This window comes from Pirellulales bacterium (genome assembly GCA_036267355.1).
Classification (GTDB): domain Bacteria; phylum Planctomycetota; class Planctomycetia; order Pirellulales; family DATAWG01; genus DATAWG01.
The window spans coordinates 1-56,470 of the sequence record DATAWG010000023.1 but is presented as its reverse complement, the minus strand read 5'-3'; the positions used below and the strand labels follow the sequence as shown (position 1 = coordinate 56,470).

Here is a 56,470-nt window from a genome sequence, read left to right as displayed (position 1 = left end):
CTCGCGCATCCGTGTTTCCAGCACGTCGAGGCGTTCCTCACGCTGGCTGCCGCCGATGATTTCGCCCACCTTGGGAACGAGAATATCCATTGCGCGGACCGTCCGGCCATCGTCGTTCAGCCGCATGTAAAACGATTTGATTTCGCGCGGGTAGTCGTAGAGGATCACCGGGGCGTGAAATTCCTGCTCGGTGAGATAGCGCTCGTGCTCGGCTTGCAGGTCCTTGCCCCAAGCGATCGGGAATTCGAATTGCCGCCCCGACTTCTGCAGAATGCCGACCGCGTCGGTATACGAAAGCCGCACGAAATCGGTTGTGCAAATCGAGTCGAGCACATCGATCACGGTATTGTCGATCCGGTCGCGGAAGAATTCCATTTCGGGCATGCATCGATCGAGCGCGTCGCGAAAGATGCGCTTCAAGAACGCTTCGGCAAGCTGCATGTTGTCTTCAAGCTCGAAAAATGCCATTTCCGGCTCGACCATCCAAAACTCGGCCAGATGCCGCGAGGTGTTCGAGTTTTCCGCGCGGAAGGTCGGCCCGAAGGTGTACACCTTGCCAAGCCCACAGGCGAACGTTTCGGCGTTGAGCTGGCCGCTCACGGTGAGATAGGCCGGGCGGTGGAAGAAATCGTGGCTGAAATCGACCGGTGCGTTCTGCCGGGCCAGTTTATTGAGATCGAGCGTGGTGACCTTGAACATCTCGCCGGCGCCTTCGCAATCGCTGGCCGTGATGATCGGGGTATGCACATAAAGGAAACCGCGATCTTGGAAAAATTCGTGGATCGAGCGGCTCACTTGGTTGCGCAATCGGGCAATGGCGCCGAAAGTGTTGGTGCGGGGGCGAAGGTGAGCGATCGTGCGCAGAAATTCCCAGGAGTGGTTTTTCTTCTGCAGCGGATAGGCCTCTGGATCCGACCAGCCGTGCACCACGATGCGCGCCGCGTGGACTTCCGTCGGCTGCCCCTTGGCGGGCGATTGCCGCACTTGGCCTTCGACCGTGATGCTGCAACCTGCCGCGAGGCGGCGGATTTCGCTTTCGTAGTTTTCCAACTTGCCGTCGGCGACGATTTGAATATTCGCTTGCGACGAGCCGTCGTTCAGCTCGAGAAAGCTGAATCCGCCTTTGGAGTCGCGGCGGGTGCGAATCCAGCCTTGCAGCCGCACATCGCGGCCGATCGCCGCCGTCTCGCGCGCCGCGCTTACGCTCATTCGTTCCATCGTGAGATCGATTTGCCTCCGTGCTGGGATCTATGCCGTCGGCTGGGTCGGGCGATTCAAGATTTGGATCGACACGCGGTCGATCCGCCGCCGCGTCGCTTCGAGCACCTTGATGCGCACATCCTGCCAGATCAGTTCTTCGCCGACGTTGGGAATTCGACCCAGTTCGTGGAATACAAAGCCGCCGATCGTGTCGAAATGCTCGTCTTCGGGAAGCGAGAGACCGAGCCGCTCGTTCAATTCGTGAATTCGCACCCGGGCAAGCGCCTCGGCCGCATGTTCGCCGAGTCGCGTGATGCCGTCGCTATCGGCAACGTCGTGCTCATCGGAAATTTCGCCGACAATTTCTTCGAGCGCGTCTTCGATCGTCACGATTCCCGACACGCCGCCGAATTCATCCAGCACCACGGCAATGTGATTGCGGCTACGCTGAAATTCTTGCAAGAGCTCGTCGACCGGTTTCGTCTCGGGAACAAAAAACGGCTTGCGGAGCAATTCTTGCCAGGGCTGCCGCGCGTGCGTGTCGGGCTTCGCCAGTTCGACCAGCAAGTCTTTCGAGTGCAAGATGCCGACAATATCGTCGGGACTGCTGTTGTAGGCGGGGATACGCGTGTGGCCGGCGGTGATCGCCAGTTGGATCACGTCGTCCCAGGGGAGATCGACGTGCATCGAAACCATGTCGGTTCGGGGGGTCATGATCCGGGCCACGGTGACGTCGCCCAGCTCGATCACGCCTTCGATCATTTCGCGGGCATCTTCTTCCAAGAGCCCTTCGCGTTCCCCTTCGCTGACGATGGTGAGAATTTCCTCTTCCAGCGATTCTTCAGTCACCCGCTCCACCTTTCGGCCCGACAGGCGGCGAAACAACTTGCAAAGCAGTTCCGCGCCCCAAACCGACGGCGCCAGCAGCACCGCCGCGGCCTTCCATAGCGACCAACTATGCAGCACGAACGAGTCGGCCCACAGCCGGGCCACGCTCGTCGGCAACCATACCAACGCAAACCACAAGACGACGACTCCGCCGACGATCGCTTCCACGGATTCCAGCCACTCCGCTCCTGTCGAAGCGGCCGCAAGCGACCGCGTCCAGGCCACGCCCGACACGATCACGGCCAGCGTGGCGAGCACTTGCAAACTTTCGGCGCCGAGGGTGGCCCGGTCTCGCTGCTCGACGATCTGGCTGAACAGCGGCCGCGTGTGCTCCTGGCGGCAAAGTTCGTCCAGCCGGGCCCGGCTGAAGCGGCGCAAGCAGCGAACGCCGACGGCCGCATAAGACGCGATCGCCAAACAAACGAGCGTGCCCAGAAACCACAGTATCACGAGTAATTATCTCCGCGGATGTCGGGGCAGCGGGCGTGACAGAAGGGAGACGGGCACCTCGCATAATCCGCTTGTTTCGGGCCTTTTCGTCCGGCCTGAAGCCCGTCCCCATTCTTTCACAAGCCCAGCGAGGTGCGCCATCAGGTTCATTCGCTCCATAGGCCGACGCGACCGGCCTGTTCCATCGGCGGCTCGTCGTGTTTCACCTGGATGCCGAGGGCCGCGAGATAATGCTTTTCGCGGCTCCGCATCTCGCCTTGCGCGGCAGCATCCCGATCGTCGTATCCGATCAAATGCAAAGTTCCGTGAACGACGTAGAGCAACAGTTCGTCGTCGGCCGGCCAGCCGAATCGGGCTGCCGAGCGAAGGGCCGTTTCCGCGCTGGCGACGACATCCCCTTCGAGGCCGGCAGAGTCGTCCAACAAGAAACTGAGCACGTCGGTCGCTTCGTCGTGGTCGAGAAATCGCCGGTTGAGATCGTGAATGGCTCGGTCATCGACCAGAGCGATATTGATCGCGGCGCTTTCAAGGCCCTCTTCTTCCAGCAGGGCCGCAACGGCAGCTCGCATCCGCTCGAGGTCGGCATCGACGTGCGACTGCCGGTTGTTGATTTCGATGGCAAACATCGGAGGCTCGATCGAATTAGGCTGTTTGCTGGTCGGGGTATTTCACGCGGCCATGGTAGACGGCGATCAACGACTTAATCAAGCTTTCTTCGATCTCCTGCAACTCTTGCAACGTCAGGCCGCACTCGTCGAACTGGCGATCGAGCAATCGCTTCATGGCGATCTCGTGCACCAGCGCTTCGATGCGCGACGGCGCCGGCTCGACCAATGCCCGACTGGCGCTTTCCACCGCATCGGCCACCATCAGCACGGCCGCTTCTTTCGTAGCCGGTTTCGGACCGGGATAGCGATACGAACTTTCGTCGACCTCGGCAGCGTTCGGATCGTTTTCGCTCTGGCGATTGGCTCGGCGGAAGAAATATTCCACGAGCGTCGTGCCATGATGCTGGAGAATGAAATCGATGATCGGTCGCGGCAAGTGATGTTGCCGCGCCAGGTCGGCCCCGTCTTTGATGTGCGCGATGATGATCAACGTGCTCATGGCGGGCAGCAGGTCTTGATGGCGGTCGGCCTCTAGCCCCTGATTTTCGACGAAATAGCCCGGCTTGAGCATTTTGCCGATGTCGTGGAAATAAGCTCCGACGCGAACGAGCAGCCCGTGCGCCCCGATGCTTTCCGCGGCGGCTTCGGCAATCGAGGCCACGTTGATCGAATGGTTGTACGTGCCGGGGGCTCGGCGAACCAATTCCTGCAATAGCGGATGGGCGATATCGCCGATTTCGAGCAGGCTGATATCGGTCAACACGCCGAACGTCTTTTCGATGAACGGCAACAGCCCGGTCATGAGGAATCCGGCCGCGACGCAGCACAAGCCGATCCGGCCCGCCTCGCGCAGCAGAATGTAGTTCCAAGGTTGCCCGTCGAGCAGATGAACCCCGATCGAAGTCAATACTCCCACCACTCCGCAACAGAGCCCGACGTAGATCAACTTGCTGCGCGTGCGAATTCGGCCGAGGAGAAATATGGCCGTCGCCGAAGCGCTAAGGAGCGTGACATATTCGGGCAATCCTTGTCCCAGCCCGAGCACGACCACGAGCGACATCGCCGCGCTCAACAGCAATGCGAGCTCCTGGTGATAGGCAATCGCCACGGTCATCGCGAAGAGCAACAGCGGAACAAGCTCGGCGCGCCATGCGTCGCCGGCATCGAGCCACGCCTCGTTCGAGGTCATCCAGGCCTCGTCGCCCGCCATCTTGCAAAGAGCGACGGTGACGACGCACAATCCCAGCAGCGTTGCGAAGCGACGAAAATCGGAAAGCACCGCGCGGCTGCGGGCGAAGATATACACTCCGCACAGCCCGAACAACGCCGCGAACATTCCCAAGAGGGCCGCGGCGCGATAAAGCTTCTCGCCGCCCGTGAGTTGGGCGATTTCGGCCTGATATTCCCGGCGGAGCAAGCGCATGGTCAAGTTATCGAGCGGCACGCCGCCTTTGGCCAGCAGGTCGCCGCGCCCCTCCGGCGGGCGGACGGGATCAATGCCGTTCGAATAGGTCTTGTAATAATCGGGAACGTTTTTTTCGGCGTCGTGGATTTTCGTTTGCGTCGCCTCGTCGTCGTACTTCAGCGTGGCCTGATCCTTGACGCTCGTAAGTTTTGGCTTAAGCCAGAAAAAGACGAGCTGCGCGATTTCGGGCGAGCCGAGTTCGGTCTTCAAGCGGTTGTGGAGTTGGGCGATCGCTTCGCCGAAGAGAACTTCGGACACGGGCACAAAGATCGGAAAAGATCGATCGCCGACCGGATGCACCTCGATTTGCGTCTGGTTTCCTTCCACCTCTCCGGCGGTCTGGTGCAACTGCGACAAAAACCCCTTCTGCTCCAGTTCGGCGAACGCGCGGTCGATTTCCTTTTCAAACGACGTGCGAAGTTCTTTCGTCTCGACAGCGGCATGGAATTTCTGAAAATCGCGTTCCATATCGGCGTGACTGAGGGCGACGTTTGTCGCACCGGGGGGCGGATAAAATTCGTCCCACATTTTTGGCCGCAACGCCTTCAAGTTTGCCGCCGCGCCGACTTCGGCCACGGCATTTTTTAGCGCGGCTCGCAGTTGCACGAGCGGCGCCGGATCCTGCGTATAGACATACACCACCTGGGCGGCGGCCTTGGTTTTGGCTTCGTTCGTCTTCTCGTGATCGAGGCGTTGGAACGTCACCCTGGCATCGATATCGCGGCCCGGCGTATAACCGAGCCGATAGGGGAACGGCGGAGCCCAGCCGCCGAGCATGCACCACATCACCAGCGCCGCGGCGAAGCAGAGCGCGATCCGCCACAGCACCTCCGCCCGCTGCAGCGACTCGACGAATCGATCGAACATGCCGGGCGGCAGTTCGAGCGCGGCCACGCGCTGCGATCGGTTTCGTTTCTGTCCGTTGGCCATTGGTGCTAGGGGCTAGGGGCGAAGCGCGAGGAGCGAGGAGGCAAGCGAAGCCGCGTATTGCGGTGCGCGACGCGCGAAGCCGCAAGCGCGCATCCGTCACAAAGCAGGAGGGATGCTCGCTTGCGGTTTCGCGCGTCGTATTGTCCGTTGCTTCGCATCGTTTTTCCGCCGTGCTTGGCTTGCCCTATCTACGCCGTCGCGGCTCGTCTTCATACGCGCGCACGATATCTTGCACCAAACGGTGGCGAACGATGTCCGCCCCCGTAAGCTGCACGTGGCAAAAGCCCTCGATCTCTTGCAATCGGCCGATTCCGTCAATCAACCCGCTGCGGGCGTGGCTCGGGAGATCAACCTGCGTCGTATCGCCGGAAACCACGATCTTCGAGCCCATGCCCATCCGCGTCAGAAACATTTTCATCTGGGCCACGGTCGTGTTTTGAGCTTCATCGAGAATGATGAACGCATCGTTCAGCGTCCGGCCGCGCATGTAGGCCAGCGGGATCATCTCGATCACATCTTGTTCGGTATAGCGCTTCACCTGCTCGAAATCCATCATCTCGCGCAAAGCGTCGAGCAATGGCCGAAGATACGGATTGATCTTGGCCTGCAAATCGCCGGGCAAGTAGCCCAGGCTTTCGCCCGCCTCGACCGCCGGCCGCACGAGTACGATTTTGCGGATCTTCTCCTGCTTCAGCGCGGCGACCGCCATCGCCACGGCCAAATAGGTCTTGCCGGTGCCTGCCGGGCCCGTGCAAAACACCAGATCGTAGTCCAAAATGGCTTGGACATACTGCGCTTGCCCGGCGGTTCGCGGCCGCACCGTTCGCCCTGCCTGGAGCACTTCGATGGGCCGTTGATCGGCCAAAGCGATGCCGTTGCCGGTAATGTGCGCGAGCACCTCGGCCACGTCGGCCGCGTGAACGGCTCCCTTGCGTTCGGCTAGCCCCTTCAATTGCTCCAACACGGCGGTGGCCTTCCGCACCGACGATTCTTCCCCTTCGACATGGATGCGCTCATCCCGTGCCGAGATATCCACTCCAAACGCGGAGCGAATCTTGCGGAGAAACTGGTCGCGCGGACCGAAGATCGACAGGAGCGTCTTCGAGTCGAGAACGGAGATTGTCGTTTCTGTCATCTATTAGGGCGCCGCTCTCTTGAGCAGCGCCGACCGGCTCCAAAAATTGCTTACCACCCCTTAACTATAGCGGAAGTGGAAGCGCCAAGGCCAGTAAAATGCGATGCAAAATACGCAACTGCTTATCCCAAAAGATGTTGTGTCGTGTTGAGCTACGGCGGGGCGCATCGCCTAAGAAGCCGCAACTCGATAAAATCGCCCAGTCCAGCCGTTACACTAAGCCCGTGGCCCAGCAGAGCCATGCCACGGGGGCGGCGAAGAGGATCGAGTCCAATAGGTCCAGCAGGCCGCCGAAGCCGGGCATCCAGGGGCTCGAATCCTTGCGGCCTGAATCGCGTTTGATCAGCGATTCGGCCAAATCGCCCAACAGGCCGGCGATGCCGACGATGATGCCGTAGGCGAGCCACTGCCAGCGACCGAGCGGTTCGCGGACCGAGCCGAGTGCGACATCCGGGCCGCCAATCGCTCCCGGCAAAAGCCGGAGCACGAGCCAACCGGCGACCGCGGCGAACACGACCGCCCCGACAAACCCCTCCCACGTTTTGCCGGGGCTGAGCAGCGGCGTCATCTTATGCCGTCCGAAAAGCCGGCCAACCGTGTACGCTCCCGTGTCTCCCATCTTCACCACCGCAATCAGCGAGGCGACGGCGGTCAGACCGACGTGGTTGCCGCGGTCGCCGGGGCCGCCGCGCAAGATGCGAAGCTGCATGGCGCAACTCAACAGCAGGCCAACATAAACAAGGGCAAGGATTGCCAGCGACAGCCGAGCCAGCGATTGGCCGGGCCGCTCGTAACGCCGCATTTCGCCGACGAACCCAATCAGCACTGCTACCAAAAACGCCGCCATCGGCCAGCCAAGCCGCGCGACGGGCGACGCCGTTTGCCCGGCCCGACAGAAAAGCGGCACGGCATTGATGCCGACGATGGCAAGGTTCCCGAAGTACACGAGGCACGCACTCGGCCGTTCATCGGCCGGCCGGGTCGCGAACATCCACAGCATTTCGCCACTGGCCACGATGCTCAGTAGCACCACCAGCGGAAAGAGCCAGCCGCCCGGCGGAAGGCCAGCGACGCCGGTCCCATCGAGCCAACACAGGCCGACGAGTGCCGCGATAAACATCGTGCCGAGGAGCAATCGCCAACGAAGCATGGGGAAGGGCGAGGGACAAGGGACGAGGGACGAGGGGCTAGGGACAAGGGACCAGTGGCTCGGCCAGGCAAAACTGACGGGTCGACGTTTCGTGAGCGGCAAGGCGCTCACTGCCGGGAGCCGGCCGCGGCACACATTCTACGAACTCCTCCGGCCGAAAATAAGGGTTGCTCGTCGCATCGAAACCTTCACCTACGCCGTCAATCCGCCAAAGCGGCGCTGGCGGGCGGCATAGGCCTCGATCGCCCGATGCAAATCGGCTTCCTCGAACTCGGGCCAGCAACGGTCGGTCACCCAGATCTCGGCGTAGCTGATCTGCCAAAGAAGAAAATTGCTGACCCGCATTTCACCGGCCGTGCGGATCAATAGGTCGGGGTCGGGCATCCCCGCCGTGTAGAGCCGATCTTGAATTGTCGCTTCTGAAAATGTGGCCGGCTCGAGTTGCCCGGATTCCACATCGGCCACCACGCGGCGGACCATATCGAGCAATTCGGCCCGCCCGCCGTAGTTGATTGCCAGGCAAAGCCGGGTGCCGGAATTCGACGCCGTCATGGCGATGGTTTGATCCATTTCCGCCAGCGTGGCCGGCGGAATCCCTTCGCGGCGGCCGATCATGCGAACCGAAATGTTTTGCTCCATGATCGTCGAACGTTCTTCGATCATGTATTGCTCGAGCAAGTGCATGAGGAAATCGAGTTCCTCCTGCGGGCGCTTCCAGTTTTCGCTGGAGAGGCAATACAGCGTCAGTTGCTCGATACCGAGGCGGGTGCATTCCTCGGTGGTGCGGCGGACCGTGGCCACGCCGCGGCGATGCCCTTCGATGCGCGGCAAACCCTGCCGCTGCGCCCAGCGGCCGTTGCCGTCCATGATGACCGCGATGTGCCGCGGCAATCGGGCTTCGCTGGCGGTCATAGAGGGACGAGGGGCGAGGTGCGCGGGGCGAGGGTGAGCAAGTTTTCCTCGCCCGCTAAGGCCTGAAGCATTTGCGAGCCCGACGCGCGAAACCGCAAGCGAGCTAGCACGCCGTTATGGATCGAATCGCGCTTGCGGTTTCGCGATTTTCTCCCGTTGCCGCGTGCCATGGCTTTACTCGCCCCTCGCCCCTCGTCGCTCGCCCCTGCTCGCCGGTCCCTCGCCCCTAAACATCGTCTGCTCGCGGTCGGGCCCGACCGACACGACATCGATCGGTTGGCCGACCAATTCGCTGAGCCGGTCGAGGTACAACCTTGCTCCCGTCGGCAAATCTTCCATTCGCCGCACGCCCGTGATTTCCTTTTCCCAGCCCGGGATGGTTTCATACACGGGCACGGCATGCCGCAAATCATCGACATGGCTTGGGAACTGGGTCACCCGCCGGCCATTCAATTCGTAAGCCGTGCAAATCTTCAGTTCCGGCAGATCGGCCAGCACATCCAGCAGCATGATCGCCAGCGAATCGACGCCGCTGAGCCGGGCCGTATAGCGGGCCGCGACGGCATCAAACCAACCGCAGCGCCGCGGGCGGCGAGTAACGGTGCCATATTCGTTGCCCCGCTCGCGAATATGCTGGCCAATTTCGTTGTTCTGCTCGGTGGGAAATGGCCCGCCGCCGACGCGCGTCGAATACGCTTTTAACACGCCGATCGTGCGCGTGATCCATCGTCCCGGCACACCCGACCCGCTCGACACGCCGACGCCCGAGCTATTGCTGCTGGTGACGAAAGGAAACGTGCCGTGGTCGATGTCCAACAGCGCTCCTTGGGCCCCTTCGAACAAGAGCCGCTTGCCGGTTTCGACGGCGTCCAAGAGCAACGCGGTCGTATCGGCGACGTAGGGCCGAAGCCGCTCGGCATAGGCCGTGTATTCGGCGAAAATCGCGTCGGCATCTAATGGAAGTTCGGGAGCCTGCCCGTTCAAGAACGACAGAACATGATTTTTGGCTTTCACGATATGCGCCAGCCGCGAGCGAAAATCGTCGCGATACAGATCGCCGAGCCGGATGGCAAACGATCGGCCGACTTTGTCGCGATAGCAAGGGCCGATGCCGCGCTGCGTGGTGCCGATTGCTTCGCCGCCGGCGAGGCTGGCATCCATCGCGCGATCTTCGGCGATGTGCCACGGGAAGATCACATGGGCCCGATCGCTAATCACCAGATTCTGGCCGCAAGCGATGCCGCGGGCCGTCAATTGATCGATCTCGCCGAGCAGGCTTTTTGGATGGATGACGACTCCGCCGGTAACGACGCAGAGCACGCCGGGCGAGAGAATGCCGCTGGGGATGAGCGAGAGCTTATACGTTTGCCCGCCGGCGACGACCGTATGGCCGGCGTTGGCGCCGCCTTGATAGCGGACGACCATATCATGTTGTTCGGTGAGCAGATCGACGAGTTTTCCCTTGGCCTCGTCGCCCCACTGCAAACCGATAACGCAAGTACCCGGCAAGAGAGAAACCTCGAAAAATTCGGCGGAAACAGTCGTTTTCGAACACCCGAATGTACGTTGCAGCGCAGGGGGTGGTCAAGCCGCTATGGCTCAGGAATGCCTAGAGCCCGGCATATCTTCTTTGCGAGCGGATTGCTGATTTCCCTGTGCCGGGGCACGGCCGTTCGATGAGAATTGACCGGGTTGCCCACCACGAATGCTTCGCGCCTTCTCGCACCAGCGAATAGCCGTTATCCGCCATGTGGGCAAGCAAATCGCGCCGTTTCACAATTCGATGCTCACTTCTTCGTAAGCATCCTTGGCGGCCGAAATTGCCTCGGCTCGGTTCATTTCGAGTGCTTCGCTGAGCGCGATCCTTAAATCGGCCAACAGCCCGCTGCGCGTACGGGATTGCGCATTAATGCCCTGTCATCTCTTCGATCCAACCGATCCACCATTTTCCGTCTCGCTGGACAACTGCGTGTACGCGGTTTTCATGTAGTTCTCCGAAAAGGGATTTGATAACTAGTTTATCCGGAAGGAAATTGCCGGCAATATTCGTAGACGGCCATCGCCGTGGCGGTGGCGACGTTGTAGGCATACGGCAGGCCGTAGACGGGAATTTCCACGACGTCGTCGAGCGGGCGCAGCTCTTCTTCCGTCAGGCCGAGACGCTCGTTGCCGATCACCAGGGCCGTCTTGCGCTCGAAGCGGTAGGTGTGCAAATTTTGCGAGCCCGTCGCTTGCTCCAAACCGACCAACCGGTAGCCGGTCGCTTTTAGCTCCCGCAGCACCGGCGGCAGCGTGCGGTGGACTTCGATCGCCACGGTGTCGGCCCCATCGCGGGCAATCTTGTCGACAATCTTCGCATGGCCGCAGCAAATCAATCGCCGGGCTCCCGCGCAGCCGGCGATGCGAACGATGTGCGAAAGATTGATATTGCTGCGCAACGGCGCGCAAGCGAGCAGCAATTCGCGCGGCCGGGCCAATGGCGTCGGCGGCTTGTGGCGCTGGTGGGTGAATTCAGGCATCGGTGAATCGTAATCGTTCGCGACCGCCGCGCCCGCCAGCGGACCAAATCGGCGACCAACTTCCCTAAGGAGCCTGGCGGGCGCGGGACCGAAAGAACTCGGCGGTTTCCGGCTTGCGCGACTCTCCGCGCGCGACCCACAGCGTCAGTTCAACCCAGCCATCCTCGTCGGCTGCAATTTCGATGTCGTTCATCGCCAGGAATATAATTGCGGCAGCCGCGCCGGTTCGTTTGTTGCCATCAATGAATGGATGGTTCTGCACGATGTGAAAAAGGTAGGCCGCGGCCATCTCGAAGAAGTCCGCATGCAAGAGCTGCCCGCCAAACGAGGCCCTGCGGCATCGCGACCGCCGAATGCAAGAGTCCCTCATCTCGCAGGCCGTGGATGCCGCCGTACGACTCGATCAGAAATGCACCCGCAGAATCCGGCCGAAATCCAGGAAGCAGGGCGCCGCCATGAACGGCTACTCCGCAAGGCGTTGCATCGCTCGACCGAATCGGGCATGGACCATTTCGAGTGCCTTTTGAAATTTCTTTTCTTCTTTGGCATCGCGAACCGGCGTGAGCACGAGGCATTGGCCGTCGCTCATGATCTCGAACGGCGTGTCGGGCGTGATGTGCAGTAATTCCAGAATCGGCTTGTCGATCACCAGCGCATAGCTGTTGCCATGCTTCGTGAGCGTTTTCATCATTTCTGAGCCTCCGCCGGTAATACAAAGTGCTAATTAAGTGTTACCCCGTTCTGCAGCGTTGTCAAGAACCGCTCGCCACGCATCGCAGCGGAAGCGGGCAGAGAAAACTTTCGGGTGATGATAGCTTGTCTAGCTCGTGGGAGGTATATTGCTTGTCCGATGGTGGCGTCGCGGTGCCGACACGGACAGCGGGATTTTTCTGCGGCTTCAGCGGTTACTGCAAGTCCTCTCAAATCAAGGTGAAGAAATGTCGCAGCCGAGCGCGGATAGCAGCAAACGCGTTGCCGCGGGAATCTGTGGAATTCTGATCGGTGCCTTGGGGATCCATAAGTTCATCATCGGACTGACCAAACCAGGCCTCATTATGTTGCTGGTGTCGGTGCTGACCTGCGGCATCGGCGCGATTCCGATGGGCATTATCGGTTTGGTCGAGGGCATCATCTATCTGACCAAGAGCGACGCCGATTTCTATCAGACCTATATTGTGGACAAAAAGGGATGGTTCTAGGCGCGGTTTCCGGCGCGGGGCTGCCCCGACGACGGCGCTGCCGTCATTTGCGGCCGAACTCCCTCTTCCGTCCTTGCTTGCGCTGCGGGCTTCCCGGCGAATGCTCGCGGCGGAATCTGCTCTTCTAGCTTGACCGGCGAGGGCTAATAATTGGAGCGAGCGTGCAGATCGGCCGATGGCAGCGGACTACCGTCCGCGACTTGCCGTCGATGTCGATCGCGCCTCGATTCTCTGGCCCCTGTCCCCCGACCCCTGGCCCCTCGTCTTGCCGCAGCCTTCGCTACCCGCCGACTTCAGCGCGGCCGACTTGGCCAGCATCGAGCGAACGACACAAGAAGTCGGCCGTTGGCTGCTTGCGCACCTCGACACCCGCCGGCTCACATTTCTGCAGCGCGGCTGGTGGGACGAGCGGCTCATGGAATGGGCCATGCGCGACGAAGCGGTCAAAGTGCAAATGTTTCGCTTCATCGACGTGCTGCCGATGCTCGCCGACAGCAAGAGTGTCGCGCGGCATTTGCAAGAGTATCTCGGGCCGGTGCGCGATCGATTGCCGAGCGCGGCTCGCGTCGGCTTGGATGTCGCCCGCGGCTTCGGCCCCGCCCAGCACATGCTGGCGAATGCCGCCCGGACGGGCGCCGCGGCGAACGCACGCCGTTTCATCGCCGGTAGCTCGGCTAAAGAAGTGCTCGAAGCGGCATATGCCGAACGGCTCGGCAAACGGGCCTTCACGCTCGATATCCTCGGCGAGGCGGTCACCAGCGAAGTCGAGGCCGAGCGGTATCTCGGGGCCTATGTCGAACTGATCGAAGCGATCGCTCCGACCGTAAACGTCTGGCCGGAGGTGACGCGATTGGATCGCGACGATCGTGGGCCGATCCCGCGCGTCAATGTGTCGGTGAAACTCTCGGCGCTGGATAGCCAATTCGACCCCATCGATCCGGACGGAACCACGCAGCGAGTCGCCGCCCGCTTGCGGACGCTCTTGCGGACCGCGCGGCGGCATCGGGCACATGTGCATGTCGATATGGAATCGTACGCGGCCAAAGATCTCACGTTGGCGATTTTTCAATCGGTGCTGGCGGAGGACGAGTTTCGCGATTGGCCCGACGTCGGGATCGTCATCCAATGTTATTTGCGAGATTCCGAGCGCGATTTGCAGCGGCTCGCCGATTGGGCCGTCGAGCGGGGAACGCCGGTTTGGGTGCGGCTCGTGAAAGGGGCTTATTGGGACTACGAGACGGTGCATGCGATTTCCAGCGGCTGGCCCGTGCCGGTGTTTCGCAATAAATTCGAAACCGACGCGAATTTCGAGCGAGCATCGCGGCGCGTTCTGCAACGCGCCGACCTGCTGCGCCCGGCGCTGGGCAGCCACAACGTCCGTTCGCTGGCCCACGGCATCGCGACGGCCCAATTCCTCGGCCTGCCGCCGAGCGCCTACGAAATCCAGATGCTTTACGGCATGGCCGATCCGGAAAAACAGGCCATCGTCGATCTCGGCCAACGGATGCGAATTTACATGCCCTATGGCGAGTTGATTCCCGGCATGGCGTATTTGGTGCGCCGGCTGCTGGAAAACACGTCGAATGAATCGTTCGTCCGTGCCAGCCTGTCGCAACATGTTGCCGTGGAAAAGTTGCTGATGAATCCGGAAGAGAGGGGCGAGGGGCGAGGGGCGAGGGGCGAGGAAAGTGGTCAAGGGTCGGGGATCAGGGGCCAGGAGGGAACTATGGCGAATCAAAGTGGGGGCGAGCGGCGAGGGGCGAGGGGCGAGGACATCAAAGAAAGTTCGATCGGCGTCGGAAAGCATCCCGAAACCTCACCGCCTGACAGCCTCACCGCCTCAAGCCTCAAGCCTCAAGCCTGTTTCCGCAACGAACCGCTGGCGGATTTCGCGATTGCCGAAAACCGGTTGCGGATGCGCGAAGCGCTGAATCATGTCCGCGCCGAGATGGGGCAATCCTATCCGCTGTGGATCGACGGCCAGACGGTGGCGACCAGCGGCTCGCTGAAATCGATCGATCCCTCGGATTTCGCCCAAACCGTCGGCATCGTGGCGGCGGCGGAATCGCGGCATGCGGCCGATGCGGTCGCCGCGGCTCGGCGCGCACTGCCGGCTTGGATCGCGCTCGGCGCTCAAGGCCGGGCCGAGTATTTGCTGGGAGCGGCCGAAGCGCTGCGCAGCCGGCGATTCGAATTGGCCGCCTGGGAAGTGGCCGAATGCGGCAAAACATGGCGCGAAGCCGATGGCGACGTTTGCGAAGCGATCGACTATTGCGAGTATTATGCCCAAGCGGCCGTCGCCCTGGACACCGGGCGAAAAGTGCACGTGCCGGGCGAAGAAAATCGCACCGAGTATTTGCCCCGCGGCGTCGCGGCCGTGATCGCCCCGTGGAATTTTCCGCTGGCGATTCTCACCGGCATGACCACCGCCGCCTTGGCTACCGGCAACACGGTGGTGATGAAACCCGCCGAGCAATCCTCAGTGATTGCCGCAAAGCTGATGGATGTTTTTAACGACGTGCGCTTGCCGCCGGGCGTGCTCAACTATCTGCCGGGCCAAGGCGAAGTCGTCGGCGCCGCGCTCGTGGATCATCCCGACGTCGCCCTGATCGCATTTACCGGCTCGCGGACCGTCGGCCTGGCGATCAACCGCCGCGCGGCCGAAATTTCCGCCAGCGCCACAGGCATCCGGCAAGTTAAACGTGTGATCATCGAGATGGGCGGCAAGAATGCGATCATCGTCGACGACGATGCCGATCTCGACGAAGCCGTGACCGGCGCCGTCACGAGCGCCTTCGGCTACCAGGGACAAAAATGCTCGGCCTGCTCGCGGTGCATCGTCGTGGGCTCGGCGTATGAGGCCTTCTTGAATCGGCTCACCGAATCGGCGCGCAGCTTGAAGATCGGCCCGGCCGACGATCCGTCGTCGCGAATGGGGCCGGTGATCGATGCCGAGGCGTTCGAGCGAATCCGCGGCTACATCGATCTCGGCCGCCGCGAGGCCCGCGAGGTGCTGGCGGTCGATATCGGCGTGTTGGCCGAGCGCGGTTATTTCATTGGCCCGCACATTTTCGCCGACGTGCAGCCGTCGAGCCGATTGGCGCAGGAGGAGATCTTCGGTCCGGTGTTGTCGGTGATCCGCGCCGCCGATTTGGGCGAAGCGTTGCGGATCGCCAACGACACCGACTACGCCCTGACGGCCGGCATCTACAGCCGCAGCCCGGCCCATTTGGACCGCGCTGCCCGCGAGCTTTTGGCGGGCAATGTGTATCTGAACCGCCCGATCACGGGCGCGCTGGTGAATCGCCAGCCGTTCGGCGGCTTCAAGCTCTCCGGCATCGGCGACAAAGCCGGCGGCCCCGACTACCTACTGCAATTCGTCGTCGAGCGCACCGTGACCGAAAACACCTTGCGCCGCGGCTTCGCCCCGCCGCCGGCGGAAGGAGACTAGAAGATTGTCCACCTGTTGTGACGCAAGTAGGACACAGAGCATTTACAACCGCTGCGCACGAACGAGATTCTCGCCATGAGCCTTTCCGTTGAAATCGAACAGGAAGACGACGGCCGCTGGCTCGCGGAGGTCTTAGAACTTGACGGCGTATTGGCGTACGGTGCAACGCGCGAGGAAGCGGTTGCTCGGGCTGAAGTGCTTGCGCTCCGCGTGTCGCCGACCGTCGGGAACACGGCGAAGCCGTACCAGAACTAGCCGGCGTTTTCTCGGAGGTCGCATGAGCCAATGGCGATCGACCAAGGCGGGCAAGGATTGGCTGTGCTCCTGCGAAATGGCTGGTCGATCAAGAGACAAGGCGGCTCTCATCGCACACTGGCATCTCCCGGACGACCGGACTTCGTCTTTGCTTTCCACGACGGTGAAGAATCGGGCCGCGAATGCTCGCGCGAGTTGCGAAGCGGACTGGGTTGTCGCCGGATGACTTATGAGCACGCGCCGAAGCGATTCGTGGCGCGGCCCGAAATCCGGCGCGCGACCCCGCCGGCATTTGGTGTACGCAGCGATCCAAAGCTCGACAGCCTCCCCTACAAGTTCTCCGGCTTGAATTTTCGGCGATAGCTCTTCGACGGGCCCGAGATCATGAACACGCCATCGCCGCGGTAGTGAACGGTTTTGGGGTACTTGGGCGACACAGCGACGTGCGCCTTGACCACCTCGAAAATGAACAGGCCGTGGCGGTCGACCGGCTTGGCGTCCGTGAGCTTGCATTCGAAATTGGCGTAGCACTCGGCGATCAGCGGGGCCGACACTTCGCTGGCCGCGGCGGCGGTGAGACCGAATTTCGCAAACTTATCGACTTCCGGGCCGTGGCAGTTGCCGATGCCGATCACGGCGTCGATCAGATCGGATGTCGGAAGATTGATCACGCACTCGCGGCTGCTGCGCACGAGCGAGTAGCTATGGTTCTGGTCCCAGATGTAGCAGCCCACGAGCGACGGCGAAAAGCCGAGCACCATGTGCCAGCCCAAGGTCATGATGTCGCGCTGGCCTTTGTACGCCGAACTTACGAGCACGATCGGCCCAGGCTCGAGAAACCGCCGCACCTTGTCGGTCGGGAAATTTTTCTTCGTGTAGCGTTTCATTGGTTCCGCCAGCACGCCCAAGCTAGATGGTTGCGGTTCTTGATTTACGTTTGCCTTAGCCCGCACCGCTTTTTTGCTGTGCGATGCCAATGGATTGTCCGGCGACGGCGGCGTATAGGACGTCGGCATCCAGGTCGGCGCCGTTGGGCCAGCCGATCGTTCCCAGTTCGGGATCGACCCGCACTTGCACGAGCGTCGCCGGCTATCGCCCGCGGTTCAACAGGCTGCGCTGGTTGAGATAATCGACGAACACTTCGCCCATGCTGCGGCTGGTGTCGACCAAGATGCGCTCGACCATGTTGTTGCGGCAGATTTCTTCGAAGCGGCCGTTGAATTTTTCCACCGCCTTCAAGTAGCCGCGCCGCAAATCCTCGGGCTGGGCCAACAGTTCCTCGGGGATTTCCAGGCCCTGGAACTTGATCATCCCATCGAGCTCGAACGCCAATTCGTCGTGGTGCATGATTTGAAACAGCACTACCTCGTGGCGATGATAGCGCATCCGCTGCAACACGGCCTCGAGGGCGTCGAGATCGGTGAAGAAATCGCTGAAGATCATCACGATCTCGCGGCGATGCATCCGGCCGACCAGTTCGGTCAGGCATTCGGACATGCGCGTTTTCTCGACCGGCTTCAGCTCGTCCAAATGGTCGGTCATGCGGACCACCTGGGCCATCGAATTGCTCGGCTGCAGGATGCCGCGCAGGCGATCGTCGAACGTGGCCAGCGACACTTTATCGCTCTGGCGGATGATCGAATAGCCGAGCGTCGTGGCCATTTGGGCGGCGTACAGCAGCTTTTGCTCGCGATCTTCGCCGTAGCGCATCGAAGCGCTGCAATCGATGATCAGATGGCAGACGAAATTCGTCTCCATCTCGTATTGCTTGATGAAGTATTTTTCGCGCGTGAAATAAACGCGCCAATCGATGTGCTTCGGATCGTCGCCGGGAACATATTCGCGATGGCTGGCGAATTCGACGGCAAAGCCCGACAGGGGCGATTTATGCGCCCCGGCGAGATTGCCCATCACCAAGCCGCGCGGCTCGATGTGCCGGTCCGCCATGCGGGCCAACACTTCGGGATCGAGATAACGGGAGAGAACGCTTTTTGCCATAGTGATGGGCGAGGGGCGAGGGGCGGGGGGCGAGGAAAAAACTCGGGGGGCCAGGATTCGGGGCGGGAGCGAGTGGCCTTGCTTCACTCGCCCCTCGCCCCTCGTCCCTAGCCCCTCTTGTTAGGCGGCGGGTTTCTCGTATTTCTTGTCGGCCGGGATCGCTTCCATGAGCATGTCGATCAATTGCTGGCTGCCGACGTTCGACGCCTGCGCGGCGTAGTTGCTGGCGATGCGATGCCGCAAGGCCGGCTTGGCGACCGCTTGCACGTCGCCGACCGTGGCATGGTAGCGGCCGTACAAAATGGCGCGAGCCTTCGCGCACGTGACGAGCGTCAGCACACCGCGCGGCCCGGCCCCCCAGCTCACCCAGCGGTTGACGAAATCGGGCGCCTCGGGCGTGTGCGGCCGCGATGCGCGAACCAGCGCCCAGGCATAGCCCAACACTTGATCGCTGACCGGCACGCGCGAAACCAGCTTCTGGATCTCGATGATATCGTCGCCGGAAAGAACGGGAGTGATCGTGCCCATCAGGCCGGTTGTCACGCGGCGGGCGACTTCCCATTCCTCGGCCGGGCTCGGGTAATCCACCTTGATATAGAGCAGGAAGCGATCCAACTGCGCTTCGGGCAGCGGATAGGTGCCTTCTTGCTCCAGCGGATTTTGCGTAGCGAGCACGAAGAACGGATTCGGCAGCTTGTGAACCTGCCCGCCGGCCGACACTTGCCGCTCTTGCATCGCTTCGAGCATGGCGGCTTGCGTTTTCGGCGGCGTGCGATTGATTTCGTCGGCCAAGAGCAGATTGGCAAACACCGGGCCGGCAAGGAATTTGTATTGCCGGGCGCCGGTTTGCAAATCTTCCTGAATCACTTCCGTGCCCGTTACGTCGCTCGGCATCAAGTCGGGCGTGAACTGGATTCGCTTGAACGATAGGTGCAACGCCTGCGCGAGCGAACTGACCAGTAGCGTCTTGGCCAACCCCGGCACGCCTTCCAACAGGGCATGGCCGCGAGCGAACACGGCGGTGAGCACCTGCTCGATCACTTCGCCCTGCCCGACGATCACTTTGCCGAGCTCGTCGCGAATACGGTTATAGGCTTGTTCGCAACGTTGCACGGCGGCAACATCGGCGGCGGAAGCGGTGGGAGGGGCGGCGGCAGTGGTGGACATGGCGGGCTCCAACTTGGGTCGTGTCGAGGTTTAATGACGAGGGTGTAAATGACTAATGTCTAATGACGAATGTCTAAAGAATGACGAATGACTGAATGACGAACTGTTGGCGGCGCGAACGGCGAGGGGATGCCGACAGCGCGAATGATGATGGTGCGCCCATTCGTCATTCGTGCTTCGTCATTCTTTAGACCTTCGTGCTTCGACATTCGTCATTTCCCGTCCTGGATGTTTTCGAAGTAGTTCTTCAAGCGGTCTTCATACACCTTCGGGGCCGGCTTGTGTGCCTTGGCGCGGATGGCGTTGCGGACTTCAGGCGGAAGCTTGGCCAGCCACGGGGCTTCTTTCGAGGCGGCGCGGTTGGAAAGCTCGGCTTCGTGTTTGGTGGCGTCGTCGGGAGTGCGGCTGTCGTTCGGTTGGAGTGCGGTTTGCTGGTTTTGCAAGGCGCTCGCGGGGGGCACGACATTGTTCGTCTTCTGCCCCGATTTCACTCCCGCGCCGCCGCCACCGACCGCCGACGCATTGCCGACGTGCGACTCGGCCTTGCGGCCATGGCCTTGTTCCTGGCCGGGCTCGTTCCCCTGCTCATTGCCCTGCCCTTGTTCGCTGCCCTGACCTGGTTCGTTGCCGGCAGCTTGGGCGGCTTCTGCATTAGCCTCCGGTCCAGCGATCTGTTGGGCGGTCGCTTCCGGAGCGTTGGGAACAATGCCCGTGCCGAGGGCTTGGGCCGGGTCGCCTTGGCCTTGGCCGTGTTCGCCCTGACCGTGTTCGCCGGCCTCTTGGCCATGATCGCCGGCCTCTTGGCCATGATCACCGGCCTCTTGGCCATGATCACCGGCTTCTTGACCGTGATCGCCGGCTTCTTGGCCGTGATCGCCTTGCTCGGGTTGGCCGGCGTCATGCGGTTGGCCCTGGTCTTGGGCCGCAGGTTGGTCGCCTTGGCCGAGTTGCGAGGCGGCTTCGAGGCCTTCTTTGATCGGCTGGTTGGCGACTTCGGTTTGGCCGGAAACTTGTTCGGCATTTTGGCCGATTTGGGTTTGGGCGTCGGCGAATTTCTGTTCGGCGCCCTTGAGCGCGGCAGCCGCTGATTGTTGAGCCGGCGTGGCCGGCGGAGCATTCTGCTGCTGGCCGGCCGGATGGTCGGCGGGGGCATCGCCGGCCGGTTGGCCGGCGGGGGGCGTTTGCGCGGCGGCATCGGCCGTGGCTTCGGCAAGCTTGGCGGCATCGGCGACGATTTCGTTTCGCGCATCTTGCTGCTTCTGGGCGTCGGCAGCAATTTGTTGGGCTAAATCCTTGGCGTTTTCGAGCCGTTGCTGCCGAGCGGCGAGGCTGGCATCTGCCTTCTGCAAAGCGTCGCCCACCTTAGCAGCGGCATCGGCCGGCTTGTCGCCAGCCGCTTGGCCCTGATCGCCCTGGGCTTGATCGCCCTGCGGCTGATCGGCTTGGCCTTGGTCGCCCTGCGGCTTATCGCCTTGAGCTTTGTCGCCTTGAGCTTTATCGGCTTGGGCTTTGTCGCCTTGGGCTTTGTCGGCTTGGGCTTTGTCGGCTTGGCCTTGGTCGCCTTGCGGTTTGTCGCCTTGGCCGGCTTGTTCGGCGGCCTTTTCGGCTTCGTGCAGGGCCGATCCGGCGTCGGGATCGACCGGGGCGGTGTTCTTGGCCAACTGACCGATTTCGCCGGCATGCTGGCCGACTTCGCCGGCCTCTTGCTTGGCCAAATCTTTTTCGGCCTGGGCGATTTGCTTGGCAGCTTGATCCAAGCCTTTGTCGGCGGCTTGCTGTGCCTGCGCGGCGGCGGGCTGGTTCTTATCGGCGAGCGCCTTTTCGGCCTGGCCTGAGGCGTCGGCCGCGTGATCGAGGGCTTCGGCCGCTTTGGGGGCGGCATCGGCGGCTAGTTTTTGGGCATCGGCCGCGTCTTGGCCGACGGCTTTTTGCGCGTCGGGGTCGGGCTTTCCGGCCGGGGCTTGGGCGGCTTCTTGGGCTTCGGTTTGGGCCGCCTTTTCCGCTTCGGCGAGTGCCTGGCGAGCGGCCTGTCGGGCGGCGTCGGCGGCTTGCGGGCTACCGGCCACGGTTTGCTTCGCGGCTTCCGCGGCGGCTTGGGCGGCCTTGTCCAACGCATGGTCGACCGCGTCGTGCGCCGGCGACTTCGCATCGGTTTGATCGCCGGCTTCCTTCTTCGCATCCGCGGCCGCGTCGGCAACTTTCTGCTCGGCCGTGGCGGCGTCGAACGACGAATCGGCCTTGCCTTGGGCCAAATCGTTCGCGGCTTGGTCGGCCGCTTTTTGCGCGTCGGCGGCATCGGCGATTTTTTGCGCTAACTCCGTCGCGGCGGCGGCTGCGGGATGGCCCTCGGCCCGCTGCTCGGCGGCTTGGGCCGCTGCGACCTTGTGTTCGGCTTCCTTGAGATTTTCCAAGGCGGCGGCTTTCGATTCCGGTTGCTTGGCCTGCTCGGCCTGCACATCCTGGCGGCGCTCGACCACGGGTTTGAGCTGTTCGTCGGCGATTTGGGCCAGTTCGCCGGCTTCCTTGGCGACTTCCTTGCGCAAATCGGCGGCGGCCTCGGCAAGCTTGCCGGCCGCGGCATCGGCCTTTTTCGCGGCATCGGCATCGGCCGGCTTCGTGGCATCGCCGGGCTGCTTCTCGGCGGCCACGAGATCGTGGCCCGCGTCGTCGATTGGCGCCTTCGCGGCATCGAGTGCGGCAGCGGCGTCGGCGGAGCGGTCTTTCACTCCTTCCGCCACCTTCTCGGCAACCTGCTTGACTTCCGCTTGATCGTCGGCCAGTTTTTTCGCTTCGTCCTTGGTCAGGCCTTTATTTTTGGCGGCATCGCCGGTTTCCTTGGCGACCTGTTTTTCGGCGGCGGCGGCGCGTTCGAGGGCTTCCGCGGCCCGGGCCAATTCGCCGGCCGAGACGGCTTTCTGATCGAGCTTCGTGTCGTTGATTGCAGCGGCAATTTCCGCGGCGGCGCGATCGACGGCCTCTTGGGCAGCGTCTTGGGCGGCGGCCTTGGCGGCCGGCGTGGCAGCGGCCTCGTCGGCCTTGGCGGCGTCTTGGGCGGCTTCTTTGGCCTCTTCGATCCGCGACTTCACGGCCTCGGGCAACGGCGACGGCTCGGCGGCTTTCGCCAATTCCTCGGCGGCATGCTTATCCTCGCCGGCTGCCTGTTGCGGCTTGTCCTTGGTTTCGGTGGCGGCCTGCTGTTCTTGCTTTTGCGCCTCGGCAACCTGCTGCTGGGCCTTTTCTAGATTTTCAAGCTGTTTGGCCAATTCGGCGGCGCTCTTGTCGGCCGTTTGCCGATCGCCGGCTTGTTCGAGACGGTGCTCGATTTCGGCCAGATCGCCGATGGCTTTGGTTTCTTGTTCCACCGCATCCGGCTGCTTGGCATCGAACAGATCGCCGGTTGCCTTGAGCGTGGCGGCCTTGGCTTGCTCGAGCTCGGCTTGGGCGACGGGGATTTTTTCTAGCGTCGCATTCAGCTTCGCCAGGTCTTTGTGGATTTCGGTCTGCTGATCGACGAGCTTGTCGTTGGTGGGTTGGTCTTGCAGGTCGGCTTGCTTCGTTTCCTTGCGGACCTCGGCCTCACGTTTTTCCAGATCGCGCACCAGGGCCAGCGCTTCTTCGTTCGACGAACCGATCAAGCCTTGCAGGCCTTCGAGCTTGTCGAGCAATGCCTTGAGGGTGTTGATCACGAGTTGCTGGCTCTTGACGGCCGCGGCGTATTTGGCCGATTCGAGCGACGAGCCGGCGTTGTCGACTTCCTTGCCCGCCTGCCCGGCTTGAAGAATCCGCAGGCCATCGGCGGCCCCGGCGCCCAGTTCGCCGCCCCAGCCGGACACGTCTTTCAACGAGGCGACCAACTGAATGAACAGGCTCTTGATATCGCGCTGGTCTTGAATCGTCACCAGGGCGAGTTCCACCTGCCGCTGCTGGGCTTGATCCGAGAGGGATTCGGTCGTTTTGCGAACGTTGGTTTGCTTTTCGATCAGCGAACGAACTTGGGCGGCCAATTCGGCGACACGCAGCCGCCGGGCCAGATTCTGCCGTTCGGCGAGCAGCTTGGTGACGATCGTGCGAATCTTGGTGCGGGCTTGCGTGAACAGCGGGCCGCGGTCTTTCGGGTCGGCTTGCTGGGCTTTGACCAACAGGGCCACGACTTCGCGCATGTCGGCTTCGACGAGCGAGTCGATATGCTTCCGCATCGTTTGGATATCGCGATAGATTTCCAGTTTTTGCAAGCCGTTTTGCTCGAGCTGCTTCAATTGCACGTCGAGCATGTTGCCGACGAGTTCGCGTGCCAGATCGCGGGCACGCTGCTGCAATTCTTGCCGGGCGCGCAGGGCATCGGGGCTGAGCGGATTTTGCGGTGCGTCGAGACTGGCAAGCTGAGTTTTTGCCGCCGGACGCTGGGCATATGCGGTGGTTGCGAACGCAATGGATACTAGTGCGAGAACGCCGAGCACTGCTGGGCAAGCCAGCAGCGGCACCCGGCGAACCGAGTGAATGTGACGCCGAGTGATGGGTCGCTGCATGTCGGGTCGCTGCATGTCGGGTCGCTGCATCCTGGTCATTTCAACCCTCCGGTTTGCGTTTGGCGTTGTATGAGGACATCCATTTGATGGGCGGCGCGGAGATCCGTTTCGCCCAATGCCGCCATGATCCCGCTCTCGTCGGTGATCTGCAACACAAGCGGCTCGCATTTCGTCGTTTTTCCCGGCTGATCGCCGCGGTAGTCGGTCGCTAGCAGCGTTACTTTCACCTGATCGCCTTTGACGAGGTTCAAGGTCGAAAGCGGCAGGTGATAGATGCCGGTGGAGGGAATTTTCGGCGGCACGAGCGGCTTGTCGGCCGCGATCGGCAGCACATCGAGCGTTTGCGGGGCGGAAACGGCGACCGCACCGGCATCCGGCGGCGCTGCATCCGGCGGCGCTGCGTCCGGCTGTGTTGAATCGTGCTGTGTTGAATCGTGCTGGCTCGCGTCGTGTTGAATCTCGACCAACGCCCGAATCGCCGAAATGCCGTAGTCATCGTTGACGGTGTAGCGGATTTCCGGCAAGCCGCTGTTCGGCAGAAAGTATTGCACGTCGACCGAAGCCGTGATCGTCGGCGGGCGGTCGATCTTGATGCGGATATAGCCTTCCATCGGGTGCGGCAAATGCAGGCCGTCTTCGTCGGTCACCTGGATTTGATATTTCGTCGCTTCGTCGATCCGGGCCAACGGCGAGCCAGCGGCCGGCAATGCCCAGCGGCGGCCGTCGGAATCGCGAGCCGCAAGAGGATACGATTTCTTGTCGACGATCAGCGTTGCGGCGGTCAGCCGCTTGTTCAAGCACTCGAGTTCCAGATCGACCCGCGACCCTTCCAGCACCGATAGCTGCCGCGATCCGGCCGGCTCGTCGTTTGTGGCGATCGACTGCCGGGCATAGGCGGGGGGCGTCGGCGTGAGCGTCGGTTGGATTTCCGGGAGCGGGATCACTTCCAAATGGGCCGGGTCGGTCCAGGCGTCGCCGGCAAACACTTGGAACTGCAACGAATCGACCAACTCCGGCAACTGGGCGCGGAAATACAGAATGCTCGGATCCGAGGCAGCGCTGTTGGCCGCGGAACTTTCAGCAGCGGAACTTTCGGCGGCGGAGCTCATGCGAATCTTCGGCTTGAGGCTCGTGAGCTCGATCGGCCGCGACACGCCGCTGGCAACGCTTGTCAGCTCGATCCGCCGCACGTCGATCGGCATCTCGCCCGAAACCTGAACGGCAAATTCGACCGGCTGCCCATAGCCGCTGCGAACGATCTGGCCGTCGCTGGCCACGACCGTGCCGTTGACGGTCAGTTGGTCGATCGAAGTGCGGGTCGGATAATGGCGCGAGCCCATGGCGAGGCGGTTCAAAAATGTCGCCGCGTAGCGCGGCTGCCAAAGCACCGCTCCAATCACGACCACGAGCGTGAGGATCAATGCCAAGCCACGGCGAACGAATTGCTCGGCCGAAAAGCCTTCGAGCAGGTTGCAACCGCGGCTGAATTCCGACACATACGAAATCACCGCCCCTTCCAACTGCGTCGAACCCCATTTCGACGCCTCGGGCGATTCGAATTGCAGCGCCGCCACCAGATCGCTATCGATCTGCTGCTGCCGCTCGACCATCAACGCGACGTCTAACTCGGTCTCGCGCGTGCCGAGGAACGGCTGGGCATATTTCAAATACGCCCAAATCATTACGCCCGCGCCGAACAAAATGGCCAGCAACCGCTGCGGCCGCGACATCGAGAGTTGCCAATCCAAGAGAAAAATCACCGCCAGCGTCCAGAGCAGCGCGACCACGAGCGCCACCAAGGCCGTGCCGAGGCGAATGCCCTGCCGCCGCCGGCGAAGGCTGCCGAGTTGCTCACGAAGGGTTGCTAATTGGGACATGATTGTCGTTCTGTTTGTCGGCCGAGTTGAACCCGGTATCTACCGGCGGTTCACCCTCGCTAACGCTTCGGGCTTGTATGGACGCTTCGCAAAGCGACACCAGCCCGAAGCGTGAGCGAGGGAGGGCCCCGCCGACCAGCGATTTCCTCTCGCTTACGGTAAATTGATCAATTTCCTGAACAGCCATTCGCCGAGCATCAAGGCCACCATCAGGCCGAAGCAAAGCCAGGTGCTCCACAAGGCGAACACCTTGGTCGACGTTTCCTTGACCGGATGCAGATTGATTTCGCTCGGCAAGCGGTTGACGGTTTCCAGGTCGTAGCTCTTGCCTTGGCTTTCGCCGGCAATCTGATCTTGCAGCGCCGTATTGCGCACGGCCGTGAGTTGCTCGGGAGATAGATTCACCACTCGAAAGGTAACTTCCTTCGCTTGGTTCGTGATCGGATCATGGACCCGCACGCGATAGCCCCCCGCGATCAACACGGGAAATTCGATCTCGAACGTGCCCTTGCTGAGCTGCGAGATATTGAGCGTTTCGGTTTCGATCGGGCCGCCGGCCGAGCGGTTGGGCGAAAGCAGTTCGGCCGTGAGCGTATGCTCGGGCAGCTTGTCGAGCGTGAGCGGCTCGAAGTTGGCGTCGTAGGCCTGCACGGTGAGCCGCACGCGGTCGTCGGGCTTATATTGCAATTTATCGGTCTTGACGATGAATCGCTTTTCCAGCCCGATGTGGTTGCTGAGCCCGATGTATTGGATCATCTGGCCCCAGAATTGGCGGTAATACAATTCGCCATATTTGCGACGCAGCCGCCACGTTTCGTTGAAGCCGAGATACACGACTCGGCCGCCGCTGGGGAATTCGCGGATGGCGATGAGCGGTTGATGGGCCTTGCCGTCGGCGGTCGGATCGCTGGGATGCTCGGCCAGCACCGTGGCGAGCGGATGCGCCCATTTCACCGGCTGATACCAGGGCAATTCGCCCATGTTGTCCCACGCTTTGCGGTTCGCTTCGTCGGACGCATCGCCCCCCGACTGCGAGTCGCCGAGCTGCATGAATTTGTAGCGCAGCGAATCGAGCGACAGTTGCATGTGGAACGGCCGCTCGTCGCGCAAATGCGCCGTTGGATCCACCACCACCGGCAAAATGTCGGCCAGCTTCGTGTCGGCCAATTGGCCCGGTCCGAACCGCGGCCCGGCGATCACCACCAATCCGCCGCCGAACTGGGTGACGAATTCGCGCGTCAGTTCGCAGAACCGCTCGTTCAGGGCCGAGGCCGGCATGTCGCCGAGGAAGATCACGTCGTTGGCCAGGAAATCGCTTCGCTTGGGCACCATCGACGCCAAGAAGAGCGGATTCGTGGTGCGCACCTTCGGATCCGACGACCGCAAGAAGGTGCGGAACCCGCGCATCCCCACGAGCGGATCGCGATGAAACACTTCCTTGATAAACCGCCATTCCCAGGTCGGCTCGTATTCGACGTACATCAGCCGCAGAAAATCGTCGATCACCGTGGCATCGCGGCGGGCATGATTTCCTTGATCGACGACTTGCCCTTCGAGATGCTCGACATCGGCGGCGAATTCGAATTCGCCCGTCTGCTGCGGAACGAAATCGAATCGTTCTTCCACGGTCGGCCCGAGCAGCGGCACTTCGCGCGAGCCGATCTCGATCACGTCGGTGTCGGACACATCGGGGCCAATCTTGCGCCGGGCCACGAGCGAGATCTTCGCCCGCCGGCCTTCGAGACCCGTTTGCCGCAGGATGACTTTGATTTCCTGTCGCTCGGCTTTCTTCAATTGCCGCGGCATTTCCAATTCGGTCGCCAGATCGACCGCCGTCTGCGGCCCGACGCCGACGGCATAGACCGGCACGCCCAGCCGTTTGACCGGCGAATCGGGCGTTCCGGCCGGGGCCGGGCCATTGTTGTTGCCGAAGTCGCTGAACATCACCACGCCGGCGAGATTGCTCGTCGAATGCCGCTGGGCCAGATCGTCGAACGCCGTGCCGATCGCGGTCAGTTGGCCTTTGGTCGTCAACTGTTTCGAGAGAAACGCCGGGTCGATTGTTTCGCGCGGCGCCTCGGCCGGCTCCAAGCGGCGCACGCCGTCGGGCCGATCCAAGATATAGGTTTCGACGCGGAACTCTTTTTCCAGCCGGGCGAATAGATTGTCGTCGCCGGAGCGGTTCACGAGCGCCTTGACGTAATCCATCCGCGAGAGATTCTTGGACTGCGTGGCCGACGTGCTCACCGGCGAGGATGTTTCTGCGCCCTGCTGCGAATTCAGACCCACTGCCTCGGCCAGCTTGGCGCGGGCCGCGTCGGTCATTTCATCGTGGATCTCCATGCTCTCGGTGCCATCGAACATCACCCACAACAGCGGCCGCGGCCGACTGGTGAAATCCATCTTCAACACCGGATCGGCGAGCATGAGCAACAGCAGCACCAGCAGCACCGCCCGGGCGACGGCCAAGATGCCGCGCGTTTTCGGATGCCCGTGCGGCTGCCCACGGGAATAGAACACGAGCGCCAATAGCGCCAGCCCGACACAGCCGAACAGCACCCAAGCCGGACCGGCCTGGGCCCACGGGGCGGCGAGGGAAATCCGCATCGAATTGATCGACTGGAGGTTTTCAACCCCCATCAACCGGCCTAGAAATTCAGTCAACATCCGGCAACATCCCGTTTCAGGCGGTTTCCCGTCGAGCGGCCAGCGACTGCGACGCAGTCGGCCAGGCCAAGATCGTCAATTCGAGAATCAGGCACGCCAGCACCGCCAACAAAAGCCACCACCACGTGTCTTGCCCCCACACTTCGGCGCCGGTGAGGCTGATCGGCTGGCCACGAGGAACCCACTGGTAGCGCGGGCCGGCCGACGAATCGGCGGTCGCGACCGTCGCCGCTTTCGCCGTGTCCGCGCTGGTCGCGGAATTCGCGCCAGCCGCGGTCGAGTTGCCATTTTCGGTGGTGCCCGACATCCGCTCGGCCAAGCCCCGTTCGTCGATCGAGGCCAATTTCGACTCGTCCATCGGGCCGTTGGCGGCCATGACGGCTTCCCAAGCCAGTTTTCGGGCGGTCGAGGTTTTTCCGCCGGCGGGGACCGTCGCCGAGGCATTTACGGCGCCCTTTGGATCCGCGGCGACAGTGTCGTTCGTTTTGTCCGCGCCGTTTTTGTCTGCGTTTTCCGCCGGCGAATCGCCGGCGCTTTCCGGTCGCCGAATCGCGACCCGGTAGATGCCGCGCTGGGCGAAGTCGGACACGGCCACGACGAAATTATCTCGTCCGCGTCGTTCGACCTCGAGCGGCTGCTCGATTCCACCCGGCCGCACCAGGACGAACGGCTCGTTTCGTTGGCTTGGCTGAACGTTGACCATCACCGGGGCGGCGGAGGTGTCGACATTTCGCTCCGGCAGCGTGGATTCGATCCGCGACCGCAAAATCCGATCGACCAGCCACACGGCGTTCTTGCGCGGCATGTCGTTCCAATCGGAAAAGAATCCGCTCGTGAGCATGATTACCCGGCCGCGGCCGATATCGCGTTGCACGAGGAACGGCAGCTGATTGTCGTAGCGCAATTCGACGATCGGCCGCGATCGCTCGGCCAACTCTGGCGCGGAAAGGTCGGCATCCGAGGCGTCGCGCTGGGCATCGAAGAGGAGCCACGACGGTGAAATCTCGTTCCGATTGCGCTGCAGGCGATCGAGATTCGCGCGGTCGCCGGCGTCGAGCTGGCCGCGCAATTCCTTTTCCGAAAGCGTTTGGATCTGGGTGTCGATATCGGCCAATTGCTTCCGCTCGGCTTCGATTCGCTTGGTTTCGGCGGCCACCATGCGATCGATCGCGCCTTTGTCTTCGACCGGAACGACCGTCTTGAAAAACGTCGGCTCGCGAAGCGAATCGACGATGTCTTGCGGCTCGGTTTGCGGAAGCTGGAAATAGGCATTCGAGGAAATGTCGCTGGGATTGACGCTCAACGAAAACACCTTGAAATCGCCGACGGCCGCATCGTTCGTGGCCGACTTGGCGTTTCCAAACGTTCCGTTGCCCAGCTCTTCGGGCGTGCGGCCGAGCGGCTGCGGGGCAAGCGGCAGCGGCAGGATTCCGCCGCCGTCGAGCCACGCTTCCTCCGACCATGCCGCCGGATCGAAATCGGCTCCCGCGGCAATCACCAATTGTCCGCCTTGGCGAACGTAGTCGCGCAGCAGGCGAACGTTGTCGGCCGATTCGGGCCGCGCCACGCCGGCGATCACCACCAGCCGGGCGTCGCGCAGATCGTGTTCGTCCAATTGGTCCATCCGCCGCTGCACGACATGCACCAAGTGCAGTTGCTCTTGCCCGCGCGTCGTTTGCGGGGCCAGCAGCCCGCGGAAATTGCGCGTTTCGCCGAAGCGGTTCCGCTTGGGATCTTCCGATTCGCCGTATTGATCGACGAACACCACCGGCAGCGCCGCCACGACCGGCACGGCCAGATAGCGGGAATCGTCGATCGTCAAACGATCCGAGGGGAGCGACACTTTGGCCGTCGCCCAGCGCACGCCTCCCTGTTCCGGAGGTTCATTGAACAGATATTCGAAGGTGACTTCGGTCGTCTGATCCGGATTCAGATCGATCGTCTTCGATTGCACTTCGGCGCCATCGATCGAAAGGGTGACGGGCACTTTCTGCCGCTGGCTATGCCCTTGATGCGAGACGGTGGCGACGAATCGCGTGGGCGTCGAAACATCGGCCAGTCCGTCGAGCACGCGAAAGCCCGAAATCCAACTATTCTCCGGATTCCGCGGCGAGACATCGACCACTTGCAGGTCGGGCAAACCCTTCAGCAGCGACGCCGAGTTTACGCCCTTCCAATTCTGAACCTGCTGATCGCTGAGAAAGATGATTCGCTTGGCCTTTTCGGGCACGTCGGGGGCTTGCTGCATTCCTTCACGGGCCAGATCGGCGGCGCGGGCAGCGGTGCCCGCCCGATCGACCACCGGGATTCGCAGAAGGGCGTCTTCGGCGTCTTTCTTTGTGCGATATGCGTCGCGGCTGAAGGTCACTCCGCCGCACAAGGGGAGCACGGTCACGCGGCTTCCCTCCGGCAGCGCTTCGATCAACTCGCGGCCGCGCGCTTTGGCCTCATCCAACAGCGTGTCGGTCCCTTGGCGATACGACATGCTCATGCTGTTGTCGACGACCAGGATGGCATGCAGCGGAGTGCCGGGCGTGACCTGATCGCTCGAGGTGCGGGCGAAAAATGGCCGGGCCAGCGCGAAGCCGAACAACAGCACGGCGGCCGTGCGCAAGATCAGCAGCAAAATATCGCGGAGCTGCAAAATCTTGCGATTCCGATTGATCGCCTCGCGCAAGAAATCCATCGCCGCCCAGGGCACGACGCGGTAGCGCCGCCGATTGAGCAGATGGATCACCAGCGGCCCGGCGGCGGCAATCGCCCCGGCCACGGCGAACATTCCAAATCCCGGCAGAAAACTTGGCATGAAGTCGATTTTTCCGTAGGTCAGGCTTTCTAGCCTGACGGCTGCTGTTCTATGGATACGGCGATCGCCGCCGTCCGTCAGGCTGGAAAGCCGGACCAACCCGATCCGCCCCTGGCTACTTCGTCGCTTGCCCCTCCGACTGATATTGCTTGATCTTTCCTTCTTGCAAGATTGGCAGATAGCGGTTCGGAATTGCCAGGATGAAGCATGAAACGCTGGTGGCATACAGATCGCCCGGCTGGCCGCTGACGCGCATCGTGTCGTGCCACACGCCGTCGAGATGCGGATCGCCGGGCATGCGCACTTGCGTGGCGATCAAATTATCCCGCACCAAGGGATACAATTCCTTCCACGACGTGCCGCCGACCTGATACATGGCCTGCCCGATATAGTAGAGCGTGTACGAGTCGAAGGCGGATTTGCCGTCGCGGTTGTATTGCGCCCCCGGCTTGATCTTGTCCTTGATATCCTTGGTCAGCACCTGCATGTTTTTTGGAATTCGCCAGTCGTCGTATTGGCCGAACTCTTGCAGGCAAACCACGCCCGCGGCCGCCATGGCGATGCTCGGCTGGCCGCCGTTCTTCATGTAAGTAAACTGCCCCGGCTCATGCTCCTGATCGGCTTCGTTTTGCGCGCCGCCGCGGGAACTGTAGTGCTCGCGCACATCGCGAATCGCCAAGCGGATCACCTCGGGCGAAACCTCCAGCCCGCTATCGACGGCGCTGCGCAGCGCCTTGGCCTGCATCACGGCGAGACTCAGATCGTGGCCGTGGTCTTGCGTGCCGGCGCGATAATCCCAGCCGCCGTCTTTGCACTGCGTGTTGGCAATCAGCTTCAATGCTCGCTCGAGCACGGAACTGATTCGCTGATCGTTCGTCATGCCATACGCCTGGCCGAGAACGAACGTCGACAGGCCATGGTTGTACATATCGCGCTGGGCGTCGGCGATGTTCAAAAGCCCCGACGGCTTGGCATGGCTCAGCACATAGTTCAGGGCGAGCTCGACGTTGCGGCCGTATTTGCCTCGGCCGGGCGTGTGGCCGTCGGCCAAAAACGCCAGGGCCCCCATGCTCACCAACCCCAGATCGTTCGACTGCCAATTGCCCTCGGGCCCCTGGTTCTGGGCGAGCCATTCAAGCCCATGCGCAAGCGCCGCTCGGCTTTGAGGCGTAATCTCCCATTCTCCTTCGGCGCGAGCGGTCGAAACCACCAGCGCGAGCGAAATGAGAGCAGTAATCGAGGCGAGCAGCGGCTTCATGGCGAGATTCGACCGAACGTCGTTGAGAATTCTTCAGCCAGGCGAATGCGCCGGCTGGACCCACGCTGCTATAGGAATGACCGAGGGCGGGAAAAGGTTACGAGGAAAGCTGTGAGGCTTGAAAGCTGTGAGGCTTGAGGCTGTGAGGCTTGAGGGGTGTGGTGCACGGCTTGGAAGGAGTGGCAGGCGGAGTGGCTGTGAGCGCCGAAGGCGAGCGGGCGGGGGCTAAAGGCCGGTCGCGCGTTCGTCGGGATTCTTCTTCTCTTCACTCGCCGCTCGTCGCTCGTCCCTCGCCCCTCCCCCATACACCGCCGCCGGATCGAACACGCGCTCCCCGACGACGCGAGTTCCCTCCGGCGCGATTTCGCGGAAGAAGCAGCTTCGGTAGCCTTCGTGACACGCGGCGCCGACTTGTTTTACTTTCAGTAGAATCGTGTCGGCATCGCAATCGACATAGATCGCGCGCACTTCTTGCACATGGCCACTTTCCTCGCCTTTGCGCCACAATCGCTTTCGGCTGCGGCTGTAGTAAACGGCTCGGCCCGTGGCCAGGGTCTCAGCATAACTAGCCGCATTCATGAAAGCCAGCATCAACACTTCGCCCGTATCCGCATCCTGCGCGATGGCCGGCAGCAGGCCGTCGCCATGGGAAAAGTCGGGCGCCGGGGAAGTAGTTGGGTCGGTCATGGTTTGAATTGCCGCATGGATCGCAAGCCGCTCCGCCGTGGGAGCGATTTGGCTGCTGCTGAAAATTGATCGCGAAAGAGGCATTATAACCGGCCGGGTGGCCTGCCGCCTGCGGAACAATCGGCGTCGTCGGTTTTTTCCATCTAAAGTCGATCTTTGCGCAGCCATTGAAGCGGTCGGCGGCGGCGGCCGATGATTGCGGTAACTGCATTCCGTCGACGACCAACTTGCACAACGCGCGAAACCGCAAGCGAGCCTCGACGTGTGTTTGATAATGAAGCTCGCTTGCGGTTTCGCGCGTCGCCCCCCTCAACGCCTCACAGTCTCACAGCCTCAATGCCTTCTGTGTCCCCTCCGCTCAGCATTCTCTTGCCCGTCCATAACGTTCAAGCGACGCTCGCGGCCGATGTGGATCGGCTGCTCGATGTGCTGCCTGAACTGGCCCACTGGTTCGAACTGGTGCTGATCGACGATGGCTCGACCGACGCCACGTGCGAGGTTGCCGAAGAACTGGTGACCGAATACCCGCAGGTGGGGTTAATCCGGCATTCGATGCGGCGGGGGATCGAAGCGTCGTGGCGCCTTGGGCTCGAGCGGTCCGACGCACCGATCGTGGTGGGCCACAACGGCCGGCCCGGCATCGAGCCATCAGCGGCTCTGGCACTGCTGAAGCAGGGCGGGGGGCGAGGGGCCAGGGACGAGGGGCGAGCGGAAGAGGCAGACGCGCCGATCGCGGGCGGCGCCAGCAAAACGGGGTTGATTCGGTGGCTTTCGGCACGCGCACTGGCGGGGGAGACACCGGCGTTTGGCGGCTTTTGCATTCTCAGGCGCGAAGCGGAATTGCCTTTGGCGCCGCATCCGTTCGGCTGGCGGATCGAGCCGGCCCATCGGATTCGGACAACGCCTCCGGCCGTTCCCGAGAAGCCGGCCCGCCAGCCAGTGGCGGATCCGCTTCGCAGAGCGACGGCTCCCCGGCCATCCTTTTTGGCTCGTCTCCAACAGCTTGCTTTAGGAGAATAGACTCGGCCGAAAAATGACTTCCGGTTTTGAACCCCTCGCCCCGCCCTCTCCCGCAGGTTGTCGGAACCGGCGGGGCGATCGTGTCTTTGCTTCGCAGCTAGCTTGAGGGCCTCGTCCCGATCGGTCTTGCTCAGCCGCTCGAGCGGTATTTGAACCGCGGCGCCAGCGCTCTTTTGAGGGTGACTTTGCCGGCGTCGAGTGCCACGAACTCCGCATCGAGCTCGAAAGTGCCAGTGCTGTCGGTCCACGGACAGCCGAGCGCGCTTGCACGCGCTACCGCGACGAACAAGGGCGCAAGTGCATACGGCCAGGTTCCGCATTGGTCGTCCCCCAAGAAAGTGCTTTGCCCCACTTGGGCTCGCGACAAGCGCGAGGCTCGCCGAAATCGCGATAGAACGAAGCTAGCCGATTCGCCACGGCCCAATGGCGAACCCTTCCATGGGGTGCCATTCTATCTCCGATTGCGGCTGGCGGTCAAAATTCACGAGCCACGCGCATGCCAAGAGATTATGGCGTTCCCGCAGGTGCGGCATCCGGCCGCATTCCGAAAAGCGGCAAGTTGCCGCTTCTACATGTCGGCAAAGAGAAATTGCAACACCTTGGGCCACTTGCATCGCGCCCGCGCGATGAATAAAACGGATGCTTATCAAACCGCATCCCAGTGGGAGTGCAACGATAAGCCATCGTTCGCTTCGTCTGCGGTTCGCCTTTGTTCTTCCTCTCGCCTCTCGCCCCTAGCCCCTCGCCCCTAATCATGACCAACGTAGGACAGCCTTTATCTCGTGCCATGGAAGCCGGCGAAGGCCTGCTTCGCCTTACGCCCACCTGGGTGCCCCGCAGTTTTCTACATCCGGGCAAACGGATCAAATTGCATCCCGACGATTGGTATGCGTTCGGCGCCGATCGCGGCGGGATCGACGAGCGTTGGTTCGGCAGCACCACCGAAGCCGCGAACGAAAACCGCACGCCCGACGAGGGCCTGAGCTACGTGCTCTTCGAGGGCTCGCGATTCACGCTCCGCGACGCCGTGGCCGAGGCCGGGCCCCGATTGATCGGCAAAGCCCTGTTCGATCGCTACAAGCGCTGGCCGGTGTATTCGAAATTTTTCGACAATATGGGCCCGATCCCGCATCACATGCACCAGGGATTCGAGCACGCGAAGCTCGTCGGCCAGGAAGGAAAGCCCGAAAGCTACTACTTCCCGCCGCAATATAACAACGTCGACAACAACTTCGCCTACACCTTCATGGGCCTCGAGCCGGGCACCACGAAGGCGCAGCTCCGCAAATGCCTCGAAGATTGGAGCAAAGGCGACAACGGAATTCTCGATCTTTCGCGGGCCTATCGATTGAAGCGCGGCACCGGCTGGCTGATTCCGCCCGGCGTGTTGCACGCCCCGGGTTCGCTATGCACTTACGAACCGCAATGGGGTAGCGACGTGTTCGGCATGTTTCAATCGCTGGTGGAAGGGCGAGAAGTGCCTTGGTCGCTGTTGGTCAAAGACATGCCCAAGGAAAAGCACCACGATCTCGACTTCATCATTTCCGAGCTCGATTGGGAAAAGAACGTCGACACGCATTTCAAGGAGCACAACTACTTGGAGCCGATCGTCGACGAAGCCCGCAGCGGCAAGGATTATTGCGACCGCTGGATCGTCTATGGCCGAGTCGATGGCCAGCAGCTTTTCAGCGCCAAGGAATTGACGATTGAGCCGGGCGCTCGCTGCAAGCTGCAAGACCCCGGCGCGAGCGGCTGGATCACCGTGCAAGGCCGCGGCCGGATCGGCAAGCTGCCGCTGCAAACGCCGGCTATGATCCGTTTCGGCGCGGCGACGGAAGACGAAGTGTTCATCACTGCCGAAGCCGCGGCGGCCGGCGTCGAAGTGGAGAACACGGGCAGCGAACCGCTGGTCGGCCTGCGCTACTTCGGCCCCGACACACACCCCAATCTGCCGACGAAATGACGAAGCACGAAGCGCGAATGTCTAAAGAATGACGAATGAACCAAGCCGCGGACCGGCCTGCCGATCGAACGAGACTCGACTTTTGAACAAGACTCGACTTTTGAACAAGACTCGACTTTTCCCTAGCACGGGCGTTTACGCCTGTGAAAGCAATTTAAAGAAGCGTTTTTTTAGCCCCGTTCACGGGGCTTTTTCGCCTTGGTCGGCTTTAGCCCCTACGTGAACACAGATTATGGGCCACGTCTTCCACCAATTCAAGCTCCGCTGGCAGGAGGGCTATGGTGTGCTGACGTTACGGAAGGACGAAGTGGAAAAGGTCAGCAGATATATCGACAATCAGGAGCAACACCACGTTCAGGCCATCTTTCAGAGTTGTTGGAAAGCATCGAAGAGCCGACGGATGACTCGGCGGCGTTTCTGGCTAAAGCCGGAGCAAAGCCCGCTGAAGCGGGCTAAAGGCATTCTTAACAGTTCTTCGCAACCCACAGGCGTGAACGCCTGGGCTAAGTAAAAACAAAAACCGGGCGTGAACGCCTCGGCTACGGAAAAGCAAAACCGGGCGTGAACGCCTGGATCACGAAAAGACAATTTACCATTCGGCATTAGACAATTCCCGAGGGACAACGGTTATGGCGAATCATCCCAACAAATTCCCGAAGCTGCACAATGCCGCGTGGCCCGGAGTCGTCGGCAAGGGGGGCGATGCCGAGCCGCCCATCGATCTGGATACGATGCTCGACCTCACGGCCGGCGCGGAAGTCGATGGCCAGAAGTTCGATGGCTTCGATCTGTTCCTCTTCGCCCCGCATGTCGATATCGACGCCTCGGACGACGATTTAAAATCGCTCGCCGACAAAGCAGCCAAGCGCGGGCTGGCCATCGGATCGGTCGTGGCGCCGGTTTGGCCTCCGACCGGCGGCGGCGCGGCGATGGGAAGCGACGCCGATCGCCAAAAATTTCTCGATTCCGTGCGCAAAGGTTGCCGCATCGCGAAGAAGCTCCGCGAACTCGGCATCCGCAAGGACGGCGTCGTGCGGATCGACTCGGCCACGAGCGTTGCCGAATGGTGCGCGGGCGATCCTGAAGCCAACACGCGGCGGATCGCCGACACATTTCGCCAGGCCTGCGGAATCGCCGAGGATTTCGGCGAGCAGCTTTCGGCCGAGGGAGAGATTTGCTGGGGCGGCATGCACAGTTGGCGGCGCATGGTGCAGCTCTTGGAAATGGTCGATCGCCCGCAAACGCTCGGCTTCCAGGCCGACATGGCCCATACGCTGCTGTACGTGCTGGGGATCAACGCCCCGGAAGATGCGATCCTGCCCGCCGATTTCAATTGGCGCGACACGGCAAAGCTCGACGCGGCCCTGACGCAAATCACGGCCGCCCTGCGCCCGTGGACGAATGACTTTCACGTCGCCCAAAACGACGCCACAGTGCATGGCACCGGTTCGCACGACAAGACCGGCCGGCATTGCTTGCCGAACGATCCCAACGGCAAGCTCGACATTGTGAAAGTCGCCGGCTTCTGGCTCCGCGACGAACAGGGAAATCTCACCAAGCGCTGCCGCCACATCTGCTGGGACGGCTGCATGTTCCCCAATGCCACGATGATGAAGCCGCAAACATGGCAAGACATTTTGGGCGCCATGGTGGCGGTGCGCGACGCGCACGGATGGAACGAATAAATCGCTAGCGTAACTTTTTTTGTAGCCCAGGCGTTTACGCCTGGGTCGCCAGTCAGACCAAACCAACTTCCAGCCCCGTTCATGGGGCTTAACCACGTCGGCTTTAGCCCCTTGGCGCTCGGCGAACATGGGTCACGTCTTTCATCAGCTATTTTATCATTTCACGTGGGCGACGCACGCGCGAGAGCCGCACATTGATCGCTCGATCCGTCCCCCAATTCTGCAAGTGCTACATGAGGAAGTGCTGACCCGCGGCGGCCGACCAATACGGCACAATGCGATGCCGGACCATCTTCGTCTGCTCGTTCGGCTTCCACCGGCATTGTCAATCAGCGAGTTTATCGGCAAGGTGAAAGGCGCAACGGCGTATCGCGTTAATCATGAGTTGCGACCAAAGTTCAAACTGCTTTGGCAGGAAGGATACGGCGTTTTGTCGCTTCGCGAGGACGAAGTGGAGAAAGTCAGCCGATACATCGACAATCAGGAAGAACAACATCGATCGGGGCGGCTTTCGAACTAGTTGGAATGCGCTGAAATACTGACCGACGATTGGGACGCATCTTTGGCTGAAGCCGCGGCAAAGCCCGCTGAAGTGGGCTGAAAACGAGGATGGAGAGCTGACGGAGTCCCAGGCGTAAACGCCTGGGCTACATAAAAGAACCGAATCGGCGCGAACGCTCGATTACAGCAGATTGATCCAGGCGCAAACGCCGGGCTACGAAAAAACCGACACAAACACCCTCCCGCGAGAACCTCATGTCAAAGCCTCTCAACATCGGCATGATCGGCTACGGCTTCATGGGCCGGGCGCATTCGAATGCGTATCGGCAGGTCAGCCAGTTTTTTCCGCTCGAATATCGCCCCGTGCTCAAAGCGTGCTGCGCTCGCAAGGCCGATAAGATCAAAGCGTTCGCCGAAAACTGGGGCTACGAATCCTACGAGACCGATTGGCGAAAGCTCATCGAGCGCAAAGATATCGACCTGATCGATATCGGCACGCCGAACAACACGCACAAGGAAATCGCTCTCGCGGCAGCCGCGGCGGGCAAGATGGTGCTCTGCGAAAAGCCGCTGGCGATGAGCGTGGCCGAAGGGGAGGAAATGGCCGCCGCCATCGAGCGGGCCAAAGTGCCCAACATGGTCTGGTTCAATTATCGCCGCGTGCCGGCGATCGCGCTAGCCCGGCAGTTGGTCGATGAAAAGCGCATCGGCCGGCCGTTCCATTATCGAGCCACGTATCTGCAAGACTGGACGATCGCCGCCGATGTGCCGCAAGGCGGGGCCGGATTGTGGCGATTGGATTCGAGCGTGGCGGGCTCCGGTGTCACCGGCGATCTGCTGGCCCATTCGATCGACACGGCGATGTGGCTCAACGGCCCGATCCGTCGCGTGACCGCGAAGACCGAAACGTTCGTCAAGGAACGCGTGCATGCCGAAACCGGCAAGGTCCAGCCCGTCGGCATCGACGATGCCTGCATGTTCCTGGCCGTGTTCGAAAACGGCTCGATGGGCACGTTCGAAAGCACGCGCTACGCACGCGGGCGAAAAAACTTCAACACCTTCGAGCTGAACGGCGAGGCGGGGAGCGTGTATTTCGATCTCGAAGATCCGCAATATCTGCAATATTTCAAATACAGCGATCCCACCACGGGCAAGAAAATCGAATCGCATCTGACCGGCTGGCAGAAGATCCATGTCACCAATCCCGAGCATCCGTATATGAAGCAGTGGTGGGTGCCGGGCTGCACGATCGGCTACGAGCATACGTTCATCAACGCCTTGGCCGATTTCCTCAAGAGCCTCGAGACCGGCAAGCCCGTGCAACCCGATTTCCGCGCGGCATTGGAAACGCAAAAAATCTGCGATGCCGTGCTCGCCAGCGCGAAGAGCGGGCAATGGGTTGAAATCCGCTAGAGGGTGTTAGGCAAAATTGAGCGATTGCGAAACCGCTGCTACAATAGCTGGTGGAGGCGTTCGCATATATGACGCAAATCATTCTCGACGATGCGCAAGCGCAGATTGTTCTCAATGCCCGCGAGCCGATCCAGGTGTGTGATCCCGACGGAAATGTGCTAGGCATTATTCCTCCCGCGGCGAAGGCGCCGCCAAGCGGGTATGTCTTCACCGACGCGGAAATCGAAGCCGCAAAACGCTCTCGGGCGAATCCCGGCCAATGCCGCACGACGCAAGAGGTTCTTGAGCATCTCCGTGCCATTTGGCCCGAGAACGCATGATCCGGTTCACGGTCACTTGGACTCAGAATGCACAGGGCTTGCTCGCAGACGTATGGAGAACTTCGATTGACCGAGCGGCCGTAGCACGGGCGTCGGACGCTATCGACCGGCAGTTAGCTGAGCATCCGCTTGGGGTCGGTGCGGTGGCCGCCGAGGGGTTTCTGCGATTCGAAATCGCTCCGTTGGCAGTGCTCTATTCTGTCCAAGAGCCAGACAGGCTCGTGCAAGTCGAGTATGTTCGGCATCTCTGACGGGGGCGGAACGGCTGGTTCGGGCCGGTGCGTGTGCCAAGGCTGCCGCTTGCGATTTACCGCGGCGGATGGCAAATTGGTGGCACGACGCCCGTTGCCAATCCCACCCTAATCCCTTTGCCCGCGGAATCTCGCCATGAAATACGGCATGAATTTGCTGCTTTGGTCCGATCACTTGCACGACGGCCTGCTGCCGGCGCTCGAGAAAATCAAGCAGATCGGCTACGACGGCGTCGAGATTCCGCTCTTCGATCTGTCGCTCGATTACGCGGCTTGGGGCCGGCGGCTCGACGAACTGGGCCTTGAGCGAACGGCGGTCACGGTCCGCGGCAGCGCCGATAATCCGATCAGCTCCGATCCGAAAATTCGCGCGGCAGGCATTGCCGCCTCGAAGCGCACGCTCGATTGCTGCCAGGCGGTCGGCGCGCAGTTGCTGGTCGGCCCCTATCATTCGGCCATCGGTGAGTTTTCCGGCAGCGGACCAACGGCCGAGGAATTGCAGCGGGGCGTCGAAAGCATGCGCGAGGTTGCCGTGCATGCAAAGCAGGCCGGCGTCGGCTTGGCCGTCGAATATCTGAATCGCTTCGAGTGCTATCTGTTGAACACTGCCGCCGACATGGCCCGCTTCATCCGCGAGGTGAATCATCCCAGTTGCCGGATGATGTACGACACGTTTCACGCGAATATCGAGGAAAAAAGCCCCGCCGAGGCAATCCGCACGGCCGCGCCGCTGATGGCCCTGGTGCACATTTCCGAAAACGACCGCAGCACGCCGGGCACGGGCAACATTCCCTGGTCGGCCACATACGACGCCCTCCGCGAAGTGAACTACGACGGTTGGATGGTCGTCGAAGCGTTTGGCCTGGCGCTGCCGGCGCTGGTGGCCGCGACGAAAATCTGGCGTCGCATGTATCAGAGCGAAGAGCAACTTGCCCGCGACGCATTGGCCTTCATGCGCCGCGAGGTGAGCAAGCGCTGGTCGTGAGCGCGGCACGTCAAGAACGCCGCCATGCATCGTGGGAGCGATTCGCCATCTTCGCCATTTTCTAAGATTTCGCGCTTGAACAGCGAAGTCGCCTTGCGCATTTTGCCGATAGCTTATCTTATCGGCGGACGCCCCATTCTATCTATTCTGCAAGGTCGCTTCAGTGCCCGCATTCGACGACCGCCGATTCGACGCGAAATAACATTGACAGCCGTTCACTGACTGTGTACAAGTATACAGTCATTCAACTCAAGGAGGTGATTGCATGTTGGTTCTCTCGCGAAAAGAAAGCCAGCGGATTCGGGTCGGCGATTCGATCGTGGTCACGGTGGTGCGCCTGTCCGGCGACAAAGTGCGGCTGGGGATTGAAGCCCCGCGCGAGATGGTCGTGCTGCGCGAAGAACTCGATCCGGCATTCCGGGCGACCGGCGGAACTGCGCGTGTCGAGGAAGAAGCGGCGGCCACCACCGTCGAGCGTTGAATTCGATGCGTTGAATTGGATGCGTTGAATTTGTGTGAAAGAATGGGCACAGGCGCCTCACACCGGCCGTTTGCCGGGAGTTTGATCCAGCGAATTCCGGAGCGAGTCCCCATTCTTTCACAAGGCCGGGGTTAGGCAGGCAGGTCTTCGGTTGTGAGATCGCCCAGCAATTTCAAAAACTGGTCCATCGAGGCCAGTCGCTCGTCGGGGTTGGCAATCAACGAGCGGTTGATCGCCTCGCCCAGGCGAGGCTGGATGCGTGGGCGGAGCGTGCGGACGTCGGCGGCTTGATCGTGTCCGAGCGCTACCTGGCCCGTGGCGCCGCGGGCCCAGGGAAGCTCGAACGTGCAAAGTTCGAACGCGGTCGCGCCGAAGGAAAAAATGTCGAGCCGATGGTCGTTCTTCTTGCGGTGGACCACCTCCGGGGCCATGTAGTTCGGCGTGCCGGTGCGATTGCCCGGCTTCATGAAGTCGGGCGTGGCGGGCACGGTCAGCCCGAAATCGATCAGCTTGAGTGACGTGAAGTCTTTCGAGCAAACGAAATTTCGCGGGCAAATATCGTGGTGCATGAACCCGGCCTGATGCACGGCCCGCAACGCCTCGGCCGCTTGCCGCAAAAGGTGCACGCGCCGGCCATCCAATCGCCGGTCGCGGGCCACGATCACCGAGTTCAGCCCCGGGCCGTCGAGATATTCGAGCACCACGTATTGCTGGCCGGTGGTGGTGACGCCGAATTCCAGCGTTTCAACGACATTCGGATGGCGAATGGCCTGGCCGATTTCGCCTTCGCTCGGTTTGTTGAGGCCTTTGAAGCGGGCCTCGAACGCGGCCGTCTTTGCCGGGTCGAGCAGTTTCAGCCCGACGATCTTGCCGCTCTGCCGGTCGCGCGCCATGTGAAACGCCGACATCGTTCCCGAGATGGCTTCGCGCTGCAACTCGAATCGCTTGGCAACGTCGAGCTTTGACGCAAGGAGCGATTTTATCGAGCCGAGAAGGCCCATGCGAAATGATCCGGCAATTGTCGAAGATGAAACCGCGCGCGACACCCGACCGCCCGAGTCACAACCAGCCCCAGCAGCAAAGAACCGATGCCGGACCTCCGGCGACCGAACGATTTGCCGATCCCGATTGGCTCCATTCTAGCTTAGTCTCGGCCGAAAAATAACTTCCGTTTTTCGAACCCTCACGCTGCCCTCTCCGGCAAGGGGAGAAGGGGCTGCGGAGAAGGTGTTTTTCGGCCGCGGCTTACTTGCCGCAATAGTCGATCGTGCGCGCGATTTCCGGTTTCAGGTCGCTGCGGCGGACGATGCGATCGATGAAACCGTGCTCGAGGAGAAATTCACTGGTCTGAAAGCCCTTCGGAAGCTCGATCCGAATAGTGGCTTTGATCGTGCGTGGCCCGGCAAAGCCAATCAAGGCTTTCGGTTCGGCAAACACCAAATCGCCGAGCGAGGCAAAACTAGCCGCCACGCCGCCCATCGTCGGATTGGTCAGCACGCTGATGAACAAGCCCCCGGCCCGGCCATGCCGGGCGAGCGCTGCCGACACCTTGGCCATCTGCATCAGCGATAGAATGCCTTCGTGCATCCGGGCCCCGCCGCCGGAACCGCTGATGATGATCAGCGGCAGCTTTTCTGCGGTGGCCCGCTCGGTAAGCCGGGTCAGCTTTTCGCCGACGACCGAGCCCATGCTTCCCATGATGAAAGCCGAATCGGTGACGCCGAAGGCGACGCGGCGAGCGCGAATCATTCCACAGCCGACGATCGCGGCATCGCGCAAACCGGTGCGTTTTTGCTCGGCCTTCAGGCGATCGGCATAGGCTTTCTTATCGGCGAAACCAAGCGGATCGGCGGGCTCGAGGTCGGCATACCATTCCTCGAAGGTCCCCTCGTCGAGCACTTGGGTGATTCGTTCGGCGGCGCTTACGTACCAGTGATAATCGCATTCGGGGCAAACGCCCAGCCGCTTCTCGGCCTCCTTGCGATAGATCATCGATTGGCAGCCGGGACAAAGCTGCCAAAGCCCTTCCGGCACGCCCCGTTTGTTCCACTTGGGACGCTCGGAGCCACTAGAACCGGCAGCGGATTCGACCTTTCCGGAAGCCATGGCAATTCGTGGACGGGTGAGGCTGGAAATGGGCAAATGCTAACGATTGCCGCTCTGTCCGAAAAGGCTGAAATCGGCTATTGGCCATTGACGATCTTCGGCACGACCGCCGAACCCGCCGATGTGGAAGCATTGCTCCGGCTTCGCGGAAGGGTGGAAACCTCCAGGATTTCGACTCGGCCGCAACCATTGACGGCCTTCCACAGATCGCGCACTTCGGTTCCTTGCAGACGACTGCGAATGACGCTGGCGAGCGGCTCGGGCGCGACCAGTCCGATCGTGCCAAAGCGATGTTTGCGGAGCAGCTTTTCCAGAGCGAAGGCCGTCCGTTCTTCCACGGCCGAGAGCATTTCGCCGTTCGGCGGACAGATGATCTCGGGATGCTCTTGCCACTGCCGATAAACGGTCGGCTGCTTGCGTTTGACCTCGTCGATTTGCATGCCCTGCCACAGCCCATGATCGAGATTTTGCAAGCGTTCGAGGGCTTTGGGCTTCAGGCCCAGTTCGCGACCGAGCAGCTCGGCTGTTTCCTGTGCCGCACGGCACATGGATGAGTAGAGCGCCACCAGCGAGCTCCCCCGCAGGCACTCGATTGCGCCGGCAATCTGTTCGAGCCCCTGCTGGTTGAGCGGGATATCCAAGCGACCTTGGATGCGACCTTGAAGATCGTAATCTGTTGTCCCAGGACGAATTAAAGCAATCTGGACCATATGCGTGGCGATCGACGTTTTGGATATGCTAGCCCCATTTGCCCGCAAATCAAATGCCGGCTCTTGGGGGGTAGACCTTGTTTATGAGGGTGGTTTGGTCGAGCAAGCTTTGGCGGCGCGGCTGGCCAATATGCCCAGTTCGCCGAGTGCCTGTCGATAATTTTGTTTTGCGAAGATGGCCGATCCGGCGACGAGCAATTGGGCGCCGGCGGCAGCGGCGGAGCCGACCGTGGCCGGATGAATGCCGCCGTCGATCCCCAGCATCAGCCGTTCCCCCGCAAGCTTGCGAAGCGCCCGTAGCTTGTCGAGGGCTCGCTCGTCGAACTCCTGGCCGCCAAAGCCGGGCATGACACTCATGACCAGCACGGAGTCGCAAGCATTCAGATACGGTTCGACCTTCGAAACCGGCGTCGGCGGATTGAGCGCCAATCCGGCGCCGGCTCCGATGCGGTGGATTTCATCGAGCAAGGGCCGAGGATCATCGACCGCTTCGACGTGGATCGTCAGGTGATCGGCCCCCGCGTTGTGATATGCCTCAAGGTATTGGGCCGGGTTCGAAATCATCAAATGGGCTTCGATCGGCAGCTTGGTATGACGCCTGACGGCATCGACCACGATCATGCCATAACTCAGATTTGGGACGAAATGGCCATCCATCACGTCCAAATGCAGTACCTGGGCTCCCGCCGCCTCGATTCGCTGGACTTCATCGGCGAGATGGCCGAAGTCGCACATCAACAGTGCCGGCACGACCACCGGCAACGAAGACCCTAATTCCGCGAATCGCGGACGCGGTTCCGTACAGCCATCGACGAGTTCGGCCACGATTGGGGTCACAGAGGTGTGTGCGACAGTTTTCCGAGCCACCCGACAGCCAGTCGGTGGAAAATCGAGCTCTCAGATTTTTGGGACATTCAGGCCCCATTTGTGCCGCAGGCAAACCGGCCGACGCTGGGCAGATCCCCACGGCGGAGCGCCGGCCGATTCAGTTTCCGCCAGAAGAATCAGCCGCCAAAACGCTGGCCCGATTGTACCACGGCGCTATGGAGAAACCTATCCAGGCCTGGTCATTGGAGCGCAAGCCGATATAAGAGAGCAACTTGCGTAGAATGCAGGTTGTTCGCGACGCTACTGCTGCCGATCGAATTCAAGGCTTTTCGGGAGATCGGCGAGGCTTTCGATTCCCACCAGCCGTAGAAATCGCTCGCTGGTCGAATAGCGCGGCGAGGCTTCAGGGCTAGCGCGATCGATCTGGAGCAACTGCCGGCGGACGAGTTGCGCGAGCAGCCGGCCGCTGGACGTATCGCGCATGCGAGAAATCTCGGCAGCTTCGATCGGCTGATGATAGGCCACGATTGCCAGCACCTCGATTGCCGCGGCCGACAGCTTCGCTTGCGCCGCCCGCCCGGCGAATTTCTGCCGCACCGCTGCGAATTCGTCGCGCAGGGCGAGCCGATAGCCGGCCCCCACGCTTGCAATTCGATAAGGACGGCCGGTGCGGGCGTAGTCGTCGTTCAAATCCCGGACCAGTTCGTCGATCTCGGCGGCCCGAACGCCCCGCATCAGCCCGGCCACCTGCCGAGCCGTCATCGGAGCGCCGTCTGGCAGGCCCACGAAGAGCATCGCTTCGAGAATGCTTCGGGGGTTGATTTCGCAACCGGCATCCGATCCCGGCGGATCGTCGCTGGCCTCTTCTTCCACCACGATTGCCGCGCGCACGGGGTCGTCGTCGGGCTCCGGCGGAATTGAATAGGGATCGTCGCCCGCCCCGAGCATCGCCGCGAATGCGCCTTTGAGCTTGTCGAGCGAAAGGCCTTCGTCGGAAGGCGCGGCGCGGAACGATTCAAGACCCAGGTGCGTCGGCGGCGGAGAATCGTGACGGTGGCTGCCCGAGTTGCTCTTGGCCATGATCGCTTCCCTGCGGGAAATTCCGCGTCTTCGAAATCCATTTTTCGGCGCTGCGAAGATCAGTCTCGCGATCCGAAATGCGATTATTCCCCGTCGAATTGCTCCTTCGCATACGCGGCAAATGCTTCGGCGATGCGGGCTTTTTTCTCATCCCCCTCATGCAGAATTACACGGTAACGGAGCGATAGCGATCGGCCCGGCTCGACGGTCGCCGAACCGTCGGGCTTGCTCTTGTTGGCAGTGAAATCGCTTTTGCCGAAGGGATTCGCGGCGAACAGCCCGTAGGTGCGCACATGCCAATACGTCGGGTAGCGAAAGCTCGAGGGATGATTGAGGATGGCGATGCCGAGCGTTTGCCCGTCGTGCGGCGCGTCGTAATCGACCCACGAGGCGCGTTGGCCCCAAGCTGCGGCGTCGTGCTGGCCTTCGCTGTTGACGATTCGGCCATGGCCGGGCGGATCGACTTTCAGCCAGTCGGCCACGCGCATGCCAAAGCTTCCTTCCTTGGTGTCGCCGAACACGAGCCGGCCATCGCTGGCGGTGAGGCGGATATCGAAGTCGATCGATCGCTGGCCCTCGGCCGCACGAAAGACGAGCGTGCGGCGATCTTCGCACACTCGCCGGCCATCGTGGTCGAGCCAATCGTCGAGGGCCACGATTCGCGCGGTCGGGCCTCCGCGGACCTCGGCAAACTTGCGGTGCCGGATTTCGCCCCCCTTGGCGCTTTCCCCCCAGAAATCGATGCCGTTCACCTTGCCGTGCGTAAACCAAAACGAGCGGTGATGCGGGTGGTCGCGCGATTCGCCGGCGACCGATCGCATCGAATATTCGCGAGTCAGCGGCGCGCCGCTCGGCCCGATGATCGGCCAAAGAATCGGCTTGTTGCCGGAGCGGATCAGATACTCCGTAAACAGTTGACCGTCGAGCTTGACGGTAACGCCGCGGTCCGTTTGCTGGACGGTAAATTCAGCGGCCTGCGAGCCCGATGTCCCGGCCCATGCCGCGGCAAGCGCGACGACTATTGCAATCAGAATTCGGCAGGGGCAGCGCATCGTGCTTCGGTCCTTTTGTTGGCAAGCCAAGGGGTGCCGGTCGCGTCGGCCGAACGCTTCGCGGGAGAAACGTGCCGACTGTCCGCGGGCGAGCGGTGAGCGTTTATCGTAGCAAGCAGGGCGGCGCGATGCCAACGGCGGCCGGCCGGCCGGAAGCCCAGGAAAGGCCGAAAAAGGCGGCCGCGAAATCGAGAACGCGTTGGCGGCCTTTCCTGGGCTTGCGCCCCGAGGAAATGCGGTATCGGCAGATCCGCGCGCGGTTAGCGCTTTGCCGGGGCTGGAGGGGCCGAGCCCAGATAGCGCTCGAGCGTTAGCGGCGTGAACGTGACCAAGAATTCTTCCGCCTCTTGGATCTTTTGCTGGTCCGACTCCAACAGCCGCCAGTTCACGCTGTGCTCGCTGCGCACGATCATCGGTTTGCCGCCGAATCGCGAGCGAGGCGGAATCGTGAGTTGCACTTTCGCGGGAATCGCATGGCTCACGAACAGCGCCTCGTCGATCTTCAATCGCGGGAACGGAGGCGTCGAACCCGGATTCGTCATCGCATTCAGCCGGGCGTAAGAATTCGAGAATTCCAGATACTGCCGGGCAATGTCGTCGGTCCCCGCTTTCACCGTCGCCACGCGGTATGTCAGAAACGGACTGGTGAAGACAAGCTCGCCGGTCGTGCCATCGAGCGACTGGTCGAAGCTCGGTTCGGCGGCGAACTTCAGCAGCGGATCGGCTTGCTTGCCGCACCAGGTTCTCAGCTCGTCGCTGAAGGCCATGATGCGTTCCATCGTCATTTCCGCCTTTACCCGCCGCACCGGATCGAGCAGGATGACGCGCGAACGGGGCTTGTCGAAGACGGTGATTTCGACGGGCTTATTGAGGAAATCGTAGACCTGTTCGCCGCGGAACAAGGTCAGGTCTTCGCTGGCCGGCTCGGTTTCCTTGCCGACGTAAACCTTGGTTTCAATGCGGAAATCATCCGCCGCCGCACCAGCGGAAAGAGTCGAGCCGGCCAACAACGCCGCCAACGCACACACCAATATCGGCTTGCCGAAATTATTCATGGGTCACCCGAAGGAGAGAAATTGCGGTTTTCAGATGCACACGGGAGCGGGAGAATAGTGAAGCCCGGCATCCGTGTAAAGAGAAACTGCACTGCAAGCACGGCGCGCCACCCGTGCGACGAACGTTTGAAATCCTTGCAACGCGCGGCGAGAGGGGCTCAATCGTAGCCGGCACACTCCGTGTGCTGTTGGCGCTCCGCGGGGTGGTGGGCACAGTGTTTGGCAGACGGCACACGGAGTGTGCCTGCTACGTTAGTTGCCGGCGAAGGGTGTTGGCGCTCCGCGGGGTGGTGGGCACAGTGTTTGGCAGACGGCACACGGAGTGTGCCTGCTACGTTGGTTGCGGGCGAAGGGTGCGCTGGGCACGGCCTTTTGCCTCGCGCAGTGCTTCGATATGGCTTGCCATGAACGGCACCGCGGCGCCGGGCGGCGGTTCGCTCCGGATCAGCCGGTGGATTGTTTCGCGGATCAATGTGCTAATTCCTTGGCCGTCGAGCGCACTGGTGGCGATTCCCTGAGGGCGATCGGTCAAGGCGACTTGTCGTGCATCGCCGGCCGATCGCCGTGCCAACAGATCGATCTTGTTGTGGAGGATCGTCGCTCGCGGATATTCGTCTGCAAGTGCTGCCGATTCGTCGCTCCAGGGCTGTGCGGCGTCGAAGATCAACAGCGTTGTGTCGGCAGCGGCAATTTGTTGCCGCGCTCGGGCGATGCCGGCGACCTCCAATGGATCGGCGGAGATTCGCAGGCCCGCCGTGTCGATCAGCTCCACGGGCCAACCGTCCAGAGCGGCAGCGGCGGTCAGGGCGTCGCGCGTGGTGCCCGGCAGGCTGTGAACGATCGACCGCTGATAACCGACCAGGGCGTTGATCAGGCTGCTTTTGCCGGCGTTCGGCGGCCCGGCGAGGACCACCTTCCAGGGCGTGACCAAGTGCAATCCGACGCCGGCCCGCGCCAATAGCTTGTCGATCTGCGAGATCGCGACATCCATGGAATTCGTGTTCAGCGCCGCTTCGATCTCGGCCAGGGCGGCGGCGAGAGCGCCGTTGTATTGGTCGAGCAGGATCATCGCCGTCCGCTCGGTTTGGGCGCTGGTCAACAGCCGGCGCGCGGCGGCTCGAATCGGATCCGATTCGTCGAGCGCGATCCAGTCGTGCCAAGGGATCAGCGCACAGCCGTCGTGCAAGAAATCGGCTACGATTCGTTGTGCTGCGGCCGAGCCGCCATGGCAATGCACTTCGAACCGCTCCGACTCGAGCCGGCAAACGACGACTTCCTCCGCCGCTTCGAGCGCGGCAGCCGTTTCGGCCGGAATCGCGGATCGCCAGAGGCCGACATGGATTCGGCCCGGCGCAAGTCGAGCTTTCCCCGCCGCAGTATGCGGCTGGAAATGTCGCTGGACGACTTGGGCCGCCGTTGGACCGCTGGCGTTCAACGACGCAACCGCCCCGCGTCCTGCCGGCGTCAGCACGGCGACATGATCTGGCTGAGCGGGATTCGGCCGCGGTGAATTCATTGAAATCGTTGCCATATGTGCGGCTGGTGCATTCGTGTGCGGCTGGCCCCGTTCGTAGGTGGCTGGTTGTGTTAGCGCCTTGCCGTTCACGCGCCTCGCCAGCAAAAGTTAGCGGCAAGGCGCTAGCCGCCGGCGTTCTCTAACATCTGCGAGCGAGCGCAATTCCGCTGAGCACCAGGTGGGGCAGGATTCGCACCGGATTGCTGAGCGCCTTGCCCAGATGCGGGCCGGCGCCGCCGGTGAGAAACAATTCCGGCTGCGGGTCGATCCCGGCCGACAGCCGCTCGGCAAGTTCGCGCACGGCACCGACCGCTCCCCAGTACAAGCCGCTGCGAATGGCGGTGACGGTTGACGTTCCGAGTGCCGGCGGCGGTGCGGAAAGTTCGCCGAGCGGAACGAGCGGCAAGAGATCGGTGAACTCGTGCAGGGCACGAGCGGCGAGGCCCATTCCCGGCAAAATGGCCCCTCCCCGAAATGCGCCGTCTGCCGACACGTAATCCACGGTGATCGCACTGCCGGAATCGACGAGGATCGCGCCGCGGCGAGGCGCTCTCAATCGGGCCGCCGCCGTCGCCGCCGCCAGACGATCCATTCCAACGCGTTCGGGATGCTCGACTCGAACGTCGAGCGGCAGATCGCCCACATGCAGCAATCGCACCGGCGCCGAATGGCCCGACGGAGTCGAACCCTGCCGCACGATCCAATCCTGCAAGTGCGCAGCCGCCGGCCGATTCACGCTGGCAATCCACCATTCGGGCCACATGGGGCCGGCCGGCAGCCAAGCGGTCAGCCGCGCGGAATCCCATTCCACGGCGGGCAATTCCAAAATGCGAATCGGCTCGACAACCTCTTCGATTTCCGCCGCGCGATCGAACAGCCCCAATTTGATCCGGCTATTGCCGACATCGACGGCGATCAGCGGCGTAACAGGATCGGAAGACATTTTCAGCGGGCGAACAAGGGACGATCGGAGAACCGCGAGCGAGCGGAAGTATACCAAGAATCGGCTGGCGCCGCCTCGCCAACGCAATGGACCGCAGGCGAGATCGGCCGTGCCATTGCGCCGCTACGGCTGGTCGATATCTGGGCAGCTTGAAACTGCAACTCTGCGTTTTCGAAGCCGATCGCAGGCTTGCCGACCAACAGCCATTGGTTCCCGCGGATGGCCCTTTCCGCAAACAGGCGTCGGGCTCCCGGCGGAACGGCCGGTCGACCTGCCCCGCGGCGCGCAGCATGGCCGCGGAGCTTGCGCGCCGCGGCCTATGCGCGGATGGATTGTCGCATCGACAAGCACGCTTCGTGTACCGCCGCCCCCAAGGAGCCGGGCGTTCTTGATTTGCGCACCGCATAATACCTGTGCGGCGAGGGTTGTGGCTAAAACCGCACAACGGGTCGGCGATCGCGGCGAGAACAGCCTTGTTCCTGCCGCAACCGCCCGGGTTTTCCGGCAACTCCCATGACTAGGGCAAATCAACCCGAAACAGTTCCATCCACGCCCTATTGATGGGTGTCGTGCGCTCGAACTGCGATGGTCGAATGGCCGGCAGGCGTTGCCCCCGCGCTGCATGGCAGCGCCGCTCGCGTCAGCAAGGGCGGTCGCCCGTCAACCGCTCGCGCAGCAAACCGCAGCCCCTGTTGACGCTACGGGCCGATTCGCCGCGCTTCCCATCGTTCGAACCCTAAGCAGCGGTCCACTGGGTTTCCATTCGCATAAAGCCGTCTTGAACCACACGGTGAAGGCGTCGCTGCAAGCTCTCCGCAAAGCGCTTCGCGGAAAACTTGTCGCTTCGCATTCGGGCTCGGGTCTCCTGGAAACCTCAGGAGGAGCGGGTAAGGGGCCTACGAATCAACTTCTCGGCTCAATCACTAGCTGGCCCGATGCGAGGGATCAACATCGCACCGGTTGCGCCGGCCCGGCGATGGACGAGAAGGCCTTCGCGAAAGCCAACCGAACCACCGTAGGGCAGCATGACGGACTGGCAACGCCGGCGGACAAGAACGTTGGGCCGCTTAGGCGTCGCGTAGGCGGGGAAGGCTTGAGGCTTGAGACTGTGAGGCGTTGAGGTACGAGGGCAGGCGCCGCCGAGGGCGGAGTGGCCGGTCCTCACAGCCGCACATTGTCACAATCGCAAGTTGTCACAATCGCAAGTTGTCACAATCGCACATTGTCACAGTCGCAAGTTGTCACAATCGCAAGTTGTCACTGTCGCAAGTTGTCACTGTCGCAAAGTCTTAAAGCCTCCGCCGCATCGCCCGTCACAAGTGCCTCGTGCCGAGTTGTCTACGCGGCATTAGAATACAAATGTACACTCATTGCAAGCGGCCGAATTGGCCACAAGCCGGGGCGCGCGGCTTGGCGGAAGAATCACGCGGCGCCGCGGAGGCGCGGAGAATTACAAATTCATCGCCGTCGGATCGATCGGTATTCGCAATGTGGAACCGCGATCACTCGACCTTCACTTCCGCGTCGGACTTCTGCTGCGAGGCGTCTCCGCGGCTCCGGGTGAGTGCACTGCCTTCGTCCGCTTTGGGAGGCTGCCGTTTCTTTTCCTCCAGAGCAGTGGAGATTTTCCAGAGCAGCTTGTCGAGATTTTGGCCCGTCACGGCGCTCACGGGGAGGATTTCGCGGCCGAGCGCTTCGCTCAGCCGGCGATGCACTTCGTCGGAGCCGGGAAGTTCGCACTTGCTGAGCAGTAGGATCTCTGGGCGCGTGCCCAGTTCCGCCGCGTGCTGCTCCACTTCGAATCGGATCGTGTGATAATTGGCAAGCGGATCGGAGCCGTCGGCCGGCAGGGGTTCGATCAAATGCACGATGATGCCGGCTCGTTCGATGTGCCGCAAGAATTCGTGCCCCAGGCCCACGCCGGCGTGGGCGCCTTCGATTAGCCCGGGCAAGTCGGCCATTACGAACGAATGGTCGGCGTCGACATCCACCAAGCCCAGGATGGGGTGCTTCGTGGTGAACGGATAGTCGGCAATTTCCGGCCGGGCTCGCGACAATCGGCTGAGCAGCGTGCTCTTGCCTGCGTTCGGTTTGCCGACCAGGCCGACATCGGCGATCACTTTGAGTTCCAGGAGCAGATTGCGAATTTCGCCTTCGCCGCCGGGCGTGTGTTCGCGCGGGGCGCGATTGGTCGACGTTTTGAAGTGGGCGTTTCCATAGCCGCCGCGGCCGCCGCGGGCGACGACCACTTGCTCGCCGATCTGCGCCAAGTCTTTGAGCAAGAACGCTCCATCGGCGTCGAACACGACGGTGCCGGGAGGCACGTGCAGCACGAGATCCTCGGCGCTTCGGCCATGGCAATCGCTGCCGCTGCCGGGCGTGCCATTTTCGGCTCGCCAATGTTTGCGATGGGCCAGCGGCGCGAGGCTATCGACGCCCGCCTGCGCGACGAGGATTATGCTGCCGCCATGGCCGCCATCGCCGCCATCGGGACCGCCGCGCGGAATGAATTTTTCCCGGCGAAAGCTAAGGCAGCCGCTGCCCCCTTTTCCCGCCGCAACCTGAATTTTGACGCGGTCGACAAACATGATTGCTCACGCCGGGGGAATTGGCTCAGAGTGGTCGCGCGACGTGGCCATTAGGTCCGCAGGCCGTGCGTTCCCGGCTTGGCCGAGGGGCCGAAGTGAACCAGCGTTCGTTGGTAAAAAATGCCGCTGCTGTCATCACGCCGATTGCATCCGAAATCTGAGCCTGAAAGGCTCGTTGCGTCAGCCCAGGGCGGAGTCGCGCGGAAGCGGCGTCGCCCTGGCTACGCGATGCATCGAAGTTGTCCGGTCCTGGAGGGGCCGTTCCACAAATCGCGGCCTAATTGAACGGCCCTGTCAGGGCCGACGCGTCGTGCGGGGCGGTTGCCCCAGGCCTCCGAGGACGTGAAAGAATGGGGACAGGCACCTCGCGCCGACCATTTTTGCCGATGTTTCATCGAGCGAGTTCGGAGCCAGTCCCCATTCTTTCACAAGCGCTCCGGCCTGGGCTGGCAGAGTCGGCCTTTCAGACCGAGACGTTTTCGGTTGCCCCCAGTGAATATTGTGGGTACTGCTAAGCGCGAAGCCGTCGGGCGCGGCAGTCATTTCGCGGCAGTCATCTCGCGGCAGTCGCCGAGGTTGGTTTCCGGACTGCGCTAATTGGCGTTGATCACGTTGACACGGCGCCCCTCGCGGTCGAAGGCCACCACGCCGTCGATCAGGGCAAAAAGCGTAAAATCTTTCCCTTGGCCGACGTTCCGGCCCGGGTGAAAGCGGTTGCCGACCTGGCGGACGAGGATATTGCCGGCGATTACCTGTTCGCCGCCGAAGCGCTTGACGCCTCGCTTCTGCGGCTGCGAATCGCGTCCGTTGCGGCTAGACCCTTGGCCCTTTTTGTGTGCCATCGTATGCTCCCTGGAGGCCGATCTGGCCAGCCACGCTCGAATGTTGAAAAAGTTGCGTATGGCGGCGGCGCGGGCAACTTCGGCCGGCATCCGGCAGCGAAATCCTGCGCACCAAAATCAAAAACCCTGCCGGTCCCGCCAGTCGAGCCGCCTCTTTTAGCGGAAAATCCAGCGGTAGTCAATGATCTTATCCCAATTCCGGCCAATTGGCGAGGGCTCCTCGGCCGGTGCCGTGGCCTCGTCGGGATTGGTGTGCTTCGCCACTTTGTCGGCCGGGGCGCCGAAATAGATTTCGTCTTCGGAAAGAGCGAATTCATCGCCCGGCCGCCAGAAATTCAATTGCAAGGTTTTGTGGGTGAACTGGCGGCCCGTGCCCGGCGGATCGCCCGGCTTCAGAGATTCCGGAGCCGGGTCGGTCCAGCGATAGGCGTTCGTGAGGCCATTGATATAAATCGAAAAGAAATCGATCCGCGGATCGATATCGGTCCAAGTCGCGACGCCCCACACGCTGCGATCCCCGGTCGGCGTGCTGAGCGGAATCGGGTGGCTGCTGACCATCACCGAATCGAGCAGCTTGCGGTTCGGGTCTTCGCGGCGGCGAATGGCGTCGATGGCCACGGGAATCAAGCGGTCCGCGTAGGCTTGCTGTTGGCCTTCGATGGTCGCTTCCAGCGAGAATTTGGGAATGAAGACGATGCCGGGGGGCCCGATGTCGTCCACCGATTGCACATCCGGGGCGGCGGCCAATTCATCGGCCGTTTGCGGTTCTTTGGGAACCGGCTTCAATTGCCCGCCGAGGTTTTGTACCCGGTAAACCATGTACCACACCACTTTCCGCTCGAGCTGCCCGTTCGGGCCGGGAACATCGACCTGAATCAGCCGCAGCGGTTTGAAGGTGAACTGCAGATACCACGCCGTTCGATAGAACGCTCGGTCGGTGGCCAGCGACTTCAGCGTCTTGGTGGGCGAACTGTAGGTGGGGGTCCAATCGAGATCGGGCACCACGCCGGGCGCCAGCAGTTCGACCATGTTGTGCCGCGTGACCGTATCGTGCGGATCCAGGGGGCGCGGGATCGTGGTCTCGACGCCCGGCCCGAGCCGGCGAAACCCCCTCGGCGGCGCCTTGCGGGCCGACGGCTGCTGGGCGGCGGCAAAATCGGCAACGAAATTCACAGTGGCGGCCAACATCGCCAAAACACCAATGGCGGCAATCCTTTGCAGCGCCAAACGCGGCCGAAGCGATCGAACACAGCACATCATCGGAGCCTCTTTCTCGCCAGAACGGCACAAAACGAAGAGCCAGAACCGCTTCCAGTATAATTACGCCGCCGAGCGAGGGTCAAGTTTCTGCGGTGCTCCTTTGAGGCGGCATACTTGACGCCGCGAGTCAAAGCCGCCGGCAACCGCGCTGGTCATTTGTCTGCGGTAATGTCGATATCCGCCGGTTCGGACCATTCGAGCGTCGATGGGGAGCGGTGGAGCGAGATGCCGATGCGGAATTTTGTGGGGCCGAGCTTTGCGGTGGCGGGGATTTTGGCGGTCCAGGCGTGGCTGAGGGTTTCGCCCGGCTTGAGCGTTGTCGATTTAAAGACGATCACGGGGCCGAGGCCGCCGTGCTTCGGCCACGAGAAAAACTCGATCGACGGATTGTCGCTGTGGGCGTACCACAGGGTTTGAGGCATTTCGATCGTTTGGTTTGCCGAGGAGATGTTCTTGATCGTGAGGTCAATTTTGACATCTCCCCCCTGGCGGACCGACGCGGCGGCGGGCTTGGCAGTGATCTGCCAGGGCGCGGAGGCCGGAGGCGGAGCGGGCGCATTCGCCGGCGGCTCGGCGGCCGGCGACGAGAAATAGCAGGCTGCAAGCCATGCGAGGCAAACGGCGATGATGATGCGGGCGAACATAGGGCGCGTTGGAAAATGCTTCTGCTTTATTACCCCTCACCCTGCCCTCTCCCGCAAGGGGAGAGGGTGATGCGGAGAG

The 56,470-nt window shown here is 61.8% G+C and carries 42 protein-coding genes and 2 pseudogenes; 11 read left to right on the top strand and 33 right to left on the bottom strand.

Annotated features, from left to right (window positions below; genetic code table 11):
• The 11 genes from asnS to VHX65_03705 all read right to left on the bottom strand — a co-directional run.
• The coding region (asnS, locus tag VHX65_03755) for an asparagine--tRNA ligase (GenBank protein ID HEX3997647.1) at positions 1-1,218 on the bottom strand (1,218 nt) is incomplete at its 3' end.
• A gap of 30 nt (positions 1,219-1,248) precedes the next feature.
• Positions 1,249-2,538, bottom strand: a complete 1,290-nt coding sequence (locus VHX65_03750; protein ID HEX3997646.1) for a hemolysin family protein — start codon at positions 2,536-2,538, stop codon at positions 1,249-1,251.
• A gap of 146 nt (positions 2,539-2,684) precedes the next feature.
• Positions 2,685-3,164 carry an rRNA maturation RNase YbeY gene (gene ybeY, locus VHX65_03745; protein ID HEX3997645.1) on the bottom strand — a complete coding sequence of 160 codons (480 nt, stop codon included), beginning with the start codon at positions 3,162-3,164 and terminating at the stop codon, positions 2,685-2,687.
• A 16-nt stretch (positions 3,165-3,180) separates the two neighbouring features.
• The gene (locus VHX65_03740; protein HEX3997644.1) at positions 3,181-5,541 is read right to left on the bottom strand and encodes an HDIG domain-containing protein; all 2,361 of its coding nucleotides are present in this window, start codon (positions 5,539-5,541) and stop codon (positions 3,181-3,183) included.
• A gap of 184 nt (positions 5,542-5,725) precedes the next feature.
• Positions 5,726-6,676 (bottom strand): PhoH family protein, encoded by a 951-nt coding sequence (locus VHX65_03735; GenBank protein HEX3997643.1) that lies wholly within the window; start codon positions 6,674-6,676, stop codon positions 5,726-5,728.
• Positions 6,677-6,887: 211 nt separating this feature from the next.
• Positions 6,888-7,826, bottom strand: a complete 939-nt coding sequence (locus VHX65_03730) for a phosphatidate cytidylyltransferase (GenBank protein HEX3997642.1) — start codon at positions 7,824-7,826, stop codon at positions 6,888-6,890.
• Positions 7,827-8,018: 192 nt separating this feature from the next.
• Positions 8,019-8,738, bottom strand: coding sequence for an isoprenyl transferase (locus VHX65_03725; GenBank protein ID HEX3997641.1), 720 nt, complete (start codon positions 8,736-8,738; stop codon positions 8,019-8,021).
• A 174-nt stretch (positions 8,739-8,912) separates the two neighbouring features.
• Positions 8,913-10,247: an adenylosuccinate synthase gene (locus tag VHX65_03720; protein HEX3997640.1), complete on the bottom strand. Its 1,335-nt coding sequence runs from the start codon at positions 10,245-10,247 to the stop codon at positions 8,913-8,915.
• A gap of 509 nt (positions 10,248-10,756) precedes the next feature.
• Positions 10,757-11,257 (bottom strand): TrmH family RNA methyltransferase, encoded by a 501-nt coding sequence (locus VHX65_03715; protein HEX3997639.1) that lies wholly within the window; start codon positions 11,255-11,257, stop codon positions 10,757-10,759.
• Between the two features lie 64 nt (positions 11,258-11,321).
• Positions 11,322-11,567 (bottom strand): type II toxin-antitoxin system death-on-curing family toxin, encoded by a 246-nt coding sequence (locus VHX65_03710; GenBank protein ID HEX3997638.1) that lies wholly within the window; start codon positions 11,565-11,567, stop codon positions 11,322-11,324.
• A 153-nt stretch (positions 11,568-11,720) separates the two neighbouring features.
• Complete coding sequence (locus VHX65_03705; GenBank protein ID HEX3997637.1) at positions 11,721-11,948, bottom strand: AbrB/MazE/SpoVT family DNA-binding domain-containing protein; 228 nt, start codon at positions 11,946-11,948, stop codon at positions 11,721-11,723.
• Positions 11,949-12,195: 247 nt separating this feature from the next.
• On the opposite strand from VHX65_03705, the gene VHX65_03700 reads away from it, so the two are divergent.
• The 3 genes from VHX65_03700 (at position 12,196) to VHX65_03690 (ending at position 16,162) form a co-directional block, all read left to right on the top strand.
• Complete coding sequence (locus VHX65_03700) at positions 12,196-12,456, top strand: NINE protein (protein HEX3997636.1); 261 nt, start codon at positions 12,196-12,198, stop codon at positions 12,454-12,456.
• A 175-nt stretch (positions 12,457-12,631) separates the two neighbouring features.
• Positions 12,632-15,907: a proline dehydrogenase family protein gene (locus VHX65_03695; protein ID HEX3997635.1), complete on the top strand. Its 3,276-nt coding sequence runs from the start codon at positions 12,632-12,634 to the stop codon at positions 15,905-15,907.
• A 75-nt stretch (positions 15,908-15,982) separates the two neighbouring features.
• Entirely contained in the window at positions 15,983-16,162 is a 180-nt protein-coding gene (locus VHX65_03690; protein HEX3997634.1) for a type II toxin-antitoxin system HicB family antitoxin, read from the top strand.
• A 329-nt stretch (positions 16,163-16,491) separates the two neighbouring features.
• On the opposite strand, the gene VHX65_03685 is transcribed toward VHX65_03690, so the two are convergent.
• The 9 genes and pseudogenes from VHX65_03685 to hisI all read right to left on the bottom strand — a co-directional run bounded on the left by VHX65_03685 (position 16,492) and on the right by hisI (position 33,148).
• On the bottom strand, positions 16,492-17,049 hold the full coding sequence (locus VHX65_03685; protein ID HEX3997633.1) for a flavin reductase family protein: 558 nt from the start codon (positions 17,047-17,049) through the stop codon (positions 16,492-16,494).
• Between the two features lie 202 nt (positions 17,050-17,251).
• Positions 17,252-18,160, bottom strand: coding sequence for a DUF58 domain-containing protein (locus tag VHX65_03680; protein HEX3997632.1), 909 nt, complete (start codon positions 18,158-18,160; stop codon positions 17,252-17,254).
• Positions 18,161-18,280: 120 nt separating this feature from the next.
• Positions 18,281-19,327 carry a MoxR family ATPase gene (locus VHX65_03675; GenBank protein ID HEX3997631.1) on the bottom strand — a complete coding sequence of 349 codons (1,047 nt, stop codon included), beginning with the start codon at positions 19,325-19,327 and terminating at the stop codon, positions 18,281-18,283.
• Between the two features lie 212 nt (positions 19,328-19,539).
• Complete coding sequence (locus tag VHX65_03670; protein ID HEX3997630.1) at positions 19,540-23,892, bottom strand: hypothetical protein; 4,353 nt, start codon at positions 23,890-23,892, stop codon at positions 19,540-19,542.
• Positions 23,889-25,730, bottom strand: coding sequence for a hypothetical protein (locus VHX65_03665; protein ID HEX3997629.1), 1,842 nt, complete (start codon positions 25,728-25,730; stop codon positions 23,889-23,891). Before VHX65_03665 ends, VHX65_03670 begins: the two co-directional genes overlap by 4 nt.
• Positions 25,731-25,883: 153 nt before the next feature.
• Positions 25,884-28,397, bottom strand: coding sequence for a hypothetical protein (locus VHX65_03660; GenBank protein HEX3997628.1), 2,514 nt, complete (start codon positions 28,395-28,397; stop codon positions 25,884-25,886).
• A gap of 16 nt (positions 28,398-28,413) precedes the next feature.
• Positions 28,414-31,203, bottom strand: coding sequence for a BatA domain-containing protein (locus VHX65_03655; protein ID HEX3997627.1), 2,790 nt, complete (start codon positions 31,201-31,203; stop codon positions 28,414-28,416).
• Positions 31,204-31,318: 115 nt separating this feature from the next.
• Positions 31,319-32,461 carry a squalene--hopene cyclase gene (locus tag VHX65_03650; GenBank protein HEX3997626.1) on the bottom strand — a complete coding sequence of 381 codons (1,143 nt, stop codon included), beginning with the start codon at positions 32,459-32,461 and terminating at the stop codon, positions 31,319-31,321.
• Between the two features lie 300 nt (positions 32,462-32,761).
• A pseudogene (gene hisI / locus VHX65_03645) lies at positions 32,762-33,148 on the bottom strand (phosphoribosyl-AMP cyclohydrolase).
• A gap of 345 nt (positions 33,149-33,493) precedes the next feature.
• On the opposite strand from hisI, the gene VHX65_03640 reads away from it, so the two are divergent.
• From VHX65_03640 to VHX65_03605, 8 genes are all read left to right on the top strand, one after another.
• Complete coding sequence (locus tag VHX65_03640) at positions 33,494-34,168, top strand: glycosyltransferase (protein ID HEX3997625.1); 675 nt, start codon at positions 33,494-33,496, stop codon at positions 34,166-34,168.
• A 787-nt stretch (positions 34,169-34,955) separates the two neighbouring features.
• Positions 34,956-36,131 carry a hypothetical protein gene (locus tag VHX65_03635; protein HEX3997624.1) on the top strand — a complete coding sequence of 392 codons (1,176 nt, stop codon included), beginning with the start codon at positions 34,956-34,958 and terminating at the stop codon, positions 36,129-36,131.
• Between the two features lie 629 nt (positions 36,132-36,760).
• The gene (locus VHX65_03630) at positions 36,761-37,816 is read left to right on the top strand and encodes a TIM barrel protein (protein ID HEX3997623.1); all 1,056 of its coding nucleotides are present in this window, start codon (positions 36,761-36,763) and stop codon (positions 37,814-37,816) included.
• A gap of 127 nt (positions 37,817-37,943) precedes the next feature.
• Complete coding sequence (gene tnpA, locus VHX65_03625) at positions 37,944-38,336, top strand: IS200/IS605 family transposase (GenBank protein ID HEX3997622.1); 393 nt, start codon at positions 37,944-37,946, stop codon at positions 38,334-38,336.
• A gap of 236 nt (positions 38,337-38,572) precedes the next feature.
• Positions 38,573-39,730 carry a Gfo/Idh/MocA family oxidoreductase gene (locus VHX65_03620; GenBank protein HEX3997621.1) on the top strand — a complete coding sequence of 386 codons (1,158 nt, stop codon included), beginning with the start codon at positions 38,573-38,575 and terminating at the stop codon, positions 39,728-39,730.
• Between the two features lie 68 nt (positions 39,731-39,798).
• On the top strand, positions 39,799-40,050 hold the full coding sequence (locus VHX65_03615; protein ID HEX3997620.1) for a hypothetical protein: 252 nt from the start codon (positions 39,799-39,801) through the stop codon (positions 40,048-40,050).
• 387 nt (positions 40,051-40,437) lie between these two features.
• Positions 40,438-41,286 (top strand): sugar phosphate isomerase/epimerase, encoded by an 849-nt coding sequence (locus VHX65_03610; GenBank protein ID HEX3997619.1) that lies wholly within the window; start codon positions 40,438-40,440, stop codon positions 41,284-41,286.
• 265 nt (positions 41,287-41,551) lie between these two features.
• Positions 41,552-41,767 (top strand): carbon storage regulator, encoded by a 216-nt coding sequence (locus VHX65_03605; protein ID HEX3997618.1) that lies wholly within the window; start codon positions 41,552-41,554, stop codon positions 41,765-41,767.
• Between the two features lie 131 nt (positions 41,768-41,898).
• Here the strand turns inward: VHX65_03605 and VHX65_03600 are convergent, their stop codons facing one another.
• The 13 genes and pseudogenes from VHX65_03600 to VHX65_03540 all read right to left on the bottom strand — a co-directional run bounded on the left by VHX65_03600 (position 41,899) and on the right by VHX65_03540 (position 56,391).
• A complete protein-coding gene (locus VHX65_03600) occupies positions 41,899-42,768 on the bottom strand; it encodes a serine/threonine-protein kinase (GenBank protein ID HEX3997617.1) in 870 nt (289 codons plus the stop codon).
• 244 nt (positions 42,769-43,012) lie between these two features.
• Positions 43,013-43,873 carry an acetyl-CoA carboxylase, carboxyltransferase subunit beta gene (accD, locus tag VHX65_03595; GenBank protein HEX3997616.1) on the bottom strand — a complete coding sequence of 287 codons (861 nt, stop codon included), beginning with the start codon at positions 43,871-43,873 and terminating at the stop codon, positions 43,013-43,015.
• A 77-nt stretch (positions 43,874-43,950) separates the two neighbouring features.
• Positions 43,951-44,583: a histidine phosphatase family protein gene (locus VHX65_03590; protein HEX3997615.1), complete on the bottom strand. Its 633-nt coding sequence runs from the start codon at positions 44,581-44,583 to the stop codon at positions 43,951-43,953.
• Between the two features lie 81 nt (positions 44,584-44,664).
• Complete coding sequence (gene rpe, locus VHX65_03585; GenBank protein ID HEX3997614.1) at positions 44,665-45,408, bottom strand: ribulose-phosphate 3-epimerase; 744 nt, start codon at positions 45,406-45,408, stop codon at positions 44,665-44,667.
• Between the two features lie 303 nt (positions 45,409-45,711).
• The gene (locus tag VHX65_03580; GenBank protein HEX3997613.1) at positions 45,712-46,491 is read right to left on the bottom strand and encodes an SMC-Scp complex subunit ScpB; all 780 of its coding nucleotides are present in this window, start codon (positions 46,489-46,491) and stop codon (positions 45,712-45,714) included.
• An 83-nt stretch (positions 46,492-46,574) separates the two neighbouring features.
• Complete coding sequence (locus VHX65_03575) at positions 46,575-47,543, bottom strand: PmoA family protein (GenBank protein HEX3997612.1); 969 nt, start codon at positions 47,541-47,543, stop codon at positions 46,575-46,577.
• Between the two features lie 260 nt (positions 47,544-47,803).
• Entirely contained in the window at positions 47,804-48,598 is a 795-nt protein-coding gene (locus tag VHX65_03570; protein HEX3997611.1) for a hypothetical protein, read from the bottom strand.
• 331 nt (positions 48,599-48,929) lie between these two features.
• On the bottom strand, positions 48,930-50,129 hold the full coding sequence (locus VHX65_03565; protein HEX3997610.1) for a GTPase: 1,200 nt from the start codon (positions 50,127-50,129) through the stop codon (positions 48,930-48,932).
• 124 nt (positions 50,130-50,253) lie between these two features.
• Positions 50,254-51,057 carry a type III pantothenate kinase gene (locus VHX65_03560; GenBank protein ID HEX3997609.1) on the bottom strand — a complete coding sequence of 268 codons (804 nt, stop codon included), beginning with the start codon at positions 51,055-51,057 and terminating at the stop codon, positions 50,254-50,256.
• A gap of 1,562 nt (positions 51,058-52,619) precedes the next feature.
• Positions 52,620-53,645 (bottom strand): annotated as a pseudogene (gene obgE / locus VHX65_03555) (GTPase ObgE).
• A gap of 593 nt (positions 53,646-54,238) precedes the next feature.
• Entirely contained in the window at positions 54,239-54,487 is a 249-nt protein-coding gene (gene rpmA / locus VHX65_03550; GenBank protein HEX3997608.1) for a 50S ribosomal protein L27, read from the bottom strand.
• Between the two features lie 156 nt (positions 54,488-54,643).
• Positions 54,644-55,675, bottom strand: coding sequence for a hypothetical protein (locus VHX65_03545; GenBank protein HEX3997607.1), 1,032 nt, complete (start codon positions 55,673-55,675; stop codon positions 54,644-54,646).
• Positions 55,676-55,899: 224 nt separating this feature from the next.
• Positions 55,900-56,391, bottom strand: coding sequence for a hypothetical protein (locus tag VHX65_03540; protein ID HEX3997606.1), 492 nt, complete (start codon positions 56,389-56,391; stop codon positions 55,900-55,902).
• Between the last annotated feature and the right edge of the window lie 79 nt (positions 56,392-56,470).

Coding starts and splice junctions, on each gene's coding strand:
- VHX65_03680 (HEX3997632.1), bottom strand. CDS start 18,160: ATGGCAAAAAGCGTTCTCTCCCGTTATCTCGATCCCGAAGTGTTGGCC.
- VHX65_03700 (HEX3997636.1), top strand. CDS start 12,196: ATGTCGCAGCCGAGCGCGGATAGCAGCAAACGCGTTGCCGCGGGAATC.
- VHX65_03705 (HEX3997637.1), bottom strand. CDS start 11,948: ATGATGAAAACGCTCACGAAGCATGGCAACAGCTATGCGCTGGTGATC.
- VHX65_03725 (HEX3997641.1), bottom strand. CDS start 8,738: ATGACCGCCAGCGAAGCCCGATTGCCGCGGCACATCGCGGTCATCATG.
- VHX65_03605 (HEX3997618.1), top strand. CDS start 41,552: ATGTTGGTTCTCTCGCGAAAAGAAAGCCAGCGGATTCGGGTCGGCGAT.
- VHX65_03590 (HEX3997615.1), bottom strand. CDS start 44,583: ATGGTCCAGATTGCTTTAATTCGTCCTGGGACAACAGATTACGATCTT.
- VHX65_03565 (HEX3997610.1), bottom strand. CDS start 50,129: ATGGCAACGATTTCAATGAATTCACCGCGGCCGAATCCCGCTCAGCCA.
- VHX65_03690 (HEX3997634.1), top strand. CDS start 15,983: ATGAGCCTTTCCGTTGAAATCGAACAGGAAGACGACGGCCGCTGGCTC.
- VHX65_03545 (HEX3997607.1), bottom strand. CDS start 55,675: ATGTTGGCCGCCACTGTGAATTTCGTTGCCGATTTTGCCGCCGCCCAG.
- VHX65_03575 (HEX3997612.1), bottom strand. CDS start 47,543: ATGCGCTGCCCCTGCCGAATTCTGATTGCAATAGTCGTCGCGCTTGCC.
- VHX65_03560 (HEX3997609.1), bottom strand. CDS start 51,057: ATGTCTTCCGATCCTGTTACGCCGCTGATCGCCGTCGATGTCGGCAAT.
- VHX65_03715 (HEX3997639.1), bottom strand. CDS start 11,257: ATGCCTGAATTCACCCACCAGCGCCACAAGCCGCCGACGCCATTGGCC.
- VHX65_03620 (HEX3997621.1), top strand. CDS start 38,573: ATGTCAAAGCCTCTCAACATCGGCATGATCGGCTACGGCTTCATGGGC.
- VHX65_03570 (HEX3997611.1), bottom strand. CDS start 48,598: ATGAATAATTTCGGCAAGCCGATATTGGTGTGTGCGTTGGCGGCGTTG.
- VHX65_03635 (HEX3997624.1), top strand. CDS start 34,956: ATGGAAGCCGGCGAAGGCCTGCTTCGCCTTACGCCCACCTGGGTGCCC.
- VHX65_03600 (HEX3997617.1), bottom strand. CDS start 42,768: ATGGGCCTTCTCGGCTCGATAAAATCGCTCCTTGCGTCAAAGCTCGAC.
- VHX65_03650 (HEX3997626.1), bottom strand. CDS start 32,461: ATGAAGCCGCTGCTCGCCTCGATTACTGCTCTCATTTCGCTCGCGCTG.
- tnpA (HEX3997622.1), top strand. CDS start 37,944: ATGGGTCACGTCTTTCATCAGCTATTTTATCATTTCACGTGGGCGACG.
- VHX65_03685 (HEX3997633.1), bottom strand. CDS start 17,049: ATGAAACGCTACACGAAGAAAAATTTCCCGACCGACAAGGTGCGGCGG.
- VHX65_03735 (HEX3997643.1), bottom strand. CDS start 6,676: ATGACAGAAACGACAATCTCCGTTCTCGACTCGAAGACGCTCCTGTCG.
- VHX65_03615 (HEX3997620.1), top strand. CDS start 39,799: ATGACGCAAATCATTCTCGACGATGCGCAAGCGCAGATTGTTCTCAAT.
- VHX65_03740 (HEX3997644.1), bottom strand. CDS start 5,541: ATGGCCAACGGACAGAAACGAAACCGATCGCAGCGCGTGGCCGCGCTC.
- VHX65_03580 (HEX3997613.1), bottom strand. CDS start 46,491: ATGGCCAAGAGCAACTCGGGCAGCCACCGTCACGATTCTCCGCCGCCG.
- VHX65_03540 (HEX3997606.1), bottom strand. CDS start 56,391: ATGTTCGCCCGCATCATCATCGCCGTTTGCCTCGCATGGCTTGCAGCC.
- VHX65_03670 (HEX3997630.1), bottom strand. CDS start 23,892: ATGACCAGGATGCAGCGACCCGACATGCAGCGACCCGACATGCAGCGA.
- VHX65_03655 (HEX3997627.1), bottom strand. CDS start 31,203: ATGCCAAGTTTTCTGCCGGGATTTGGAATGTTCGCCGTGGCCGGGGCG.
- VHX65_03730 (HEX3997642.1), bottom strand. CDS start 7,826: ATGCTTCGTTGGCGATTGCTCCTCGGCACGATGTTTATCGCGGCACTC.
- rpmA (HEX3997608.1), bottom strand. CDS start 54,487: ATGGCACACAAAAAGGGCCAAGGGTCTAGCCGCAACGGACGCGATTCG.
- VHX65_03675 (HEX3997631.1), bottom strand. CDS start 19,327: ATGTCCACCACTGCCGCCGCCCCTCCCACCGCTTCCGCCGCCGATGTT.
- VHX65_03660 (HEX3997628.1), bottom strand. CDS start 28,397: ATGTTGACTGAATTTCTAGGCCGGTTGATGGGGGTTGAAAACCTCCAG.
- VHX65_03695 (HEX3997635.1), top strand. CDS start 12,632: ATGGCAGCGGACTACCGTCCGCGACTTGCCGTCGATGTCGATCGCGCC.
- VHX65_03665 (HEX3997629.1), bottom strand. CDS start 25,730: ATGTCCCAATTAGCAACCCTTCGTGAGCAACTCGGCAGCCTTCGCCGG.
- ybeY (HEX3997645.1), bottom strand. CDS start 3,164: ATGTTTGCCATCGAAATCAACAACCGGCAGTCGCACGTCGATGCCGAC.
- VHX65_03610 (HEX3997619.1), top strand. CDS start 40,438: ATGAAATACGGCATGAATTTGCTGCTTTGGTCCGATCACTTGCACGAC.
- VHX65_03630 (HEX3997623.1), top strand. CDS start 36,761: ATGGCGAATCATCCCAACAAATTCCCGAAGCTGCACAATGCCGCGTGG.
- accD (HEX3997616.1), bottom strand. CDS start 43,873: ATGGCTTCCGGAAAGGTCGAATCCGCTGCCGGTTCTAGTGGCTCCGAG.